The organism is Streptomyces sp. XY431 (assembly GCF_001279805.1).
Taxonomy (GTDB): domain Bacteria; phylum Actinomycetota; class Actinomycetes; order Streptomycetales; family Streptomycetaceae; genus Kitasatospora; species Kitasatospora purpeofusca.
On record NZ_LGDO01000242.1, the window covers coordinates 1 to 56,180 of the forward strand.

The 56,180-nt window shown below is 73.6% G+C and carries 49 protein-coding genes and 3 pseudogenes (1 of these 52 running past the window's edge); 29 read left to right on the forward strand and 23 right to left on the reverse strand.

The annotated features are described in order from the left end of the window. Positions 1–122, reverse strand: a pseudogene (locus ADK60_RS43720) (acyl-CoA dehydrogenase family protein); the annotation flags it as partial. Between the two features lie 106 nt (positions 123–228). Beyond that, positions 229–1,389: an LCP family protein gene (locus ADK60_RS22200; protein ID WP_079008607.1), complete on the reverse strand. Its 1,161-nt coding sequence runs from the start codon at positions 1,387–1,389 to the stop codon at positions 229–231. A 161-nt stretch (positions 1,390–1,550) separates the two neighbouring features. Between ADK60_RS22200 and ADK60_RS22205 the strand changes: the two genes are divergently transcribed. Then, a complete protein-coding gene (locus ADK60_RS22205; protein ID WP_030393457.1) occupies positions 1,551–2,888 on the forward strand; it encodes a UDP-glucose dehydrogenase family protein in 1,338 nt (445 codons plus the stop codon). A gap of 37 nt (positions 2,889–2,925) precedes the next feature. Beyond that, on the forward strand, positions 2,926–3,339 hold the full coding sequence (locus tag ADK60_RS22210; protein WP_045938081.1) for a CoA-binding protein: 414 nt from the start codon (positions 2,926–2,928) through the stop codon (positions 3,337–3,339). A 52-nt stretch (positions 3,340–3,391) separates the two neighbouring features. Here ADK60_RS22210 and ADK60_RS22215 read toward each other — a convergent pair whose 3' ends face one another. From ADK60_RS22215 to ADK60_RS22225, 3 genes are read right to left on the reverse strand one after another with little or no spacing between them, the layout of a single operon-like run. Beyond that, positions 3,392–4,609, reverse strand: a complete 1,218-nt coding sequence (locus tag ADK60_RS22215) for a dipeptidase (protein ID WP_053648374.1) — start codon at positions 4,607–4,609, stop codon at positions 3,392–3,394. Between the two features lie 35 nt (positions 4,610–4,644). Further along, positions 4,645–5,181, reverse strand: coding sequence for a 5-(carboxyamino)imidazole ribonucleotide mutase (gene purE, locus ADK60_RS22220; RefSeq protein ID WP_053648376.1), 537 nt, complete (start codon positions 5,179–5,181; stop codon positions 4,645–4,647). Next, the gene (locus ADK60_RS22225) at positions 5,178–6,296 is read right to left on the reverse strand and encodes a 5-(carboxyamino)imidazole ribonucleotide synthase (protein ID WP_053648437.1); all 1,119 of its coding nucleotides are present in this window, start codon (positions 6,294–6,296) and stop codon (positions 5,178–5,180) included. Before ADK60_RS22225 ends, purE begins: the two co-directional genes overlap by 4 nt. A gap of 281 nt (positions 6,297–6,577) precedes the next feature. Here ADK60_RS22225 and ADK60_RS47760 point away from each other — a divergent pair, with 281 nt between their 5' ends. Both ADK60_RS47760 and ADK60_RS22235 read left to right on the forward strand, forming a co-directional pair. Further along, positions 6,578–7,162, forward strand: a complete 585-nt coding sequence (locus ADK60_RS47760) for a GtrA family protein (protein ID WP_053648378.1) — start codon at positions 6,578–6,580, stop codon at positions 7,160–7,162. Between the two features lie 123 nt (positions 7,163–7,285). Further along, positions 7,286–7,576, forward strand: a pseudogene (locus tag ADK60_RS22235) (ester cyclase); the annotation flags it as partial. 31 nt (positions 7,577–7,607) lie between these two features. Here ADK60_RS22235 and ADK60_RS22240 read toward each other — a convergent pair. Together ADK60_RS22240 and ADK60_RS22245 are read right to left on the reverse strand one after the other, a co-directional pair. Beyond that, the gene (locus tag ADK60_RS22240; RefSeq protein WP_045938084.1) at positions 7,608–8,855 is read right to left on the reverse strand and encodes a sensor histidine kinase; all 1,248 of its coding nucleotides are present in this window, start codon (positions 8,853–8,855) and stop codon (positions 7,608–7,610) included. Between the two features lie 51 nt (positions 8,856–8,906). Next, positions 8,907–9,581, reverse strand: coding sequence for a response regulator transcription factor (locus ADK60_RS22245; protein WP_030300686.1), 675 nt, complete (start codon positions 9,579–9,581; stop codon positions 8,907–8,909). Between the two features lie 329 nt (positions 9,582–9,910). Between ADK60_RS22245 and ADK60_RS22250 the strand changes: the two genes are divergently transcribed. Next, on the forward strand, positions 9,911–11,419 hold the full coding sequence (locus tag ADK60_RS22250) for a peptide MFS transporter (protein ID WP_053648380.1): 1,509 nt from the start codon (positions 9,911–9,913) through the stop codon (positions 11,417–11,419). A 120-nt stretch (positions 11,420–11,539) separates the two neighbouring features. Next, positions 11,540–13,627 carry a S9 family peptidase gene (locus tag ADK60_RS22255; protein ID WP_107094688.1) on the forward strand — a complete coding sequence of 696 codons (2,088 nt, stop codon included), beginning with the start codon at positions 11,540–11,542 and terminating at the stop codon, positions 13,625–13,627. Positions 13,628–13,740: 113 nt separating this feature from the next. On the opposite strand, the gene hutI is transcribed toward ADK60_RS22255, so the two are convergent. The 4 genes from hutI to hutU form a co-directional block, all read right to left on the reverse strand. After that, positions 13,741–14,910, reverse strand: coding sequence for an imidazolonepropionase (gene hutI, locus ADK60_RS22260; protein WP_045938116.1), 1,170 nt, complete (start codon positions 14,908–14,910; stop codon positions 13,741–13,743). Between the two features lie 188 nt (positions 14,911–15,098). Continuing rightward, entirely contained in the window at positions 15,099–16,502 is a 1,404-nt protein-coding gene (locus ADK60_RS22265) for a formimidoylglutamate deiminase (RefSeq protein WP_079008609.1), read from the reverse strand. After that, positions 16,493–17,677, reverse strand: coding sequence for an allantoate amidohydrolase (locus ADK60_RS22270; RefSeq protein ID WP_078896195.1), 1,185 nt, complete (start codon positions 17,675–17,677; stop codon positions 16,493–16,495). The genes ADK60_RS22265 and ADK60_RS22270 overlap by 10 nt, the downstream gene beginning before the upstream one ends. Before the next feature lie 29 nt (positions 17,678–17,706). Then, positions 17,707–19,392, reverse strand: coding sequence for a urocanate hydratase (gene hutU, locus ADK60_RS22275; RefSeq protein ID WP_053648384.1), 1,686 nt, complete (start codon positions 19,390–19,392; stop codon positions 17,707–17,709). A 182-nt stretch (positions 19,393–19,574) separates the two neighbouring features. Between hutU and ADK60_RS22280 the strand changes: the two genes are divergently transcribed. Continuing rightward, entirely contained in the window at positions 19,575–20,147 is a 573-nt protein-coding gene (locus tag ADK60_RS22280) for a Uma2 family endonuclease (RefSeq protein WP_045938118.1), read from the forward strand. A 7-nt stretch (positions 20,148–20,154) separates the two neighbouring features. On the opposite strand, the gene ADK60_RS22285 is transcribed toward ADK60_RS22280, so the two are convergent. Continuing rightward, complete coding sequence (locus ADK60_RS22285) at positions 20,155–20,511, reverse strand: hypothetical protein (RefSeq protein WP_045938089.1); 357 nt, start codon at positions 20,509–20,511, stop codon at positions 20,155–20,157. Positions 20,512–20,620: 109 nt separating this feature from the next. Here ADK60_RS22285 and ADK60_RS22290 point away from each other — a divergent pair, with 109 nt between their 5' ends. Further along, positions 20,621–21,100, forward strand: a complete 480-nt coding sequence (locus ADK60_RS22290) for an SRPBCC family protein (RefSeq protein WP_053648387.1) — start codon at positions 20,621–20,623, stop codon at positions 21,098–21,100. Between the two features lie 18 nt (positions 21,101–21,118). On the opposite strand, the gene ADK60_RS22295 is transcribed toward ADK60_RS22290, so the two are convergent. Then, positions 21,119–21,988, reverse strand: a complete 870-nt coding sequence (locus ADK60_RS22295; RefSeq protein WP_030393442.1) for a MurR/RpiR family transcriptional regulator — start codon at positions 21,986–21,988, stop codon at positions 21,119–21,121. 230 nt (positions 21,989–22,218) lie between these two features. On the opposite strand from ADK60_RS22295, the gene ADK60_RS22300 reads away from it, so the two are divergent. Continuing rightward, on the forward strand, positions 22,219–22,668 hold the full coding sequence (locus ADK60_RS22300) for a hypothetical protein (RefSeq protein ID WP_053648389.1): 450 nt from the start codon (positions 22,219–22,221) through the stop codon (positions 22,666–22,668). Between the two features lie 57 nt (positions 22,669–22,725). Here ADK60_RS22300 and hutH read toward each other — a convergent pair whose 3' ends face one another. Then, positions 22,726–24,309, reverse strand: coding sequence for a histidine ammonia-lyase (gene hutH, locus ADK60_RS22305; RefSeq protein WP_053648391.1), 1,584 nt, complete (start codon positions 24,307–24,309; stop codon positions 22,726–22,728). Between the two features lie 175 nt (positions 24,310–24,484). Here hutH and fdhD point away from each other — a divergent pair, with 175 nt between their 5' ends. Further along, positions 24,485–25,309 (forward strand): formate dehydrogenase accessory sulfurtransferase FdhD, encoded by an 825-nt coding sequence (gene fdhD / locus ADK60_RS22310; protein WP_053648396.1) that lies wholly within the window; start codon positions 24,485–24,487, stop codon positions 25,307–25,309. A gap of 19 nt (positions 25,310–25,328) precedes the next feature. Here fdhD and ADK60_RS22315 read toward each other — a convergent pair whose 3' ends face one another. Continuing rightward, positions 25,329–26,528, reverse strand: coding sequence for a macrolide family glycosyltransferase (locus ADK60_RS22315; protein WP_053648398.1), 1,200 nt, complete (start codon positions 26,526–26,528; stop codon positions 25,329–25,331). A gap of 145 nt (positions 26,529–26,673) precedes the next feature. On the opposite strand from ADK60_RS22315, the gene ADK60_RS22320 reads away from it, so the two are divergent. Beyond that, positions 26,674–27,282, forward strand: a complete 609-nt coding sequence (locus tag ADK60_RS22320) for a TetR/AcrR family transcriptional regulator (protein WP_053648400.1) — start codon at positions 26,674–26,676, stop codon at positions 27,280–27,282. Positions 27,283–27,306: 24 nt separating this feature from the next. Here ADK60_RS22320 and ADK60_RS22325 read toward each other — a convergent pair whose 3' ends face one another. From ADK60_RS22325 to ADK60_RS22340, 4 genes and pseudogenes are all read right to left on the reverse strand, one after another. Beyond that, a complete protein-coding gene (locus ADK60_RS22325; protein ID WP_159400528.1) occupies positions 27,307–27,690 on the reverse strand; it encodes a hypothetical protein in 384 nt (127 codons plus the stop codon). Between the two features lie 733 nt (positions 27,691–28,423). Then, positions 28,424–29,581, reverse strand: a pseudogene (locus ADK60_RS46845) (GGDEF domain-containing protein); the annotation flags it as partial. A 617-nt stretch (positions 29,582–30,198) separates the two neighbouring features. After that, positions 30,199–31,350 carry an adenylate/guanylate cyclase domain-containing protein gene (locus ADK60_RS22335; RefSeq protein WP_045938120.1) on the reverse strand — a complete coding sequence of 384 codons (1,152 nt, stop codon included), beginning with the start codon at positions 31,348–31,350 and terminating at the stop codon, positions 30,199–30,201. Positions 31,351–31,625: 275 nt separating this feature from the next. Then, entirely contained in the window at positions 31,626–32,525 is a 900-nt protein-coding gene (locus ADK60_RS22340) for a biotin--[acetyl-CoA-carboxylase] ligase (protein ID WP_053648404.1), read from the reverse strand. Positions 32,526–32,780: 255 nt separating this feature from the next. Between ADK60_RS22340 and ADK60_RS22345 the strand changes: the two genes are divergently transcribed. From ADK60_RS22345 to ADK60_RS22365, 6 genes are all read left to right on the forward strand, one after another. After that, positions 32,781–34,370: an acyl-CoA carboxylase subunit beta gene (locus ADK60_RS22345; RefSeq protein ID WP_045938098.1), complete on the forward strand. Its 1,590-nt coding sequence runs from the start codon at positions 32,781–32,783 to the stop codon at positions 34,368–34,370. Between the two features lie 35 nt (positions 34,371–34,405). Continuing rightward, positions 34,406–34,627: an acyl-CoA carboxylase subunit epsilon gene (locus ADK60_RS22350; protein ID WP_030393431.1), complete on the forward strand. Its 222-nt coding sequence runs from the start codon at positions 34,406–34,408 to the stop codon at positions 34,625–34,627. Between the two features lie 462 nt (positions 34,628–35,089). Next, entirely contained in the window at positions 35,090–35,215 is a 126-nt protein-coding gene (gene mmpB / locus ADK60_RS47765; protein WP_286185295.1) for a morphogenic membrane protein MmpB, read from the forward strand. A gap of 44 nt (positions 35,216–35,259) precedes the next feature. Further along, positions 35,260–35,859, forward strand: a complete 600-nt coding sequence (locus tag ADK60_RS22355) for a nucleoside triphosphate pyrophosphatase (protein ID WP_053648406.1) — start codon at positions 35,260–35,262, stop codon at positions 35,857–35,859. Between the two features lie 299 nt (positions 35,860–36,158). Further along, a complete protein-coding gene (locus ADK60_RS44975) occupies positions 36,159–37,010 on the forward strand; it encodes a hypothetical protein (protein ID WP_063783226.1) in 852 nt (283 codons plus the stop codon). A 241-nt stretch (positions 37,011–37,251) separates the two neighbouring features. Next, positions 37,252–39,024 carry an acetyl/propionyl/methylcrotonyl-CoA carboxylase subunit alpha gene (locus tag ADK60_RS22365; RefSeq protein WP_045938100.1) on the forward strand — a complete coding sequence of 591 codons (1,773 nt, stop codon included), beginning with the start codon at positions 37,252–37,254 and terminating at the stop codon, positions 39,022–39,024. Positions 39,025–39,197: 173 nt separating this feature from the next. On the opposite strand, the gene ADK60_RS22370 is transcribed toward ADK60_RS22365, so the two are convergent. Continuing rightward, positions 39,198–40,166, reverse strand: coding sequence for a DeoR/GlpR family DNA-binding transcription regulator (locus tag ADK60_RS22370; protein WP_045938101.1), 969 nt, complete (start codon positions 40,164–40,166; stop codon positions 39,198–39,200). A gap of 236 nt (positions 40,167–40,402) precedes the next feature. Further along, on the reverse strand, positions 40,403–41,857 hold the full coding sequence (locus ADK60_RS22375; RefSeq protein WP_045938102.1) for an NAD(P)H-quinone dehydrogenase: 1,455 nt from the start codon (positions 41,855–41,857) through the stop codon (positions 40,403–40,405). A gap of 78 nt (positions 41,858–41,935) precedes the next feature. On the opposite strand from ADK60_RS22375, the gene ADK60_RS22380 reads away from it, so the two are divergent. From ADK60_RS22380 to ADK60_RS22390, 3 genes are all read left to right on the forward strand, one after another. Then, the gene (locus ADK60_RS22380) at positions 41,936–42,373 is read left to right on the forward strand and encodes a gamma-glutamylcyclotransferase family protein (RefSeq protein WP_053648408.1); all 438 of its coding nucleotides are present in this window, start codon (positions 41,936–41,938) and stop codon (positions 42,371–42,373) included. Positions 42,374–42,513: 140 nt separating this feature from the next. Then, a complete protein-coding gene (locus ADK60_RS22385; RefSeq protein ID WP_045938104.1) occupies positions 42,514–43,335 on the forward strand; it encodes a purine-nucleoside phosphorylase in 822 nt (273 codons plus the stop codon). Between the two features lie 350 nt (positions 43,336–43,685). Continuing rightward, complete coding sequence (locus tag ADK60_RS22390; protein WP_045938105.1) at positions 43,686–45,386, forward strand: phospho-sugar mutase; 1,701 nt, start codon at positions 43,686–43,688, stop codon at positions 45,384–45,386. A 72-nt stretch (positions 45,387–45,458) separates the two neighbouring features. Here the strand turns inward: ADK60_RS22390 and ADK60_RS22395 are convergent, their stop codons facing one another. Next, on the reverse strand, positions 45,459–46,142 hold the full coding sequence (locus ADK60_RS22395) for a PH domain-containing protein (RefSeq protein ID WP_045938106.1): 684 nt from the start codon (positions 46,140–46,142) through the stop codon (positions 45,459–45,461). Between the two features lie 140 nt (positions 46,143–46,282). Between ADK60_RS22395 and deoC the strand changes: the two genes are divergently transcribed. From deoC to ADK60_RS22420, 5 genes are all read left to right on the forward strand, one after another. Continuing rightward, positions 46,283–47,269, forward strand: a complete 987-nt coding sequence (deoC, locus tag ADK60_RS22400; protein WP_079008610.1) for a deoxyribose-phosphate aldolase — start codon at positions 46,283–46,285, stop codon at positions 47,267–47,269. Positions 47,270–47,274: 5 nt separating this feature from the next. Further along, a complete protein-coding gene (locus ADK60_RS22405) occupies positions 47,275–48,789 on the forward strand; it encodes an aldehyde dehydrogenase family protein (RefSeq protein WP_234371209.1) in 1,515 nt (504 codons plus the stop codon). Then, positions 48,782–49,684 (forward strand): aldehyde dehydrogenase family protein, encoded by a 903-nt coding sequence (locus tag ADK60_RS22410; RefSeq protein WP_045938107.1) that lies wholly within the window; start codon positions 48,782–48,784, stop codon positions 49,682–49,684. The genes ADK60_RS22405 and ADK60_RS22410 overlap by 8 nt, the downstream gene beginning before the upstream one ends. Before the next feature lie 301 nt (positions 49,685–49,985). After that, a complete protein-coding gene (locus ADK60_RS22415) occupies positions 49,986–50,387 on the forward strand; it encodes a hypothetical protein (protein WP_053648411.1) in 402 nt (133 codons plus the stop codon). A gap of 47 nt (positions 50,388–50,434) precedes the next feature. Further along, complete coding sequence (locus ADK60_RS22420) at positions 50,435–51,073, forward strand: ATP-binding protein (RefSeq protein WP_045938109.1); 639 nt, start codon at positions 50,435–50,437, stop codon at positions 51,071–51,073. Between the two features lie 282 nt (positions 51,074–51,355). On the opposite strand, the gene ADK60_RS22425 is transcribed toward ADK60_RS22420, so the two are convergent. Then, complete coding sequence (locus ADK60_RS22425) at positions 51,356–52,048, reverse strand: SigE family RNA polymerase sigma factor (RefSeq protein ID WP_234371211.1); 693 nt, start codon at positions 52,046–52,048, stop codon at positions 51,356–51,358. A 600-nt stretch (positions 52,049–52,648) separates the two neighbouring features. On the opposite strand from ADK60_RS22425, the gene ADK60_RS22430 reads away from it, so the two are divergent. The 4 genes from ADK60_RS22430 to ADK60_RS22445 all read left to right on the forward strand — a co-directional run. Next, positions 52,649–53,326 carry a response regulator gene (locus tag ADK60_RS22430; RefSeq protein WP_045938110.1) on the forward strand — a complete coding sequence of 226 codons (678 nt, stop codon included), beginning with the start codon at positions 52,649–52,651 and terminating at the stop codon, positions 53,324–53,326. Between the two features lie 89 nt (positions 53,327–53,415). Continuing rightward, positions 53,416–54,930: an ATP-binding protein gene (locus ADK60_RS22435; protein ID WP_053648413.1), complete on the forward strand. Its 1,515-nt coding sequence runs from the start codon at positions 53,416–53,418 to the stop codon at positions 54,928–54,930. After that, on the forward strand, positions 54,927–55,355 hold the full coding sequence (locus ADK60_RS22440) for a hypothetical protein (protein WP_053648415.1): 429 nt from the start codon (positions 54,927–54,929) through the stop codon (positions 55,353–55,355). Before ADK60_RS22435 ends, ADK60_RS22440 begins: the two co-directional genes overlap by 4 nt. 239 nt (positions 55,356–55,594) lie before the next feature. Next, positions 55,595–56,180, forward strand: the 5' portion of a protein-coding gene (locus tag ADK60_RS22445) for a VanZ family protein (protein WP_053648417.1). Its footprint extends 65 nt past the window's final position; the window shows 586 of its 651 coding nt (coding positions 1–586); its start codon is at positions 55,595–55,597; its stop codon lies off the right edge, out of view.

Sequence of the window (56,180 nt, forward strand, 5' to 3'; positions counted from 1 at the left end):
ACCTCCGCCGCGAACGGAGCGATCTTCGCCTCCGCCAGCGAACGCACCGCCTCACGGAGCATCCCGTGCTCCTCGGAGATCCGGAAGAGATCGAAGTCCGCCGCGCCTGCGCCGCCCGCCATGATGCCTGCCTCGTCGAAGAGTCGTACCCGCCGTGGAACCGGCTGGTTACCGTCGGGTAGTGATCCTAGGGCGCCCACCTGCGGCTGCCTAGGACATGTCTTCGGGTCAGTCGACGTCCGTGCCGAGGATGTCGCCGGTCCGGTGCTCCTGGAAGTACTGGTCCGTCCGGTCGTTGCGGATCGCCTCCCACAGCTGCGCCGCCGGGCGGTCCGCCAGCAGCACCACGCTCTGCTCGCCCCGGGTGGCGAACCCGCCGAACGGCGCGTTCAGGAAACGGACGCCGTCGGCGCGCAGCGAGCGCAGGCCCCAGGCGAGCTGGAACAGGTCGGTGTTGGACAGCCGGTCGTCCACGCTGACCACCTCGCCGACGGTGCCCAGCAGTCCGCCCAGCCGCGACGGGCTGGTGAGCGTGCCGGAGTCCATCACCTTGAGCATCAGCGCGCGCAGGAAGTTCTGCTGGCGCTTGGTCCGGTCGAGGTCGCCGCCGGGCAGCCCGTAGCGCTCGCGGACGTAGAGCAGCGCCGTGGCGCCGTCCATGTGGTGGGTGCCGGCCTCCCAGGCGCGGGCCTCGCCGACGCCCTCGATGGTGCGCGGAACGGTGATGTCCACTCCGCCGACGGCGTCGGTGAGGGCGCGGAAGCCGTTCCAGTCGATCACGGCGAGGTGGTCGATCCGGATGCCGGTGAGGTTCTGCACGGTCTCGGTCATCAGGGCCGGACCGCCCCAGGAGTAGGCGGCGTTGAGCTTGGCCTCGCCGTGCCCCGGGACCGGCACCCAGGTGTCCCGGGGCAGCGAGACCAGGGTCGCCGAGCTCCGGTCGTCGGAGAGGTGGAGCAGCATCATGGTGTCGCTGCGGGCCGCCCCGGCCTGCCAGGCCGGGGCCTTGGCCGCGCTGCCGGTGGTGGGGGTGTCGGAGCGGGCGTCCAGGCCGACCAGCAGCAGGTTGAGGCCGCTGCCCGGGACGGGCTTCGGCTGGGCCGACTCCGGCGCGGTCGGGAAGGCGTCCGGGATCCGGTGCACGGAGGAGGCGTAGTGCTCGGCGGTCCACCAGAGGGCGCCGCAGCCGCCGACGGCGAGGGCGAGCAGGGCGGAGAGGGTCCAGAGCAGCACCCGGCGGGTCCGGCGGCGGGCCGGCGGCTGCTCCTCCCCGCCGTCCACCGGGTCGTCCACGGCACCGGCCCCGCCGGGCGCCGGCTCGAAGAGGCTCAGGCCGGACGGCACCGGCCGCTGCACGGGTTCGCCAGACTGCTCGTCCTCCGGCTCCATGTGCGTATTGTGCCGCCGCCCCGGCCCGCGCGGGGAGCTTTCGGGACAACGGCCGGAACCGGGACGGTCTGGGCGCTTTCCCCACGGCCGGATAGCATCGGTGGGCGCGGCCCGGTGGGACCGCGTCCACCCTCACCCGTCGCCCGCCCGAAGGGGAAACCGTGACCCTCCGCATCTCCGTGATCGGTACCGGCTATCTCGGCGCCACCCACGCCGCCGCCATGGCGGAGTTCGGCTTCGAGGTGCTGGGTCTGGACATCGACCCGGAGAAGATCGCCACCCTCACCGCCGGCCAGGTCCCGATGTACGAGCCGGGCCTGTCCGAGCTGCTGCTCAAGCATGTGGCGGGGCACGAGGGTTCGACCGGTCGGCTGCGCTTCACGACCTCCGCGCAGGAGGCCGCCGAGTTCGGCGACGTGCACTTCGTCTGTGTCAACACCCCGCAGCGCAAGGGCGAGTTCGCGGCCGACATGTCGTACGTGGACGCCGCGATCGACTCGCTCGCCCCGCATCTGACCCGGCCGGTGCTGGTGGTCGGCAAGTCCACGGTGCCGGTCGGCTCGGCGGGCCGGCTGGCCGAGCGGCTGGCCGCGCTGGCCCCCGTCGGCGAGGGCGCCGAACTCGCCTGGAACCCGGAGTTCCTGCGCGAGGGCTTCGCCGTCCAGGACACCCTGCGCCCGGACCGGATCGTGATCGGCGCCCGCGGCGGGCGGGCCGAGGAACTGCTGCGCGAGGTGTACGCCGAGCCGATCGCCGCCGGGGTGCCGTTCCTGGTCACCGACTACGCGACCGCCGAGCTGGTGAAGACCGCCGCCAACTCCTTCCTGGCCACCAAGATCTCCTTCATCAACGCGATGGCCGAGGTCTGCGAGGCGGCCGGCGCGGACGTCACCCAGCTGAGCGCGGCGCTCGCGCTGGACGACCGGATCGGCGGCAAGTTCCTCAACTCCGGCCTGGGCTTCGGCGGCGGCTGCCTGCCCAAGGACATCCGGGCGTTCATGGCGCGGGCCGGCGAACTCGGCGCCGACCAGGCGCTGACCTTCCTCCGCGAGGTCGACTCGATCAACATGCGCCGCCGCTCCCGGATGGTCGAGCTGGCGCGCGAGCAGTGCGCCGGCGGCTTCCTGGGCCGGCGGATCGCCGTCCTCGGCGCCGCGTTCAAGCCCAACTCGGACGACATCCGCGACTCTCCCGCGCTCAACGTGGCCGCGCAGATCCAGCTCCAGGGCGCGCAGGTCACCGTCTACGACCCCAAGGCGATGGACAACGCGCGCAAGATGTTCCCCGGACTCGCCTACGCCGACTCCGCGTTGGAGGCCGCCGAGGGCGCCCACGTCGTCCTGCACCTCACCGAGTGGCAGGAGTTCCGCGCGCTCGACCCGGCCGAGCTGGGCGCGGTCGTGGCGGAGCGCCGGCTGCTCGACGGCCGCAACGTCCTGGACGCCGACGCCTGGCGCGCCGCCGGCTGGACCTACCGCGCGCTCGGCCGCCCGAGCTGACGGGAATCCCCGGCCGCAGGCCTTCGTTGCCCCGGGCATGACGAACTACGGCGACGAAGCGACGGTCCGTTCCATCCTCACCGGCCGGGGTGACACCTGGGCGGTGGTCGGCCTGTCCAGCAACACCGCGCGGGCCGCCTACGGCGTGGCCCGGTTCCTGCAGGAGCACGGCAAGCGGATCGTGCCGGTCCACCCGAAGGCCGAGACGGTGCTCGGCGAGCCGGGGTACGCCTCCCTCGCGGACATCCCGTTCGAGGTCGACGTGGTGGACGTGTTCGTGAACAGCGCGCTGGCCGGGGAGGTCGCGGACCAGGCGGTGGCCGTGGGGGCGAAGGCGGTCTGGTTCCAGCTCGGTGTGGTGGACGAGGCGGCGTACGCCCGGACCACCGCCGCCGGGCTGGAGATGGTCATGGACAAGTGCCCCGCGATCGAGTTCCCGCGGCTGGGCTGAGCCCGCCGGGGACCGGCGGAGCGGTCGGACCGCCCCGCCGGGCGCCGGGAGGTCAGCCGTCCAGGCGGGCGAAGGTGGCGATGGACGGGGTCCGGCCCCCCTCGCGGAGGCGGGCGGCGGCGGTCTCGGCGTCGCGCAGGACGCGCACCGCGTTGTGCCAGGTGAGCTTGGAGAGGTCGGCCTCCGACCAGCCGCGGCGCAGCAGTTCGGCGATCAGGTTGGGATAGCCGGCGACGTCGTCGAGGCCGTCCGGGAGGAAGGCGGTGCCGTCGAAGTCGCCGCCGATGCCGATGTGGTCGACGCCGGCGACCTCGCGCATGTGGTCGAGGTGGTCGGCGACGGTGGTGACGGTGGCGACCGGGCGCGGGTTCGCCTCCTCGTAGGCGCGCTGGCAGGCCATCCCGGCGGGGGTGGTGTCGAGGTGGTCGAAGCCGTGGGCGCGCATGTTCTCGTCGGCGGCGGCGGTCCACTCGATCGCGGCGGGCAGGATGAACTTGGGCACGAAGGTGGCCATCGCGACGCCGCCGTTGTCGGCGAGGCGGGCGAGCACGTCGTCCGGGACGTTGCGCGGGTGGGCGCAGACCGCGCGGGACGAGGAGTGCGAGAACAGCACCGGGGCCTCGCTGACCCGCAGGGCGTCGCGCATGGTGTCGGCGGAGACGTGCGAGAGGTCGACCAGCATGCCGAGCCGGTTCATCTCCCGGACGACCTCCTCGCCGAAGGCGGTGAGGCCGCCGGCGGCGGGCTTGTCGGTGGCGGAGTCGGCCCACGGGGTGTTGTCGTTGTGGGTGAGCGTCATGTACCGGACGCCGAGCGCGTACAGGGCGCGCAGGGTGGCGAGCGAGCAGTCGATCGAGTGGCCGCCCTCGGCGCCGATCAGGGAGGCGATCCGGCCCTCGGCGCGGGCGGCCTCCAGGTCGTCGGCGGTGAGCGCGAGCCGCAGCCGCTCGGGGAAGCGGTCGACCAGGGCGTGCACGAAGTCGATCTGTTCGAGGGTGGCGCTGACGGCGTGGTCCCCGGCGAGCCGGCTGGGCACGTAGACGGACCAGAACTGCGCGCCGACCCCGCCCGCGGTGAGGCGGACGAGGTCGGTGTGCAGCCGGGCGCTCTGGTCGGCGGCCAGGTCGAGCGCGTCGAGGTCGTAGCCGACCTGCTCGCGCATCGCCCACGGGAGGTCGTTGTGGCCGTCCACCACGGGGGCGGTGCGAAGGACGGCCCGGGCGCGCTCCAGCAGGGCGGCGGGCGTGGAATCCAGCAGCTCAGAGGTCATACGAGCTGTTGTATCCGACCAGACTGCTTTTATGACTACTTTCCGAAGCCGAACGAGGCGGAACCCGCCACCTTGGCCCGGAGCTTCTTGCCCTTCTCGGTGGCCTGGCTGTTCAGCTCGGCCTGGAACTCGGTCATCCGCTCGGTGAGGTCCGGGTCGAAGGCGGCCAGCATCCGCACCGCGAGCAGGCCCGCGTTGCGCGCGCCCGCGACCGAGACGGTGGCCACCGGGACGCCGGCCGGCATCTGGACGATCGACAGCAGGCTGTCCATGCCGTCCAGGTAGCGCAGCGGCACCGGCACGCCGATCACCGGCAGCGGGGTGACCGAGGCGAGCATGCCCGGCAGGTGGGCGGCGCCGCCGGCGCCCGCGATGATCGCCTTCAGGCCGCGCTTGTGGGCGCTCTCGCCGTACGCGACCATCTCGCGCGGCATCCGGTGCGCGGAGACGACGTCGACCTCGTAGGGGATCTCGAACTCGTCGAGCGCCTGGGCGGCGGCCTCCATCACGGGCCAGTCGGAGTCCGAGCCCATGACGATGCCGACGAGGGGGGAGGTGGTGGGGGCCGTCATTCGGTGATCGTTCCTCGCAGGTAGGCGGCCGCGTGGCGGGCGCGCTCACGGACGTCGTCGAGGTCGTCCCCGAAGACGTTGACGTGGCCGACCTTGCGGCCGGGCTTCACGTCCTTGCCGTACATGTGGATGCGCAGGCCCGGGTCGCGGGCCATGCAGTGCAGGAAGGCGTGGTACATGTCCGGGTAGTCGCCGCCGAGGACGTTGACCATCACGGTCCACCTGGCGCGCGGCCGGGGGTCGCCGAGCGGCAGGTCGAGCACGGCCCGCAGGTGGTTCTCGAACTGCGAGGTGACCGCGCCGTCCTGGCTCCAGTGCCCGGAGTTGTGCGGGCGCATGGCCAGCTCGTTGACCAGGATCCGGCCGTCCCGGGTCTGGAACAGCTCGACCGCGAGGTGGCCGGTGATGTCCAGCTCGCCGGCGATCCGCAGGGCCAGTTGCTGGGCCTCGTCGGACAGCGCGGGGTCGAGGTCGGGCGCGGGGGCGGTGACCTCGGCGCAGACGCCGTTCTCCTGGACGCTCTCCACCACCGGGTAGGCGACCGCCTGGCCGCTGGGCGAGCGGACCACGTTGGCGGCCAGCTCGCGGACGAAGTCGACCTTCTCCTCGGCGAGCACCGGGACGCCGGCCAGGAACGGCGCCGCGGCCGCCTCCTCGTCGCCGACCACCCAGACGCCCTTGCCGTCGTAGCCGCCGCGGACGGTCTTCAGGACCACCGGGTAGCCGGCGCCCTCGTTCGCGAACGCGGTCACGTCGGCCGGGTCGGCGACGATCCGGTGCCGGGGGCAGGGGACGCCGATGGAGTCGAGCCTGGCCCGCATCACGCCCTTGTCCTGGGCGTTGACCAGCGCGTCGGGCCCGGGCCGGACGGCGATGCCGTCGGCCTGCAGGGCCCGCAGGTGCTCGGTCGGCACGTGCTCGTGGTCGAAGGTGATCACGTCGCAGCCGGCCGCGAAGCGGCGCAGGGTGTCGAGGTCGCGGTAGTCGCCGAGGACGACGTCGGAGACGACCTGCGCGGCCGAGTCCTGGGGAGTGTCGGCGAGGAGCTTGAACCGGACTCCGAGCGGGATGCCCGCCTGGTGTGCCATGCGGGCAAGCTGCCCGCCGCCGATCATGCCCACCACTGGAAAATTCGCGTTGCCCGGGGAAGTCACCCCGCCAGGATATCCGGGCCGGTCGGAGGCCGTGGAACCACTCCCGCCGCTACCGCGTCCCTACTCCCGGGCTCCGTCCGGCCGTGCCCGGGGGGCTGAGCCGATCGGCGGAACCGGGTAGCCTGGTCGGCCAGGTCCTGATACGCGCGATCCGATCATGTGCGTGCACGCAGGGCTCAAGGGGACCGCGGCGCACCTGCCCCGGCGACCTTTCGTCCGCAGGCACATGGAGGCAGCCCGGTATGGCGACGACCACGGCGTCGAACCCCTCGCTGGCGCAGAAGCTGCGCGGCATGAAGGGCGAGGCGATCAAGTTCGGCATCGTCGGCCTCAGTGGTGTCGTGGTCAACTTCGCGGTCTTCTGGGTCTGCATCAACGGCCTGCACCTCGCCTCCCTGCGGTCCAACATCGCCGCCACCTCGATCGCGATCTTCACCAACTACCTGGGCTACCGCTACTGGCTGTACCGGGACCGGGACGCCGCCTCGCGCAAGCGTGAGATCACGCTGTTCCTGCTGTTCAGCGGCATCGGCATGCTGATCGACACCGGGCTGCTCGGCTTCTCGAAGTACGTGCTCGGGCTCGACTCCAACTTCGAGCAGATGGCCGCGAAGGTGGTCGGCCTCGGGCTGGGCACGGTGTTCCGCTTCGTCTCGTACCGGACCTGGGTGTTCAAGACCGTCCCGGAGCCGGTCGCCGAGGCCGCCGCCCCCGCCGAGGCCACCCCCGCCGAGGCCACCGCCGCCCCGGCCGGGGCCGCCGCTGTGGTCGCCCAGGCCGAGCTGGTGCTGGCCGCCGAGCGGATCCGGCTCGCCAAGGCCGAGTAGGCCCGCAGTCTCCCGCCCCCCTCCCGCCTTGCCGCCCCCGCCGCGGCAGGAGGAGAGTGGTGACCGGGAGCGGGCAAACGGCCGGCGAACGATCGAGGCCCGGGGGGACGCAGGAGGCTCGCCATGACCTTCGTCCAGATCATCGAATGCCGGACCGACCGGATCGAGGAGCTCAACGGCCTGATGGACCGCTGGGCCGAGAAGACCGAGGGCCGGCGGACCGTCGACCACGCGCTGGTCGGCACCGACCGCTCGGACCCCCGGCACGTGGTGGAGATCGTCGAGTTCGCCTCGTACGAGGACGCCATGCGCAACTCGAACCTGCCGGAGACCGACCGGATCTACCGCGAGATGGTGGCGCTCTGCGACGCGCCGCCCAGCTTCACCGACCTGGACGTGGTCCGCGACGAGCGGTTCTGACCGCGCCGGACCGCCGGGCCGGGCACTACACCTCGCGCCGGCTGCGGCCGAGGAAGAGCGCGAACACCGCCGGCCGCAGCGAGAGCAGCTCCAGCCGCCCGCCGTCCGCCTCCGCGAGGTCGCGGGCGACGGCCAGCCCGATGCCGGTCGAGTTGCGGCCGCTGACCGCGCGCTCGAACACCCGGTTGCCCAGCTCGGGCGGGACCCCGGGGCCCTCGTCCTGCACCTCGACCACCACCGACGTCCCGGACGGCCGGACCCGCAGGGTGACCGTCCCGGCGCCGTGCATCAGCGTGTTCTCGATCAGGGTGGCCAGCACCTGGGCGACCGTGCCGGGGGTGCCGACGGCGGTGACCCCGCGCAGGCCCTCGACCTGGAGCACCCGCCCGGTGCCGCGCAGCGACGGTCCCCACTCCTCGATCTGCTGCTTGACCACGTCGTCGACGTCGAAGGCGACGGCGGTGGGGCTGCGCGGGTCGCGCTGGGTGGTCAGCAGCCGCTGGACGACGTCGGTGAGCCGCTCCACCTGCTGGAGGGCGATGGTGGCCTCCTCCTTGACCGTCTCCGGGTCCTCGGCCAGCGCGGTGATCTCCTCCAGCCGCATGGAGAGCGCGGTGAGCGGGGTGCGCAGCTGGTGCGAGGCGTCGGCGGCGAGCCGACGCTCGGCGGTGAGCATCCGGGCGATCCGTTCGGCGCTGACGTCGAGCACCTCGGCGACCCGGTCGAGTTCGGGCACGCCGTAGCGGCGGTCGCGCGGGCGCGGGTCGCCGGAGCCGAGCCGCTCGGCGGTCTCGGCGAGGTCGGTGAGCGGCTGGGCGAGCCGTTTGGCCTGCCAGACGGCGAGGGCGACGGCGGCCTGCACGGCGAGCAACGCGACCACGCCGAGCAGCAGCAGCATGTTGGCGATCTCGTGGTCGACCGCCTCGCGGGACTGCTCGACGATGACGGTCTCGCCGCTGGCGCCGCGTTCGACCGCCTTGAGCACATGGTCGCCGTCGGGCCGCTGCCCGCTGGAGACGGTCGCCCGGCCGGGGATGTCCACCTCGACGTACTGGCCCTCGGAGACCTGGTTGACGAACTTGTCGCCGGTGACGGGCTCGTTGGCGGCGAGCCGGTTCTCCACCAGGGCGAGCACCCGGACGGCGGCGGCGTCCACCCGGTCCTGGGCGGAGCTGACGATGGTGCGCTTCTCCACCACCGCCAGCGGGACGCAGAACACCACGACCACCACCAGGACGACGCCCAGCAGCGAGTTGATCATTCGGCGTTTCACGCTGCCGCTCCCGACGGTGGTGGGCGCCCCCGGTCGGGGCGTCCGCTCGGGCTAATTCTTCTCGAACCGGAAGCCCACCCCGCGCACGGTGGCGATGTAGCGGGGGTTGGCGGCATCGTCGCCGAGCTTCTTGCGCAGCCAGGAGATGTGCATGTCCAGGGTCTTGGTGGAGGTCCACCAGGTGGTGTCCCAGACCTGCCGCATGATCTCCTCGCGGGTGACCACCCGGCCGGCGTCCCGGACCAGCACCCGGAGCAGCTCGAACTCCTTGGCGGAGAGGGTGAGCTCCTCCTCGCCCAGCCAGGCGCGGTGCGACTCGATGTCGATCTTGACGCCGTGGGCGCCGGTGGTGAGCTGGTCGACGTTGCCGCGCCGGAGCAGGGCCCGGACCCGGGCGAGCAGTTCGGCGAGCCGGAACGGCTTGGTGACGTAGTCGTCGGCGCCGGCGTCCAGGCCGACCACCGTGTCGACCTCGTCCGCGCGAGCGGTGAGCACCAGGACGGGGCAGCTGCGGCCGTCCGCGCGCAGCCGGCGGCACACCTCCAGGCCGTCCATCTCGGGCAGGCCCAGGTCGAGGACGACGAGGTCGACCTCCTCGCCGAGCCCGGCGGCCAGCGCGGAGGGGCCGTCCTCACGGACGAGCACCTCGTACCCCTCGCGACGCAGCGCCCGGGCGAGCGGTTCGGAGATCGCGGGGTCGTCCTCGGCGAGCAGCACACAGGTCATGGGCTGATGGTAGTCCGCCGGGGTGCGGCCGTTGCCGCCGTGAGGTAGTTCACAGTGCGTGATCGTTATACGGGGGGTGGTCGAGCCTCAACCAACACACCCGGGCCGCGTGTTCGGCGAAGATCCTGCTCCTCAGGCTTGAAAGCGAAGGAATAATTGCTGCTCTACCATGGATAGCGTGGACTGATCTCTCGCGGACTTTGCCATTTCCATACCTGATACACGGCTTTTGTCAGCTGATGCCGCCAAATATCGCCACGTAGAGTGGTTTCGTCCACGTCCGCCTCCACCCCCCTTGGCGGACGCTGTCAGGCAAGGAACCACTACACATGGCGTCTACGACCCTGGAGTCCGGCGTTCAGTCGGCCTCTCCCAGCGGCAAGACCTTCCTCGGGCACCCCCGGGGCCTCGCCACCCTCTTCATGAGCGAGATGTGGGAGCGCTTCAGCTACTACGGCATGCGTGCCCTGCTGGTGCTCTACATGACCGCCTCCGTCACCGACGGCGGCCTCGGCATGAAGATGGCCGTCGCGAGCGCCGTCTACAGCGTCTACACGGCGATGGTCTACCTGCTGGCCCTCCCGGGCGGCTGGATCGCCGACCGCTTCCTCGGCGCCCGGAAGACCGTCGCCCTCGGCGGCACGATCATCATGATCGGCCACTTCCTGCTGGCCCTGCCGGTCGGTGTGTCGTTCTTCGCCGGCCTCGCGCTGATCGCGATCGGCTCGGGCCTGCTCAAGGCCAACATCTCGACGATGGTCGGCCACCTCTACGACGGGCCCAACGACCCGCGCCGTGACGGCGGCTTCACCATCTTCTACATGGGCATCAACCTCGGTGCCTTCGCCGCCCCGCTGGTCATCGGCACCGTCGGCCAGGAGGTCGACTGGCACCTGGGCTTCGCCCTGGCCGGCGTCGGCATGGCCCTGGGCCTGGCCCAGTTCCTGCTCGGCACCCGCCACCTGAGCGCCAAGAGCGACGTGGTGACCTCGCCGATCTCGGCCGCCGAGAAGAGCGCGATCTTCAAGAAGGCCGCGCTGTGGCTCGCCGCCGCCGTCGTCTTCTACACGGTCGTCGCGCTGACCGGCCACTTCACCATCAACTGGGCGATCTGGCCGCTGTCCATCGCGGGCCTCGCGATCCCGGTCTTCGTCTTCGCCAAGGTGAAGCGCGACAAGGACCTCGACGAGACCGAGCAGTCCCGGATGAGCGGCTACATCTGGTTCTTCGTCGCCGCCGCCGTGTTCTGGATGATCTACGACCAGTCCGGCTCGACGCTGAACATCTTCGCGCAGGACAACACCGCGTCCACGCTGTTCGGCTTCGACTTCCCGTCGAGCTGGTTCCAGTCGCTCAACCCGCTGTACATCATGGCCCTGGCCCCGGTCTTCGCCTGGATCTGGGTGGCGCTCTCCCGCCGCTCCAAGAACCCCAGCACCACCGCGAAGTTCTCCTTCGGCCTGCTGATGATCGGCGCCTCGTTCATCGTCATGATGCTGGCGATGGCCGCCGCCTCCGGCGACACCAAGGTCACGCCGCTCTGGCTGGCCTCGGTCTACCTGATCCAGACCGTCGGCGAGCTGACCCTCTCCCCGGTCGGCCTGTCCGTCACCACCAAGCTGGCGCCGACCAAGTACGCCAGCCAGATGATGGGCGTGTGGTTCCTCGCGGTCACCGCGGGTGACTGCGTCGCCGCCATCTTCCAGCTCGTCCTCGGCGACAGCGTGGTCGGCTCCACCTGGTACTTCGCGGTCCAGGGCGGCATGGCGATCCTCGCCGGCGCGGCGCTGTACATGTACCGCCGCAACGTCGTGCGGCTGATGGGCGACGTCCACTGACGTCCCCCTCGACCGGCCCCGGGGCCGCCGCGGATTCCTGAATCCGCGGCGGCCCCGGCCGTTTCCCCGGCCCGGCCAGCTCTCGACAGCACCCGAACGGATCTGCCTATGGTGCCCGGCATGCCGACCGATTCGCTCCCCCGCCAGCTCGCCCGCACCGGACGCCTCACCCTCGGCGCGCCCGCCGCCCCCACCGTCACCGCCGACGGCCGCACCGTGCTCTTCCTGCGCAGCCAGGCCGGCGACGACCCGACCGGACGGCTCTGGGCCCTCGACACCGACACCGGCGAGGAACGCCTGATCGCCGACCCGGCCGCCCTCGGCGACACCGGCGGCGAACTCCCCGAGGCCGAACGGATCCGGCGCGAACGCGCCCGCGTCCTCGGCCGCGGCATCACCGCGTACGCGACCGACGCCGCCGGCCGCACCGCCGCCCTCGCCCTGTCCGGCGTCCTGCTGCTCGCCGACACCGCCACCGGCGAGGTCCGCCGGGTACCCACCGCCACCGAGGTCCACGACCCCCGCCCCGACCCCACCGGCCGCCGGATCGCCTACGTCGGCGGCGGCGCCCTGCGGGTCGTCGGGGCCGACGGCCGGGACGACCGCGCGCTCGCCGAACCCGAGCACCAAGAGGTCCGCTACGGCCTGCCCGAACACGTCGCCGCCGAGTCCATGCACCGCCACCGCGCCCACTGGTGGTCCCCCGACGGCACCCGGCTGCTGGTCGCCCGGGTCGACGAGCGCCCGCTGCGCCGCCTCCACCACGCCGACCCCGCCGACCCGGCCCGGCCGCCGCGCACGCACCGCTACCCGCTGGCCGGCACCGACAACGCCGAGGTCACCCTCTGGCTGCTCGACCTCGACGGCGGACGCACCGAGGTCCGCTGGGACCGGGCCGGCTTCGAGTACCTGACCGCCGCCGGCTGGGACGCCCACGGCCCGTACGCCGCCGTGCAGAGCCGCGACCAGCGCACCGTGCTCACCCTCGCGGTCGACCCCGCCGACGGCGCCACCCGCGTCCTCGCCGAACGCCGCGACGAGCACTGGGTCGAACTCCTCCCCGGCGTGCCCGCCCGGACCGCCGCCGGCTCCCTCGTCGACACCGCCGACCACGGCGACACCCGCCACCTCACCGTCGACGGCACCCCCGTCACCCCGCCCGGCCTCCAGCTGCGCGCCGTCCTCGGGACCGACGGCGAGCAGGTGCTGTTCACCGCCTCCGACGAACCGACCGAGACCCACCTCTGGTCGTGGGACCCGGCCTCGGGCGCAGTCCGGCTCAGCCACGAGCCCGGCACGCACACCGGCGTGCGCCGCGCCGGCACGCTCGTCCACACCGCCCGCACTCCCGGCGCGCCCACCGGCCGCACCACCGTCCACCGACCGGGCCGGCCCGCCGCGACCCTCGTCTCCCGCACGCAGACGCCCGTCCTCACCGCCCGGCCCGAACTGCTCCGGCTCGGCCCGCGCGAACTCCGCGCCACGCTCTTCCTCCCCGCCGGCCACCGCCCCGGCGACGGCCCGCTGCCCGTGCTGCTCGACCCCTACGGCGGCCCCGCCATGGCCAAGGTCTCCGCCGCCCCGCACTGGTGGGACCTGACCTCCCAGTGGTTCGCCGACCAGGGCTTCGCCGTCCTGGTCGTCGACGGCCGGGGCACCCCCGGGCGCGGCCCGCGCTGGGAGAAGAGCGTCTTCGCGGACATCGCCGACCCCGTCCTCGCCGACCAGGTCGACGCCCTGCACGCCACCGCCGCGCTCCGCCCCGGACTGCTCGACCTCGACCGGGTCGGCATCCGCGGCTGGTCCTTCGGCGGCTTCCTCGCCGCGCTCGCCGTCCTGCGCCGCCCCGACGTGTTCCACGCCGCCGTCGCCGGGGCCGCCCCCACCGACCACCGGCTCTACGACACCCACTGGAAGGAACGCTTCCTCGGCCACCCGGACGAGCACCCCGAGCGCTACGAGGCCGCCTCGCTGTTCCCCGACGCCCCCGGGCTGCGCCGCCCGCTGCTGCTGATCCACGGCCTCGCCGACGACAACGTGCTGCCCGCCCACAGTCTGCGGCTCTCGGCCGCCCTGCTCGCCGCCGGCCGCCCGCACGAGTTCCTGCCGCTCCCCGGCGCGGGCCACTCCCCGGCCGACCCCGGGGTGGCCGAGCACCTGCTGCACCACCAGCTCGACTTCCTGCGGCGGTCGCTGGGACTCGGCTGAGCACGACGGCGGGGCCGGGAGAGGCACACCCTCCCGGCCCCGCACACCGCCCGAAGCGCCGTCCGACCTCCCGGCGCCGTCCGGCCTCCCGGCCCGTCAAACCTCCCGGCCCGTCAGACCTCGCGCACGCCCGCCCGCCAGACCGCCGCCGTCAGCGGCACACCCGGCCGGTAGGCCAGGTGCACCGGCGAGGGCGCGTCCAGCAGCTGCAGGTCCGCCCGGGCCCCCACCCGCACCGTGCCGACATCCGTACGCCGCAGCGCCCGCGCGCCGCCCGCCGTCGCGGCCCAGACCGCCTCGTCCGGCGTCATGCCCATCTCCCGCACCGCCACCGCGATGCAGAACGCCATCGAACTCGTGAAGCTGGAGCCCGGGTTGCAGTCGGTGGACAGCGCCACCACCGCCCCCGCGTCCAGCAGCCGGCGCGCGTCCGGGTAGACCGCCCGGGTGGAGAACTCGGCCCCCGGCAGCAGCGTCGCCACCGTCGACGAGCCCGCCAGCGCGGCCACGTCCTCGTCCGTGAGGTGGGTGCAGTGGTCCGCCGAGGCCGCGCCCAGCTCCACCGCCAGCTGCACACCCGGGCCGTAGGTGAGCTGGTTGGCGTGCACCCGGGGGATCAGCCCGCGCTCGATCCCCGCGGTGAGGATCGCCCGGGCCTGGTCGCCGTCGAAGGCGCCCTTCTCGCAGAACACGTCCACCCAGCGGGCGTACGGCGCGCAGGCGTCCAGCATCGGGCCGGTGACCAGCTCGACGTAGCCCGCCGGGTCGTCCGCGAACTCCGGGGCCACCACGTGCGCACCCAGGTAGGTGGTCTCCGGCGTGTACGAGGAGGCGATCCGCAGCGCCCGCGACTCGTCCTCCACCGTGAGCCCGTACCCGGACTTGCACTCGACCAGCGTGGTGCCCTGGCGCAGCGCCTCCCGCACCAGCCGGGCCAGGTTGGCGTCGAGCTCGGCGTCGGCGGCGGCCCGGGTGGCGGCCACCGTGGTGCGGATGCCGCCGGCCGAGTAGGACTGCCCGGACATCCGGGCGTTGAACTCGGCGGTGCGGTCACCGGCGAAGACCAGGTGGGCGTGCGAGTCCACCCAGCCGGGCAGCAGGGCGCGGCCCGCCGCGTCGAACACCTCGTCGGCGGCGGGGGCCCCGGCCGCCGGGCCGACCCAGGCGACGGTGCCGCCGTCGATCACCACCGCCGCGTCGGTGAGCGCGCCGAGCGGCCCGGTCCCGTGCGCGGGGTCGTTGGTGACCAGGGTGCCGATCCCGGTGATCAGGGTGCTCGGCATGGTCGGGCTGCTGCTCGGGGTGCTGTTCGAGCTGCTCACGTCGGAACCTTTCGGGGAGCGGGAACGGGAACGGGAAACTGGAGCGGAGCGGGAACGGGAACGGGAAACTGGGGCGGAGCGGGAAACGGGAGCGGGGGCGGACGGTCCGATGCCGCCCGCCCCCGGTCACCCACGGGAATGCCGAGAACTCAGCAGCCGAGCGCGGCGATCGAGGACCGCAGCGCACCCGGCACGTCCGGCACCAGGGTGTGCGTGCCGTCCTTGACCACGTGCCGGCCGCCGACCACCACGTGCCGGACGTCCGCCGCGGCGGCCGCGAACACCGCGATCTCCGCGCCCAGCCGGGGCGCCGGACCGGCCGTGCGCACCGAGTCCAGGGCGATCACGGTGAAGTCGGCCAGCGAACCGGCCTCGATCCGCCCCGCCTCGGGCCAGCCGAGCGAGGCGTGGCCGTCCTCCGTACCGGCCCGGAGCAGCGCGTTCGCCGTCCAGTGGCCGCGGGTGCGGGTCCGCAGCCGCTCGTCCAGCTCCAGCGCCCGGGCCTCCTCGAACGGGTCGATCACGGCGTGGCTGTCGCTGCCGAGGCTGATCGGGCACCCCCCGGAGGCCAGCTGCCGGGCCGGGCCGATGCCGTCCGCGAGGTCCCGCTCGGTGGTGGGACACATGCAGACGGTGGTGGAGGAGCCGGTCAGCAGCTCGACGTCCTCCTCGGTGAGGTGGGTGGCGTGCACGACCGAGGTGCGCGGACCGAGCGCGCCGCGGTCGGCGAGCAGCCGGGTCGGGGTGACGCCGTGCGCGGCGAGGCAGGCGTCGTTCTCGGCGGTCTGCTCGGACAGGTGGACGTGCAGCGGCGCCTCGCGCTGCGCCGCCCACTCGGCGACGGTACCGATCTGCTCGGCGGGCACGGCGCGCACCGAGTGGATCGCGGCGCCGATCCGGGCGTGCTCGCGGGCCTTCAGCAGGTCGGCCCGCTCGGCCCAGCTCTCGGCGTCGCCGTCGCTGAACCGCAGCTGCGGCCTGGTCGGCTCGGTGCCGAAGCCGGAGGACAGGTAGCAGGTGTCGAGCAGGGTGATCCGGATGCCGGCCCGGGCGGCGGCCTCGATCAGCGCCTCGCCCATCGCGTTGGGATCGTCGTACCGGGCGCCGCCGGGCGCGTGGTGCAGGTAGTGGAACTCGCCGACGGCGGTGATCCCGGCGAGCGCCATCTCCGCGTAGGCCGCGGTGGCGAGCGCCAGGTAGCGCTCCGGGTCGAGCGCGCCGGCGAACCGGTACATGGTGTCGCGCCAGGTCCAGAAGGTGCCGGAGCCGACCTGGACGTGGCCGCGCAGCGCCCGGTGGAAGGCGTGCGAGTGCGCGTTCGCCTGCCCCGGGAGCAGCAGGCCCTCCAGCCGGACGGCGCCGGGCGGGCAGGGCCCGCTGTCCGGCTGCACCCGGGCGATCTTTCCACCGGCCCCGGTGGTGATCAGCACGTCCGGCTCGACCACCGGCCCGTTGGCGTGCGGCAGCCAGGCGTACTGCGCCCAGAACGTTGTCGTTTGCGCGCCTCCGGCACCGCCTGTCGTCTGCGCGCCTCCGGCACTGCTTACTGACACGCCAGGTCCTCCAGTACGTCGGCGAGGGCGGCGACGCCGGCCAGGCAGTCGGCCGGCTCGGCGTGCTCCGCCGGGGAGTGCGAGACGCCGCTCGGGTTGCGCACGAACAGCATGGCGGTCGGGACCGCCGAGGCGAGGATCCCGGCATCGTGTCCCGCGCCGGTGGGCAGCACGGGGACGCCGCCCAGCCTGGCGGCGAGGCGGTCGCGCAGCGGGCCGTCGAAGTCCACCACCGGGGTGTAGGACTCGCGGGTCAGCCCGACCGTGACGCCGTCGCGCTCGCCGCGCTCGGCGGCGGCCCGGCCGATCTCCTCGACCAGCGCGGTGAGGGTTTCCTCGTCGGCCGCCCGGGAGTCCAGCCAGCCGCGCACCAGCGAGGCGATCGCGTTGGTGCCGTTGGGCTCCACGGCGACCTTGCCGAAGGTGGCCAGCGCGCCCGCGAGCTTCGCCTTCTTCCGCGCGGCGAGCACGGTGTTGGCGTAGGTCAGCATCGGGTCGCGGCGGTCCTCGATCCGGGTGGTGCCGGCGTGGTTGGCCTCGCCGTGGAAGTCGAACCGCCAGCGGCCGTGCGGCCAGATCGCGCTCGCCACGCCGACCGGGTGCTCCTCGGTCAGGTAGCGGCCCTGCTCGACGTGCAGTTCGACGAAGGCGCCGATCCGGGCCAGCCGGTCGCCGTCCGCGCCGATCGCGGTCGGGTCCTGGCCGGCCCGCTCCATCGCGTCGGGCAGCCGGACGCCGTCGGCGTCGCGCAGCTCGTACGCCTGCTCCTTGGCGAGCACCCCGGCGGTGAGCCGGGAGCCGATGCAGGCCACCCCGAACCGGGCGCCCTCCTCGTCGCCGAAGTTGACGATCGCCAGCGGCCGGGTGAGGCCGGTCCCCCGGGCGCGCAGTTCGTCGAGCGCCGCGAAGGAGGAGACCACGCCGAGCGGGCCGTCGAAGGCGCCGCCGTCCGGGACGGAGTCCAGGTGCGAGCCGGTGACCACCGCGCCCTCGCCGGCAGGGTCGCCGAGCCAGGCCCACTGGTTGCCGTTGCGGTCCAGCTCGTAGTGCAGGCCCCGGTCGCGGGCCTGCTGCTCGAACCAGGCCCGGCACTCGGCGTCGGCGCTGTTCCAGGCGAAGCGGCGGTAGCCGCCGGACGCGGCGGAGCGGCCCACGGGGAGCAGCTCCGCCCACATCCGTTCGAAGCTCGCGGAGCCCTGGTCGCTCACAGCTCGTCCGTCGAGCCGTGCTCGTTCATCGGGACGCGCACGCCGCGCTCGGCGGCGACCTCGTCGGCCCGGTCGTAGCCGGCGTCGACGTGGCGGATGACTCCCATGCCCGGGTCGTTGGTGAGCACCCGGCGGATCTTCTCGCCGGCCAGCGCGGTGCCGTCGGCGACGGTGACCTGGCCGGCGTGGATCGAGCGGCCGATGCCGACGCCGCCGCCGTGGTGGATCGAGACCCAGGACGCGCCGGAGGCGACGTTGACCATGGCGTTGAGCAGCGGCCAGTCGGCGATCGCGTCGGAGCCGTCCAGCATCGCCTCGGTCTCCCGGTAGGGGGAGGCGACCGAGCCGCAGTCCAGGTGGTCGCGGCCGATGACGATCGGGGCGGACAGCTCGCCGGCGGCGACCATGTCGTTGAAGCGCTCGCCGGCCTTGTCGCGCTCGCCGTAGCCGAGCCAGCAGATCCGCGCGGGCAGGCCCTGGAAGTGCACCTTCTCCTGGGCCATCTTGATCCAGCGGTGCAGCGACTCGTTCTCCGGGAAGAGGTCGAGCACGGCCTTGTCGGTCTTGGCGATGTCCTGCGGGTCGCCGGACAGCGCGGCCCAGCGGAACGGGCCCTTGCCCTCGCAGAACAGCGGCCGGATGTACGCGGGGACGAAGCCGGGGAAGGCGAAGGCGCGGTCGTAGCCGGCCAGCTGGGCCTCGCCGCGGATCGAGTTGCCGTAGTCGAAGACCTCGGCGCCGCGGTCCTGGAAGCCGACCATCGCCTCGACGTGCTTGGCCATCGACTCGCGCGAGCGGGTGGTGAACTCGGCGGGCTTCTCGGCCGCGTAGGTGGCCATGTCGTCGAAGGAGACGCCGACCGGAAGGTAGCTCAGCGGGTCGTGGGCGCTGGTCTGGTCGGTGACGATGTCGATCGGCGCGTCCATCGCCAGCAGCTGCGGGAACAGCTCGGCGGCGTTGCCCAGCAGGCCGATGGAGAGCGGCTGCTTCTTGTCGCGGGCGGCGGTGGCGAGCTCCAGCGCGTGGGAGAGGTTCTTGGCCTCGACGTCCAGGTAGCGGTGCTCGATCCGGCGGGAGATCCGGGACGGGTCGCAGTCGATACAGATCGCCACGCCGCCGTTCATGGTGACGGCCAGCGGCTGGGCGCCGCCCATGCCGCCGAGGCCGGCGGTGAGGGTGATGGTGCCTTCGAGCGTCCCGTTGAAGCGCTTGTTGGCGACGGCGGCGAAGGTCTCGTAGGTGCCCTGGAGGATGCCCTGGGTGCCGATGTAGATCCAGGACCCGGCGGTCATCTGCCCGTACATGGTGAGCCCGAGGCTCTCCAGGCGGCGGAACTCCTCCCAGTTGGCCCAGTCGCCGACCAGGTTGGAGTTGGCGATCAGCACCCGCGGCGCCCACTCGTGGGTCTGCATGACGCCGACCGGCCGGCCGGACTGGACCAGCATGGTCTCGTCCTGCTTCAGGCCCTCCAGCGTGCGCACCATGGCGTCGAAGGAGCGCCAGTCGCGCGCGGCCTTGCCGGTGCCGCCGTAGACGACCAGCTTCGAGGGGTGCTCGGCCACCTCGGGGTCGAGGTTGTTCATGAGCATCCGCAGGGCGGCCTCCTGCTGCCACCCCTGCGTGGTCAGCCCGGTCCCCCGCGCCGCCCGCACCTCACGCGGCCCACTCGCCTGCTGCACCATGTCACGATCTCCTTGCGGATGAATTCATTCAGGCTCGACTTCACTGAATATATCCAAACATTCAGCCTTCGGCCAGACCTGCGCACATCCGATCAGCGCCCGTACGACCGACACCCTCCGCGCTACGCTGAACCCGGCGAACACCAGCCAATCGGCCCAGGCGCCGACGAATGGAGGACGCGATGACGGCCATCACCGTGCGGCCGGGGAGACTCCGGGACGCGGCGGAGGAGATCGAGCGGAGCACCGGCCTCCGAGTTCAGATCATCGGAGGAACCCTGGTGATGTCCCCGACTCCTCGCGGAAAGCACGCAGGGACCATCAAGCGACTCAATCGCCGGCTCGCCCTACTGCTTCCCGCAGGCCTCGACACCTACGAGGTCTCGTCCATCGCCATGCCGGACAACAGGGACGACTACGCCACTCCCGACCTCGTCGTGCTCCCCGTCGAATGGGAGGACGACGACGAATGGCTGGCAGATCCACGCGATGTGGCTCTCGCGATCGAGGTGATCTCGAACTCCGAGGGCGTCAGGTCCGTCGCCACCAAAACAGACTGGTACGCCACCGCCGGGGTGTCGGTGCTCCTGACCGTCGACCCCCGTAAGGGCGTCTGGACGCTCTACACCCACCCCCGGGACGGCGCCTACCAGGGAGTGCTGCACGGCAAGTACGGCGAGCCAGTGCCGCTCACCGCACCGCTGTCAAGTGAACTCCCGACAGTGGACCTGCAGTTGTACGCACCTCGACACTGACTGGACCTCAGGCCGCCGCGTCGCCGTCCCAGTCGATGCCGATCTCGGCGAGCCAGCGGCGGTCGGCGTCGTCGGGGACGTCCGCGGACCGGGCGCCGGAAGGCACGGGCGGCGCGGGGGTCCGGGGTGGGCGGGGGATCTCCTGGACGGGGCCGAGGCCGTACTGCTCGGCGGCCGCGGCGGCGCGGGCGTCGGGTTCGATGACGCCGACGTGGACGACGGTCTCGTCGCCCGGGTCGAGGACGGTGAGTTCGGGATCGGGCAGACGGCGCAGGGTGACACGGCGTCCGCAGGTCGGGCAGGACCACTCGTCGGCTCCGGAGGCGAGCCGGCCGACGAACTTCATCTCGTGGATCACGCGCATGGCGGCACCCCCTGACCGGAATGATGCCCGCCCTGGGCGGATCGCCAACCTGCGGGTACGGTCGCCGGGGCGGCGTTCCGGGCCGCGGGGACGAACGGGGAGGGCGGACATGGACCGCGAGTGGGGCATCGAGGAGAGCATCGGCGTGTCGGCCACGCCGACGGAGGTCTACCGCGCCGTCAGCACCGTGCGGCGGACCGGCGAGTGGAGCCCCGAGTGCCGGGCGGTGTGGGCCCGGCGGGGACCGCTGCGGGCCGGGGACCGGTTCGTCGGCTTCAACCGGCGCGGCCTGTTCGTCTGGTTCACCACCTGCCGGGTGACGACGGCCCGCCCGGGCAGCGAGTTCGCGTTCCGGGTGGACACCTTCGGGCTGCCGGTCGCGGAGTGGGGCTACCGGTTCGCGCCGGACGGCGAGGGCGGCACGAACCTCACCGAGTACTGGCGGGACCTGCGGACCGGGCGCAGCGCGCCGGTCGCCGAACTGCTCGGCAAGGTCTTCACCGGCGTCGCCCCGGAGCGGCGGGCCGCGCACAACCGGGCCGGCATGCGTGCGACCCTGCGGCGGATCCGGCAGGCCCTCGAAGCCTGACGCGCGATCCCCCGGGGGCTACTCCAGGAACAGCCCCCGGGCCGCCGCCGACTGCTCGATGGCCTCCAGCCGCGCCTCGGCGCCCGGGAGTTCGTCGCACATGGTCTGCAGCAGCACCCGGCCGAGCATCATCGGCGCGCAGGCGGTGTCGAAGACCAGTCCGGTGCCGACGGCGGCCGGCAGCATCAGGTCGGAGAGCTTGGCGACCGGCGCGAAGACGCTGTCGGCCACGGTGACGACGGTCAGTCCGCACTCCCGGGCCACCGCCAGGGCGTCCATCAGCTCGCGCGGGTACCGCGGCAGGGCGAAGCAGAGCAGCACGCTCGCGCCCGCGGCGGCCGCCTGCTCCAGCCGGTCGGCGAGCATGCTGCCGCCCTCGTCCAGCAGCCGGATGTCCGGGTGCACCTTGGCGGCGAAGTACGCGAAGCCGCGCGCCTGTGCGGAGGCGGCCCGCAGGCCGAGCACCGGCAGCGGGCGGGAGGCGGCGAGCAGCCGGGCGGCGCGGGCGATCGGCTCGGGGTCGGCGAGCAGCTCGGCCAGGTGGCGCAGGTGCTCGATCTCGGCGAGCACGGCCTGCTGGTGCTCGTTGCGGACGGCGTCGGCCGGGGTCTCGGGGGCGGCGGCCTCGCCGGCGCCGAGTTCGCGCAGCTGCTTGCGCAGCGCCGGGTAGCCGTCGTAGCCGAGGGCCACCGCGAACCGGGTCACCGAGGGCTGGCTGACGCCGGCGAGTTCGGCGACCTCGACGCTGGAGAGGAACGGCGCCTCGGTGGCGTGCCGGACCAGCGAGTGCGCGATCCGCCGCTGGGTGGGGGTGAGCCGGTGCCCCTCGAAGAGCTGGAGCAGCCGGGCGGAGGGACCGACCGTGCCGGCGTCGTCGGTGGCGGTCATGGCGGTACCTCCGGATGCGAGCTGTTCGGACGACTGTGCAGCAGCGGGCCGCCGCTGGCAAAGACGTCTCGCCCGACGGAACGTCGGGCGAGACCTCCCGGAGCGGTCCCCGGGCGGGTGCGGAGGGGGTGCGGGCCGTCTCGGGGTGACCCTGAGATCCCCCTGAGACCGCCCTGAATCCCCGTCGGACCGATGGACCGGCGGCCTCCGGAGGGAGGAAGCTGGTGCCCATGGACACTCGTCAGGACGATCTGCGGCGCGATCTGGACGCCTCGCTGCAGGCCCGCAAGGAGCTCGGCCCGGAGTACGAGTCGGAACTCGTCGACTCCTTCCTCTCCCGGATCGACGCCCGCCTCGACGCCCGGGTGGAGCGCCGGGTGGCCGAGCGGCTCGGCCCCGCCGACGGCTACGGCCCGGCCGAGGGCTACGGCCCGGCCGAGGCGTACGGCCGTCCGGGGTACGGGCCGCGCCGCTTCGGCCGCCGTTCGGCGACCAGGCTCCCGATCATCTCGCTGGTGCTCGGCATCCCGCTGTCCGCGATCGCCGCCGAGAGCGGCGGCTTCTGGGGCCTGCTGGTCTGCTGGGGCGGCATCGTCGGCGTCAACGTCTCGTCCTCGCTCGCCGAGCGGATCCAGGAGCAGCGCGGCGCGGCGGCCCCGAAGAGCGACTGGGACCGGTGACCGGCGGCGCCACCGGCCACCGGTCACCCGTCCCACCCGTTCGGTACGGCGCGGAGGTCAGGCCAGCGGGCCGGTGACCCGCTCGACGGCCCGCACCAGCTCGCCCGAGGCGACCAGCGCGGCGGCGGCCTCCAGGTCCGGCGACAGGAAGCGGTCGCGACCGGCGCCGCCGACCCCGGCGGCCCGGGCGGCGGCCATCGCCGCGGCCGTGGCCGGCGCCGGCTCGGCGCCCGTTCCGGCCTGCTGACGGATCTCCAGCGCCCGGGCGGCGGCGGTGAGCTCGACGGCCAGGATCCGGCCGAGGTTCTCCACGGCCTGGCGCAGCTTGCGCGCGGCGGACCAGCCCATCGAGACGTGGTCCTCCTGCATGGCGGAGGAGGGGATCGAGTCGACCGAGGCCGGCACCGCGAGCCGCTTGTTCTCGCTGACCAGCGCGGCCTGGGTGTACTGGGCGATCATCAGGCCGGAGTCCACGCCCGGGTCGTCGGCCAGGAAGGCCGGCAGGCCGTGCGAACGGGCCTTGTCGAGCAGCCGGTCGGTGCGGCGCTCGGAGATCGAGCCGAGGTCGGCGGCGGCGATGGCGAGGAAGTCCAGCACGTAGGCGACCGGGGCGCCGTGGAAGTTGCCGTTGGACTCGACCCGGCCGTCCGGCAGCACCACCGGGTTGTCGACCGAGGCGGCCAGCTCCCGGGAGGCGACCAGCTGGGCGTGGGCGAGGGTGTCGCGGCCGGCGCCGGCGACCTGCGGGGCGCAGCGGATCGAGTAGGCGTCCTGGACCCGCGGCGCGTCGTCCTGGTGGTGGCCGGTGAGGCCGGAGCCCCGGAGCACGGTCAGCATGTTGGCGGCGGCGGCCGCCTGGCCGGGGTGCGGGCGGATCGGGGCGTGCAGCTCGGGCGCGAGCACCTTGTCGCTGCCGAGCAGCGCCTCCAGGGTCATCGCGGCGGTGATGTCGGCGGTGGTGAACAGCCGCTGCAGGTCCGCGATGGCCATGACCAGCATGCCGAGCATGCCGTCGGTGCCGTTGATGAGGGCGAGGCCCTCCTTCTCCAGCAGCTCGACGGGCTCGATGCCGGCGGCGGCGAGCAGCTCGCCGGCGGGCTTCTCGACGCCGTCGGGGCCGGTGGCCACACCCTCGCCCATGAGCACGAGCGCGCAGTGCGACAGCGGCGCGAGGTCGCCGGAGCAGCCGAGCGAGCCGAACTCGCGGACCACCGGGGTGATGCCGGCGTTGAGGAGCGCGGCCATGGTCCGGGCGACCAGCGGGCGGACGCCGGTGCGGCCGCTGGCGAGGGTCTTCATGCGCAGGAACATCAGCGCGCGGACGACCTCGCGCTCGACCACCGGGCCCATCCCTGCGGCGTGCGAGCGCACCAGCGAGCGCTGCAGCTGGGCGCGCAGCTCGGGGCTGATGTGCCGGACGGCGAGGGCGCCGAAGCCGGTCGAGACGCCGTAGACGGGGCGCGGTTCGGCGGCCAGGGCGTCGATCCGGGCGCGCGCGGTCGCCATCTCGGCGATCGCGTCGGGGCCGATCTCGACCCGGGCGTTGCCCCGGGCGACGGCCAGCACGTCCTCGGCGCCGACGTCGGCCTTGCCGACCTGGACGAGCGGCGCGTGGGCGGCCGCAGCACTGTGCATATCCATATGCATCATCTCAGCAGGTGAATGGAGATATGACAACCATCTCGGCCCAGTCGAAAGCTCGCGACACCGAACCGCCCGGTCACCAGGATTTTCGAATACCCGGGCCGGTGCCGCACGCTGTGGGGAGGCGGACGGCGCAACGCCGGGCGCGGCGGACGGGAAGGCGGGCGGGACGATGACGCGGGCGACGGCACGGCGGCGGGTGCTCCGGCTGCGCGGGGACGGGCGCAGCACCCGGCCCGACGCGCTGGCCGCCGAGGAACCACTGGAGATCCGGCTCGGCGGCGAACCGCTCACCGTCACCATGCGCACCCCCGGCCAGGACTTCGACCTGGTGGCGGGCTTCCTGGTCGGCGAGGGCCTGGCCACCACCGGCGAGGACCTGGCGGCACTGCGCTACTGCGCCGGCACCGACGCGGACGGCGCCAACACCTACAACGTGGTGGACGCGACGCTGCGCGACACCACCCGCCCGCTGCCGCTCTCCGCCCACCGCAACCTGCTCACCACCAGCGCCTGCGGACTGTGCGGCCGCGACACCGTGGACGCCGTGCGCACCCACGTCCGGCACCCGGTCGGCGAGGACCCGCTGAGCGTCCTGCCCGCGCTGCTCTACGCGCTGCCGGACCGGCTGCGCGCCGTCCAGCGCACCTTCGACTCCACCGGCGGCCTGCACGCGGCCGGCCTGTTCGACGGCCGGACCGGCGAACTGCTGTGCGCCCGCGAGGACGTCGGCCGGCACAACGCGGTGGACAAGGTGGTCGGCTGGGCGCTGCGGGAGGGCCTGCTGCCGCTGACCGGCCATGTGCTCCTGGTCAGCGGCCGGGCCTCGTTCGAACTGACCCAGAAGGCGGCGCTGGCCGGCGTGCCGCTGCTGGCCGCGGTCTCGGCGCCGTCCTCGCTGGCCGTGGACCTCGCCGAGGAGCTGGGCCTGACCCTGGTCGGCTTCCTGCGCGGCGAGGGCGCCAATGTGTACACCCGCCCCGACCGGATCGCCTGAGCCGCACCCCCGCCCCGCCTCACTTCAACTCGGCCTCGACCAGGTCCGCCGCCCGCGCCGTACCGCCCTCGGCCCGGGCCGCGGCGCGCCCCTCCGCGAGCCGCTCGGCCACCGCCGGGTCCCCGGTCAGCTCCAGCAGCGCGGAGCGCAGCGCCCCGGCGGTCGCGTCCTCGGTGTCCAGCCGCCGGGCCACCCCGAGCGCCACCAGCGAGTCCGCGTTGGCGAACTGGTCGACGGCCTGCGGCACCGCGATCATCGGCACCCCGTGGAAGAGGCCCTCGCTCGCGCCGCCGGTGCCGGCGTGGGTGACGAAGGCGTCCGCCTGCGCCAGCACGTCGAACTGCGGCACCCAGCGGTGCACCTCGACGTTGGCCGGCACCTCGCCCAGCGCGGCCCGGTCGGTGTACCGGCCGATCTGCAGCACGACGTGCCAGCCGGGCAGGCCGCCGAAGGCCTCCAGGCAGGCCCGGTAGAAGGCCGGGCGGTCGGTGAAGGCCGAGCCGAGCGAGACCAGCAGCACCTTCTCCGCCCCGGCGGGCCGCTGCCAGTGGCCCTGCTGCGAGCGGTCGCCGAAGCACTGGCCGACGAAGCTGATCCGGTCGGTGTCGACCCGGTCCGCACAGGGCTGCAGGGCCCGCGGGATCAGCGCCAGCGCGCGGTCCGGGCGGTTCTTGAACCGCTCGACGTCCCGCTCGACGTCCCGGACGTCGAGGCCGTTGCCGGCCAGCCAGTCGCCGAACCGCCGGTAGTGCTCGGGGCCGCCGGGCCCGCTGCGGAGCTCCTCGAACATCGGCGCCATGTCCTCCTCGAAGCCCTCCCAGCCGACCATCGTGGGCGACAGCTGCACCGCCGGCACACCGTGCCCCTCGGCCACCGCCCGGGCGGCGAAGGCGCCGATGTCGTACAGCACGAGGTCGGGCCGGTCCTCGGCGAAGAGCCGGCGCAGCACCGGGGTCATCGCGAGGGCGTCGTCGAGGAAGACGTCCTGGATCGCGACCGGGCCCTCGGGCCACCCCGCGGGGTCGCCGTCGAACGGCAGCTCGCTGTCGTACGGGACGGGTGTGGCGCCGGTGGACGCGACCGCCCCGGCGAAGGACGGCGCGTTGACGTAGCTCACCCGGTGGCCCCGGGCGACGAGCTCGGCGATCAGGGCGAGACTCGGGTTGACGTGGCCGTGGGCCGGGATGGAAGCCATGACGATATGGGCGGAGCGGGTCATGCCGGTGGTCCTCTCGGAAGGCTGCGGTTCGGATCCTTGTCGAGACGAGACGGTTCGTCTCGCTGACGTGCCACCAGAATGCACCCGGCAGGCCAGATCGTCAAGACGATACGGATCGTCTCGTCATCTCGTTAGAATGGCGCCCATGACCGGACCGCAGACCACCCCCGACCCCAGCCGCCGCAACGAGCAGAGCCGCGCGGCCATCCTCACCGCCGCCGCCGAACTCGTCGCCGAACTCGGCTTCGGCAAGCTGACCATCGAGAAGATCGCCGCCCGCGCCGGCGTCGGCAAGCAGACCATCTACCGCTGGTGGCCCTCCAAGGGCGCCGTCGTCTTCGACGCCTTCCTCGCCGCCAACGAGAACCCCTCCGGCAGCCTCGCCCTCCCCGACACCGGCGACCTCGGCGAGGACCTGCGGACCGTCCTGCGGCTCACCGCCCTCGAACTCGCCGACCCCGCCTTCGACCGCACCGGACGCGCCCTCACCGCCGAGGTGCTCACCGACCCCGCCCTGCTGCGCGACTACCGCGAACGCCTCCTCGACCCACTGCTGACCGTCACCCGCGAACGCCTGCGGACCGCCCGCGAGGCCGGCCAGCTGCGCGCCGACGCGGACCTCGACCTCGCGGTCGAACTCCTCTACGGCCCGCTGTACTACCGCTGGCTGCACGGCCTCGGCCCGCTCGACCCCGGCTACGCCGACCAGGTCGTCGCGGCCGTCCTGGGCGCGCTCGGCCCCGTCCGGGACTGAGCACGCCAGGACTCGGCCCCGTTCTCAGGACCGGTTGCGGCGGCGCAGCATCAGCACCACGACGACGATCACCGCGATCACCACCAGCACCACGGCGATGCCGATCACCAGTCCGATGAGCTTGCCGAGGCCCTTCTTCTTCTTTTTCTTCGACTTGTCCTTGGACGCGGCCAGCTGCGCGGCGTCATGGCGCTCCGCCGCCGCCCCGACCTGCCCGGCACCCTGCCCCGCCGACACCTGCCGGACGGCACCACCGCCCGCCACCGTCCGCGACCCGGCCTCGGCCACCGGGGCCACCGAAACCGCCGAGGCCGCCGAGGCCGCCGAGGCCGCCGGTGCGGCCGCCAACGCCGTCCCGCCGAACGCGAGCACCGCGGAGAGCACCAGGCCCATCACCCGAGCGCGCACAGGAATCAACCCCCGTCATCGATCCGGCGCGACCCCGACGGCCCGCCGACCGCCGACACCATCCCACGCCCACCCCGTCCCGCCCACCCCCAGGACCGGACCGCGACCCGCTCGGAACCAACCGGTCACCGAAGCACCACACTCCCCGGGGCCCTCGGCCCCCGGCTCAGGTGCCGGGCGGGGAGGCGGGACCGGCGAGGGCGACGGCGACCAGGGCGCGGAGGGCGGCGGCGACCTGGCCGAGCGGGAGGGTGGCGTCGTCGGCGAAGAGTTCGAGGAGCCAGCCGCCCGCCGGGTTCTGGCCGCCGGCCGCGACCATGCCGCGGTAGCCGGAGACCACCAGCATGGCCTCCTCCGCCGGATCGTTGCCCGCCGCCCCGGCGCGCAGCGCGAAGGCGCCGCCGCGCACGGCGGACCGGGTCAGCGGGTAGTGGCGGAGGTCGAAGACGGCGTCCGGGGCCTCGATCTGGGCGCGCTGGGTCTCCGCCCGGGTGCTGCTCGGCCCGCTGGTCATCCGGTAGACGGCGTGCCGCGCGGTGTGCATCAGCTGCGACCCGGGCGGCACGTAGGAGATCCACCAGCCGACCGCGTCCAGCAGCCGGGCCGTGGTCTCGGCGACGACGGCGAGCTTGCCCATGGTGTCGGCCGGGTGGACGGCGCGGGCGGCGCCCTGCCGGTCGAGCGCGGCGAGCACCGCCGTGAGCAGCTGCCCGGGGTCGGCGCTGTGCGCGGCGCCGCGGAACCGCCGGCGGTCGCCGGTACCGGCCCGGCCGCCGGACCGGGGGCGCCCGTCGGTGCGGTACTGCGGGTCGGCGGCGTCCGCGAGCAGCACCGTCGGGTCGGGCGCGAAGCCGGGCCCGTGGCTGCGGCCGGCGACCACCGGGTGCGCGGCGCGGGCGGCCTTGGCCCGGTACTGGGCGGCGTCGGCGAGCCGGAAGAGCCGGTCGGGGGTGGTGACGGGGCCGATGGAGTCCCCGGTGGAGGCGACCCCGCAGGCGACACCCTCGCCCTCGGCCAGGGCCAGCGCCCGCGCGCACAGCTCCTCGGCGACGGCGACCACCTCGTCCGACTTGCGGCCCTCGACGAGCAGGCAGAACTCGTCGCCGCCGAGCCGGGCCGCGAGGCTCCCGGGGAGCTTCGCGGCGGCCAGCGACAGCTGGTGGGCGAAGCGCTCCAGCAGCCGGTCGCCCACCTCGTGCCCGAGCTGGTCGTTGACCCGCTTGAGGCCGTTGACGTCGCAGACCACCAGGGACACCACGGTGTTGTCCCGGTTGTGGGCGGCCAGCGCGCTCTCCAGCCGGGCGTCCACCGCGCGCCGGTTGGCGAGGCCGGTGAGCGGGTCGGAGAAGGCCAGCTTGCGCAGGTCGGCGAGGCGCTCGGTCTGGGCGAGGCCGGCCGAGATCTGGGCCGCGAGCAGGGTCGCGTACTCGGCGTCGGCCTCGGTGAACTCGGCCGATCCGGCGGTCCGGGCCAGGTAGAGCTCGCCCCAGGCCTGCCCGTGCAGCACGATCGGCGCGACCACGCAGCAGGCCCGGCCGCGACGGCGCAGCGCGGCGGCGCGTTCCTGGCAGTACGCGCCGGCGGTCGGGTGGGCGTGCCCGGCGTGCGGCTGGGAGTTGTCGGCGGTCTGCACCCAGGCGCGCGGCAGCCGACCGGTGGACCAGCGCTCCTCCAGGTAGGTGACGATCTCGGGGAAGTCGGCGACCGGGTAGGACTCGTCCTCGGGCAGCTCCTCCTCCCCGGGGGAGAGCTCGCCGTGGTTGACCAGGACCCGCAGCCGGCCGGACTCGCGGTCCCAGACCGAGACGGCGGCCATGGCGGCGCCGAGCGCCCCGGTGGCACGGGCGGCGGCGGCCCGGACGGCCTCCAGCGGGGTGAGCGCACCCGCCATGTCCTGGGCGAGCTCGACGACGGCCGTCAGCCGGGCGTCGGTGGCCGCACCGCCGACGGGGGTGCGGGGCACCCCGGGGCCGGGGGGCGCCGGCGCGGCGGCCGCCGGCTGCCGCGTTCGGTCGCAGTCGCGGTCCGTCATGATCGCCTCACTGCTCACCGGCTCGCCTCGCTCCCTGTGCCCGGTCCTCCTGATGGTCGGCGGACGACCGCCGTGCCCGCACCGTCCGTGCCGGCGTGACCACCGAAGGCTCCCGAAGGTCCTACCCGTCCGACATCGGTTACCCGCCCGACGGTTCGCTACTCCGGCCGCCCGGACCGGAGCGCCTGCACCAAGACTATGGCGGTTTCGTTCGGTTATGCCCCGTTTGGGAGTCGGGATTCGCCAGACCGTGCGGCCTTCAACCGTTCGGCGTGGCGCGACGGGCCGCCCGTCGGACGGCGGCAGGACGGCGCGGGGCCGCGCAGGGCGGCGACGGGATCGGTGACGGGACGGGCGACGGGAGCGCCGACGGGGACGGTGGCAGGCTGTGACGGGGCCGGGGTCCGAGAAGGTGACGGGGCAAAGCAGCGGCAGAACGGCTTCCGGACGGCCGTCGGGCCCGTCCCGGCCGCGCGCTACTCGCCGTGCGGCCGCCGGGAGAGCAGCCACGGCTCGACCAGCCCGAGCCCCCGCACCGGGCGGCGCCACATCGGCTGCAGATTGAACCGGTGCCCCGCCTCCGGCAGGGGCCCGTACTGCCCGGAGGGCGGCAGCCCCGCGGCCACCGACAGGGCGTCGGCCAGCCCGGACGCGTCCTCCCCGGCCGGCGCGACACTGCCGTACTGCTCCAGCGCGGCCGCGAACTCGCCGTCGATCAGCACCGCGTCCTTGGGTGCGATCGAGGTGAGCCGGCTGGCCAGGTTCACCGTGGTGCCGAACACGTCGCCCATCCGCGAGGTGACCGTGCCGAAGGCCATGCCGACCCGCAGGGCGGGGATGCTGTCGTCCTCGGCCAGCGCCTCGATCAGGCTGAGCGCGATCCCGGCGGCGATCACCGGGTCCTCGGAGACGAAGAGGATCTCGTCGCCGAGCGTCTTGATCACCCGGCCGCCCCGGCCGACGATCAGGTCGGAGCACGTGTTCTCGAAGGTCTCGACCAGCTCGCCGAGCTCCTCCTCCTCCAGCCGCCGGGACAGCCGGGTGAAGCCGACCAGGTCCGCGAAGCCCACCGCGAGCCGGCCGCTGGTGATCTCGTTGTCCTCGGCGGCCTGCACCACCCGGCCGGTGACGGCGGCCAGCTGCCGCCGCCAGACGTACACCAGGAACTGCTCCAGCTCCGGCAGCAGCAGCTCGACCAGGGGGTAGGCGACATCGGCCCGGGTGAGACCGGGCTCGACGGACTGGGTGAGGTTCTCCAGGAAGGTGTCCATCTGCCAGCCCGCGAGCCGGGCCGTGGTCTGCCCGGTGGACCGGGCCACCTGGATCGCCATCGACTCGCTCAGCAGGCCCGACTCGACCAGGCCCGCCAGTCGGCGCAGCGCGATCACATCGCCGTCGGTCAGCGCCCTGGACTGGCCGATGTCCGGGAAGCCCATCGCCCGCCAGAAACGGGTGGCCAGTTCCATCGGGACGTCGGCGGCCCGCGCGGCCTGGTACGGGGTGTAGCGGCGTGGCGCGTCCAGGATCAGGCGTTCGAGGTCGAGGGCGACGGTCTGGTCGTCGGAGCCCGCCGGGCCGCCGTTGCCGTCGGCGCCGTTGCCGCCGCCGTTGCTGCCGTCCTCTGCCACCGGTCCGTCCCCGTGCGGTCGCCGCACTCGCCTCGTGTCGTGCCAGTGCGGGCGCGGCCGCGCCCGTTCGGGCAGTGGCGCGCCTCACACTGCTGCCAGGTGGAATGTTCGCACGGAATCGCGCGATCCGGGGCATCCGCCCGAGTCAAGGGGAGGTAAGGGGAGGCACCGCAACCCGCCCGGCGCACGGCGCGCGACCCGTCCGGCGCGGGCTCCGGAGCAGGGCCGGAGCGGGGCCGGCGCACGCTCCGGCCCGGCCGAACGACCCGCCCGTACTACCGCCCGTCGCGCGGCTCCGGGCGCACATGGACGACGTCCCCCGCGCCGACCGCCCGCCGGCCCCCGTCCGGGGTACGGACCACCAGCTGCCCGGCCCCGTCCACCGCGACCGCCTCGCCGATCAGTTCACGGTCACCGGGCAGCAGCACCTTCACCGGGCGGCCCAGCGTGGTGCAGCGCTGCGCGTACGCGCGCAGCAGGCCGCTGGTGTGCGGGTCACCGCCGGCGGCCGTCCACTCCCCGTACAGCTCGGCGAACTCGCGCAGCAGCGCGCGCAGCAGGGTGGTCCGGTCGGTGACGGCGGCACCGGCCAGGGCGAGCGAGGCGGCGGTGGGGACGGGCAGTTCGGCGGCCCGCAGCGACACGTTCAGCCCCAGGCCGGCGACCACCGCCCCGCCGCCCAGCTCGGTCAGGATGCCGCCGATCTTGCGCTCGGCGCCGTCGACCTCCACCTGCAGGTCGTTGGGCCACTTCAGGCCGACCTCGACCTCGGCGACCCGGCTCAGGGTGCTCGCGGCGGCGACGCCGACCAGGATCGGCAACCAGCCGTACCGTTCGACGGGTACCTCGTCCGGGCGAAGCAGGAGGGAGAGGAAGAGGCCGGAGCGGGCGGGCGCGGTCCACTGCCGCTCCAGCCGGCCGCGGCCGGAGCTCTGCGACTCGGCGACCAGCACCGCGCCCTGCGGGGCGCCCGCGCGGGCCCGGGCGGCGAGGTCGGTGTTGGTGGAGCCGGTCTCCTCCACGACGTCCAGCGAGGTCCAGAGCCCACCGGGGCGCACCAGGTCCCGGCGGAGCGTGGCGGCGTCCAGCGGCGGGCGGTCCAGGTCGGTCCACGGCGACGGTCCGGCGTGGCCGAGGCCGCGCAGTCCACTGCGGCGGGGGGTGTCGGAGGTCATGCGGCTCACCCTAGGCGGACAGCGGGGCCGGCACCGGCCGGGAGGCCGTACGCCGTCCCATCGTCTCCCAGAACGGGCGCCGACGACACTGTGGCGCTGGCCATAACCGCCGGACATTACGTCGGGCCCTCCGCGCTGGCTACGCTACCCAACGGTAGTTCGTTGTGCCGCCCTGCACCCCTCGTCCGCGCCGCCCCCACCCGGCCCGCGCCACCGAAAACAGGTAGCGGCCCAGGATCAGGGAGAGCCACCGGAATGACCGAGGCGTCGCACGACCCGCACACCACCGCCGGCAAGCTCGCCGACCTCCGGCGCAGGATCGACGAGGCGGTGCACTCCGGCTCCGCCAAGGCGGTCGAGAAGCAGCACGCCAAGGGCAAGCTGACGGCCCGCGAGCGCGTCGTGGAGCTGCTGGACGAGGACTCCTTCGTCGAGTTCGACGAGTTCGCCCGGCACCGCTCGATCAACTTCGGCCAGGAGAAGAACCGGCCGTACGGCGACGGCGTGGTCACCGGCTACGGCACCGTGGACGGCCGTCAGGTCGCGGTGTTCGCGCAGGACTTCACGGTCTTCGGCGGCTCGCTCGGTGAGGTCTTCGGCGAGAAGATCGTCAAGGTCATGGACTTCGCGCTGAAGACCGGCTGCCCGGTCATCGGCATCAACGACTCCGGCGGCGCCCGGATCCAGGAGGGCGTCGTCTCGCTCGGCCTGTACGGCGAGATCTTCCGCCGCAATGTGCACGCCTCCGGGGTGATCCCGCAGATCTCGCTGATCATGGGCCCCTGCGCGGGCGGTGCGGTCTACTCCCCCGCGATCACCGACTTCGTGGTGATGGCCGATCAGACCTCGCACATGTTCATCACCGGCCCCGACGTGATCAAGACCGTCACCGGCGAGGACGTCGGCATGGAGGAGCTGGGCGGCGCGCGCACCCACAACACCAAGTCCGGCAACGCGCACTACCTGGCGGCGGACGAGAAGGAGGCGATCGAGTACGTCAAGAGCCTGCTCTCGTACCTGCCCTCCAACAACCTCTCCGACCCGCCGGCCTTCCCGGAGGAGGCGGACCTGTCCGTCACCGACGAGGACCTCGAACTCGACACCCTGGTGCCGGACTCGGCGAACCAGCCGTACGACATGCACCGCGTGATCGAGCACGTCCTCGACGACGGCGAGTTCCTGGAGACCCAGCCGCTCTACGCCGGCAACATCATCACCGGCTTCGGCCGGGTCGAGGGCCACCCGGTCGGCATCGTCGGCAACCAGCCGATGGACCTGGCGGGCTGCCTCGACATCGCCGCCAGCGAGAAGGCCGCGCGGTTCATCCGCACCTGCGACTCCTTCAACATCCCCGTGATCACCTTCGTCGACGTGCCCGGCTTCCTGCCCGGCACCGAGCAGGAGTGGGACGGCATCATCCGCCGCGGCGCCAAGCTGATCTACGCCTACGCCGAGGCGACCGTCCCGCTGATCACCGTGATCACCCGCAAGGCCTTCGGCGGCGCGTACGACGTCATGGGCTCCAAGCACCTCGGCGCCGACCTCAACCTGGCCTGGCCGACCGCGCAGATCGCCGTGATGGGCGCGCAGGGCGCGGTCAACATCCTCCACCGGCGGGAGATCGCCGAGGCCGACGCGGCCGGCCTCGCCGACGAGAAGCGGGCCGAGCTGATCGCCTCCTACGAGGACACCCTGCTCAACCCGTACCTGGCGGCCGAGCGCGGCTATGTGGACGCGGTCATCGCGCCCAGCGAGACCCGCCGGCACATCGTCCGCGGTCTGCGCGCGCTGCGCGGCAAGCGCGAGGTGCTGCCCCCGAAGAAGCACGGCAACATTCCGCTGTAGTGGCTCCTCTCAGGAGGATCGCGAGAGGATTGAGCATGGCCCCGATCCATGTGCTGCACGGGCAGCCGACCCCCGAGGAGCTGGCCACCGTCCTGGCGGTGGTCCAGTCCCGGGCCGCCGCCGCGCAGGCCGCCGCCGAGGCGGCCCGCCGCGCGGGCGACGGCCCGGACTCCGCCTGGAACGACCGCGCGCGCCGGCTGCGCGCGACCCCGCGCCCCGGCGTCAACGCCTGGCGCACCTCCGGCTGGGCCGGTTAGTACCGCTCGGTACTGCCGCCGCCCCCCCGGTGCCGCCGCGTCGGCACCGGGGGGGCGGATGGGAACGGCCGCTCGGCACTGCAGCGCGCAGTGCCGAGCGGCCGTTCCTGTTCCCGGTGCTGTCCTGCTCCTGCACCCGGTGCCGCTCCCGGTGCTGCTCCGTTCCTGTTCCCGTTCGACCGTGCCGTTCACCCGTGCCGTTCACTCGTGGGTGCACTTTGCAAAGTGCACAGGAACTTTGCAAAGTGCACCCACGGGGCCCGCTCCGCCCAGGTGGAGCGGGCCCCACCTGGCATTTTCCCGAGCTGTCAGCTGTGGCAGCCGCTCAGTACCTGCACTTTGCAAAGTGCCCACTTTGCAAAGTGCAGCAGGAAGGAGCACCCCGCCACGGAGCCCGGATTGCCCCGAAAGCTGAGTACGGATACTCAGGCGCCCGACCCGCCGGGGGCGCACCCTGGAACGATGCTCTGGTCAGACCCCCGCGACGAGCCCTCCCCGGAAGCCCGGCGCATGCAGCGGCGGCTGCACCGGGCCGGTCATGTGCTCGCCGCCCTCGCCCTGGTGATCGCGGTTCTGCTGATGGTCTGACGACCGCAGAACGACCGCCCGGAGCGGCCCTCTACCCTGGTGGCATGACCGACCGTCGCTCCCTCGTGCTCGCCTCCGCCTCCCCCGCCCGGCTCGGGCTGCTGCGTCAGGCGGGCCTCGACCCGCGCGTGGTGGTCAGCGGCGTCGACGAGGACGCCCTCACCGCCGCCACCCCCGCCGAACTCGCCCTCGTGCTCGCCGAGGCCAAGGCCAAGGCCGTCGCCGCCACCCTCACCGAGGGCGAGCTGGTGATCGGCTGCGACTCGGTGCTGGAGCTGGACGGCCAGGCCCTCGGAAAGCCCGCCGACGAGGCCGAGGCGCTGGCCCGCTGGCAGGCCATGCGCGGCCGGGCCGGCGTGCTGCGCACCGGCCACTGCGTGATCGACACCGCCACCGGCCGACATGCCTCCGCCACCGCCTCCACCACCGTGCGCTTCGGCACCCCGGACGACGCCGAGGTCGCCGCGTACATCGCGACCGGCGAACCGCTGCACGTGGCCGGGGCGTTCACCCTGGACGGCCGCTCGGCCCCGTTCGTCGAGGGCGTCGACGGCGACCCGGGCAATGTCATCGGCCTCTCGCTGCCGCTGCTGCGCGGGCTGCTCACCGAACTCGGCGTGCGGATCACCGACCTCTGGGTCTGACGGGTCGGGCGGCCCCGCATGCCCGACGGCCCGCACAAACGTGCAAGCCCCGCACCCACGCCGGACCCTGCGCGTACGACGGGCCCACGCGCGCCCCGGGAACGGTCGCGGCGGAGCGTCGCCCACACCCCGGGAGTCGGCCGCCGGGACGCCACCGGAGCGCCGCCGGGGCGTCGCCCACGCGCCAAAGAGCGGCACAATTGTCGCCATCTCCCCCACCGACAATCCGATGTGATGCACGCTAGAGGAGCGCCCGGACGGCGCCGACGCTCCAAACCGACGGGGGAGATGGCGAGCGGATGACCGACAGTCTGCTCAACGTCCTGCTGGGCCTGGTGGCAAGCGCGATCAGTGCCGTCCTCGGCTGGCTCGGTCAGAGCCTGCGCCGAAGACGCCGGCTGGAACGGACCAGGGACTTCCTCGGCCTGCCCGCCGGCAGCGAGTGCCTGATCGTGGTCAACCGCAGCATCGGCACCGGCGCGCACCACAGGACGGTCACCCGGCGCGACGCCTACGCGCTGATGGAACTGGCCGCCCTGGTGAAGGAGTGCGGCGCGCACACCGACCTGGTCGCGCACGACGCCGCCCCGCGCGGCCTCGGCGCCAAGACCGAGTTCTGCTTCGGCGGCCCCGTCTCCAACGAGCGGATGGCCGCCCACCTCGCCTGGGGCCTGCCGGGGGTGGCGATCTCCAACGACCAGGTGGTGCGGGACAACACCATCACCATCGGCGGCCGGTCGTACGCCGCCGACCTCGAGGCCGGGGAGTACGTCCTGCTCGCCCGGCTGGCCACACCCGGGCACGGCCGCCCGGTCTTCCTGATCTCCGGCCAGACCGGCATCGCCAACCACGCCGGCGTCCGCCACCTGGTCACCAACCACCGCCGGCTGGTCCGCCGGTACGGCACGGACGGCACCTTCGCCCTGCTGCTCAAGGTGGTCAACCCGGGTGCCTACGGCCCGGACGTGGTCGAGCAGATCGCCGACGTCACCGCCCTGGCCCTGGAACGCGCACCGACCCCGCCGGGAGGTCCGGACACCACCGCCGGAACCACCCCCGGCACCGCGCCCGCAGTCGCACCTGCGGGCGCACCCGCACCGACACCCGCACCGGCACCCGGCCCAGGCCCCGCGTCCGCCCCCACTCCTTGAACGGCACCCGCACCAGGAGCGGGTGCCACCGACCCATCGCGCCGCCACGCCGCCCCGTCACCGAGCGCAGTCGCCGCACCACCCAGGCCGTATGCGCCATCACCTGCACATACTCCCGTCGGGCCGCCCACCGCCCGCCCGGGCGCATCACCCTCTGTGTGGGATAGTTCACAACCTGGGGCTACTCGCCGGTACTGCCCAGGAATCCATAAACTCAACGAGGTTCAAGAAGGGAGCCACAGTGCGCAAGGTGCTCATCGCCAACCGCGGGGAAATCGCTGTCCGCGTCGCCCGGGCCTGCTCGGACGCCGGTATTGCCAGCGTCGCCGTCTACGCCGAGCCGGACCGGGATGCGCTGCACGTCCGCGCGGCCGACGAGGCTTATGCGCTGGGCGGCGACACTCCCGGCACCAGCTACCTGGACATCGCCAAGGTCCTCCAGGCCGCCGCCGACTCGGGTGCGGACGCCGTCCACCCCGGCTACGGCTTCCTGTCGGAGAATGCCGACTTCGCCCAGGCCGTGCTCGACGCGGGCCTGACCTGGATCGGCCCGCCGCCGCAGGCCATCCGCGACCTGGGTGACAAGGTGACCGCCCGGCACGTGGCGCAGCGCGCCGGTGCCCCGCTGGTCGCCGGCACGCCGGACCCGGTCTCGGGTGCCGAGGAGATCGTCGCCTTCGCCCAGGAGCACGGTCTGCCGGTCGCCATCAAGGCGGCGTTCGGCGGCGGCGGTCGCGGCCTCAAGGTCGCCCGCAACCTGGAGGAGATTCCGGAGCTGTACGACTCGGCGGTCCGGGAGGCGGTCGCCGCCTTCGGTCGCGGCGAGTGCTTCGTCGAGCGTTACCTGGACAACCCGCGGCACGTCGAGACCCAGTGCCTCGCGGACAAGCACGGCAACGTGGTGGTCGTGTCCACCCGTGACTGCTCGCTGCAGCGCCGGCACCAGAAGCTGGTCGAGGAGGCGCCCGCGCCGTTCCTGACCCCCGAGCAGAACGCCGAGCTGTACCGGGCGTCGAAGGCCATCCTCAAGGAGGCCGGCTACGAGGGTGCCGGCACCTGCGAGTTCCTGGTGGCGGTGGACGGCACGATCTCCTTCCTGGAGGTCAACACCCGTCTGCAGGTGGAGCACCCGGTCACCGAGGAGGTCACCGGGATCGACCTGGTCCGGGAGATGTTCCGGATCGCGGACGGCGAGGAGCTCGGTTACGGCGACCCGGAGGTGCGGGGTCACTCCTTCGAGTTCCGTATCAACGGTGAGGACCCGGGCCGCAACTTCCTGCCCGCGCCGGGCACGGTGACGCTGTTCGCGCCGCCGTCGGGCCCGGGTGTGCGACTGGACTCGGGTGTGGAGAGCGGTTCGGTCATCGGCCCGGCCTGGGACTCGCTGCTGGCCAAGCTGATCGTGTCCGGCCGGGACCGCAAGCAGGCGCTGGAGCGGGCGCGGCGCGCGCTGGCCGAGTTCAAGGTCGAGGGCATGGCGACGGCCATCCCGTTCCACCAGGCGGTCGTGACCGACCCGGCGTTCGCGCCCGAGGTGCACGGCGGCGAGGGGCCGTTCACGGTCTACACCCGGTGGATCGAGACCGACTTCGACAACACGATTCCCGCGTTCGCCGGTGCGGCCGGCGAGGGCGAGGAGGCGGAGGGCCGGGAGACCGTGGTCGTCGAGGTCGGCGGCAAGCGGATCGAGGTCTCGCTGCCGTCCTCGCTGGGTGTCGCCGCCGCTCCGGCGGCCGGTGCGGGGGCCGCCAAGGCCAAGCGCCGGGTCGGTGCCAAGAAGGCCGGTTCGGCGGTCAGCGGTGACACGCTGGCCTCGCCGATGCAGGGCACCATCGTGAAGGTCGCGGTGGAGGAGGGTCAGGTCGTCGCCGAGGGCGAGCTGATCGTCGTCCTGGAGGCGATGAAGATGGAGCAGCCGCTGAACGCGCACAAGGCGGGCACGGTCGTCGGCCTCAAGGCCGAGGTGGGTGCGAGCGTCTCCAGCGGCGCGGCGCTCTGCGAGATCAAGGACTGAGTCGGGGCCCGATCGGGCACTGAAGGTCCGCCGCCGGTCCGTACACCTTCGGGTGTGCGGACCGGTCACGTTTTCGGCGGTCGTGCGGTGCAACGGCCATGCGGTGCAACGGTCGTGCGGTGGTGCGACGAAGCCACAGGGCAGCCGGAGCGGCGGCCCCGCCCGCGCGGGCTTCAGCGCCCGCGCGGCAGACCCAGTTCGGCGAGTCTGGCCGGCAGCGGCCCACCGGGCCCGCCCGGCCCGCCGGGACCGCCGTGGGTGCCGGGCCGCCGCTGGCCGGGCAGCGGGGCGCCGCCGGGCGGCGGCGCGTTGCGGCGGGCCAACGGGCCGGGCTGGGTCTGGTGGACCGGGCCGCTGCCGGTGCCGTGGACCGGGGCGTCCCCGGGCGGCGGGGCGCCGAGCGGGGCGAGGTCGATCTGCACCCCGCAGTCGGCGAGCGCGTCGAGTTCGCGGGCGGTGGCGTCGTCCGCGGTGGCGTGCTCGTCGGTGACCAGCCGGGTGATGGTCTCGGTGGGGACGGTCTGGAACATGGTGTCCGCGCCGAGCTTGGTGTGGTCGGCGAGGATGATCACCTCGGCGGCCGACTGCACCAGTGCCCGGTCCACGCTCGCGGAGAGCATGTTCGTGGTCGAGAGTCCGCGTTCGGCGGTGAGCCCGCTGCCCGAGACGAAGGCCTTGGTGACCCGCAGCCCGTGCAGCGACTGTTCGGCACCGCTGCCGACCAGGGCGTAGTTGGAGCCGCGCAGGGTGCCGCCGGTCATCACCACCTCGACCCGGTTGGCGTGCGCCAGGGCCTGGGCGACGAGGAGGGAGTTGGTGACCACCGTCAGCCCGGGCACCCGGGCGAGTCGGCGGGCGAGTTCCTGGGTGGTGGTACCGGCGCCGACCACCACGGCGTCGCCTTCCTCCACCAGTCCGGCGGCGAGATCGGCGATGGCGCTCTTCTCGGCGGCGGAGAGGTGGGTCTTCTGCGGATAGCCGGGTTCGCGGCTGAAGCCGCCGGGGAGCACCGCGCCGCCGTGCCGGCGGTCGAGGAGCCCTTCTGCCTCCAAGGCCCGTACGTCGCGGCGCACGGTCACTTCGGAGGTCTGGACGACGCGGGCCAACTCCCGGAGCGAGACGGCTCCGTTGGCGCGCACCATTTCGAGGATCAACTGGCGACGTTCTGCTGCAAACACAGAACCGACGGTAACCTGCGTGACCGTCTGCTTTCAGGCGTTTGCTGCTAGTAGCGGGAATTGCTCACGCCCGAGCGGCGCGTGACCGTACAATTCGCGCCGCCGGTACGCCGGGGCTGCGCCCGCCGTCCGGGTGACACCCCCGGACGCGCGAAGGGCGGCCGCCGAACGGCGACCGCCCTCAACTGCGCACCGGAGGCTCAGGATTCGCCCGCGTCCCGCTTGCGGATGTGGAGCTGGCGGGCGGCCTCGGCGGTGGAGCCGGAGACCGAGGGGTAGACGGTGAAGGCGCTGGCCACCTGTTCGACCGTCAGATTGGCGTCCACCGCGAGCGAGATCGGGTGGATGAGTTCGCTGGCCCGCGGGGCGACGACCACGCCGCCGACCACGATGCCGGTGCCGGGGCGGCAGAACAGCTTCACGAAGCCGTCCCGAATGCCCTGCATCTTGGCGCGCGGGTTGCCGCGCAGCGGGAGCTTGACCTCGACCGCGTCCATCTTGCCGCACTTCACATCGGCCGCGGTGTAGCCGACGGTGGCGATCTCGGGGTCGGTGAAGACGTTGGAGGCCACGGTCTTGAGGTTCAGCGGCTGCACCGCGTCGCCGAGCGCGTGGTACATCGCGATCCGGCCCTGCATGGCGGCGACCGAGGCGAGCATGAAGACGCCGGTGCAGTCGCCGGCCGCGTAGACGCCGGGGGCGGAGGTGCGGGACACCCGGTCGACCTGGATCTGGCCCCAGTCGTTGAGCTTGACCCCGGCCTCCTCCAGGCCCATCTCCGCGGTGTTCGGGATCGAGCCGACCGCCATCAGGCAGTGGGTGCCCTCGATCACCGTGCCGTCGGAGAGGGTGACCTCGACCGTGTCGCCGATCCTCTTGACCGTTTCGGCGCGGGAGCGGCTCATCACGTTCATGCCGCGGCGGCGGAAGACCTCCTCCAGCACCTCGGCGGCGTCCGGGTCCTCGCCCGGCAGCACCCGGTCGCGCGAGGAGACCAGGGTGACCCTGGAGCCGATCGCCTGGTAGGCGCCGGCGAACTCGGCGCCGGTGACGCCGGAGCCGACCACGATCAGCTCGCGCGGCAGCTCGTCCAGGTCGTACACCTGGGTCCAGGTCAGGATCCGCTCGCCGTCCGGCTGGGCGTCCGGGAGCTCGCGCGGGTGGGCGCCGGTGGCGATCAGCACCGCGTCGGCGCGCAGGGACTGCACGCTGCCGTCGGGGGCGTCGACCAGCACCTCGCGGGAGCCGTCCACGGCCTGTCCGCCGGTGCCCAGCCGGCCGCGGCCGCGCAGCACGGTGACGCCGGCGCGGGTGACGGACTGGGTGATGTCGTGGGACTGCGCGATCGCCAGGCGCTTCACCCGGCGGTTGACCTTGCCGAGGTCGACGCCGACGACCCGGGCCGGGGTGTCGATGTGCGGGGTGTCGTCGGCGACGATGATGCCCAGCTCCTCGTACGAGCTGTCGAAGGTCGTCATCACCTCCGCCGTCGCGATCAGCGTCTTCGACGGCACGCAGTCCGTGAGCACCGCCGATCCGCCCAGGCCGTCGCGGTCGACGACGGTCACCTCCGCGCCGAGCTGGGCCGCGACGAGCGCCGCCTCGTAGCCGCCTGGTCCGCCACCGATGATCACGATCCGAGTCACGTCACCCATTGTCCCGCACGCCGGGAGGACTGCCACGCCGGGGTCGGGGCTTCTGTCGGATCGGCCGGTGAACGTAGGCTTCGCCCCATGCCCCTTTACGCCGCGTATGCCACCAACCTCGATGCACGGCAGATGACCCGCCGCGCCCCGCACTCGCCACTGCGCGGCACGGGGTGGCTGTCCGGGTGGCGGCTGACCTTCGGCGGCGAGCACCTCGGCTGGGAGGGCTCGCTGGCCACCGTGGTGGAGGACGAGAAGGAGCAGGTCTTCGTCTCGCTGTACGACGTGGCGCCGATGGACGAGGAGGGGCTGGACCGCTGGGAGGGCGTCCAGCTCGGCATCTACCGCAAGACCCGGCTCCGGGCGCAGACCCTGGACGGCGATGTGACGGTCTGGACGTACGTGCTCAACGACTACGAGGGCGGCCTGCCGGCGGCCCGCTACCTGGGCCTGATCGCGGACGCGGCGGAGAGCGCCGGGGCCCCCGACGACTACGTGCTGGACCTGCGCCGCCGTCCCTGCTGAGACCTCTTTGGAGATTGCTCCGGGTCGCGGCACGGTTCCGCCGCCCCGGAGCTGTACGTTCACGCCATCCGGGTAACGATCCGGCACGTCGTACCAGGATTTTCTACGCGCGTAGCCATTTCCCGTCTATCCTCGGACGTGTGAACGCATCTCCTCAGTCGGTCGTCTCCGCCGACCCCTACGCCGCCGCCCAGGCCGCCGCCGAGCGCCTGCGCGAGCTGACCGGTGCCGAGCGCCACGACGTCGCCCTGGTGATGGGCTCCGGCTGGGTGCCGGCCGCCGACGCCCTCGGCGAGACCGTGGCGGAGTTCCCGGTCACCGACCTCCCGGGCTTCCCCGCCCCCGCCGTGGCCGGTCACGCCGGCACGATCCGCTCGGTGCGGATCGGTGAGAAGCGGGCCCTGATCTTCCTGGGCCGCAACCACTACTACGAGGGCCACGGGGTCGCCACCGTCGTCCACGGCGTGCGCACCGCCGCCGCGGCCGGCTGCGGGACCATCGTGCTGACCAACGGCTGCGGCGGTCTGCGCCCGACCTGGGTCCCCGGCCAGCCGGTCCTGATCAGCGACCACATCAACCTGACGGCGGACTCGCCGATCGTCGGCGCCAACTTCGTCGACCTCACCGACCTCTACTCCAAGCGGCTGCGCGCGCTCTGCCGCGAGGTGGACCCGACCCTCGACGAGGCCGTCTACGTCCAGTTCCGCGGCCCGCACTACGAGACCCCGGCCGAGGTCAACATGGCCCGGGTGATCGGCGGCGAGCTGGTCGGCATGTCCACCACCCTGGAGGCCATCGCGGCCCGCGAGGCCGGTGCCGAGGTGCTGGGCATCTCCCTGGTCACCAACCTGGCCGCCGGCATGACCGGCGAGCCGCTCAACCACGCCGAGGTGCTGGAGGCCGGCAAGGCCTCCGCCGAGCGGATGGGCGCGCTGCTGGCCAAGGTCCTCGAGCGGATCTGACGCCGGGGCGACAGCGCATGAGCGACGGGGCCCGCGGACGGACGTGATCCGGTGATCACAGCCGCCCGCGGGCCCCGTCCGCGTGCCCGGGCCCGACACGCCGCCGCCCGGGGGCTCCGGACACCGCGTCCCGCCGCCGGGGCGCCGTACGTTTCGTCCCGCGCCTCCCCGCACCGCCCCGCACCGCCTTCCCCGCACGACCCCGTAAGCCCCGCACGACCCCGCCCCGCGGCACCCTCCGGCCACCGCCGCCCGACCCGCGCCCGACCCGCTGGGCGCGGCCCGGTCCGGCCCGGTCCGGAGCCACCTCCCGGCCGACCACCGACGCACTTCCCGATGGAGCTGCAGCCATGACGCAGGCAACCACCACCGACCTCCTCGCCCGGGCCCGCACCTGGCTCGCCGAGGACCCGGACCCGCAGACCCGTGAGGAGCTCGCCGCGCTGCTCGCCGACGCCGAGACCCCGGACGCCGACGCCAACGCCAAGCTCGCCTGGTCCGAGCTGGCCGACCGCTTCGCCGACCGCCTCCAGTTCGGCACCGCCGGCCTGCGCGGCGAGCTCGGCGCCGGGCCGATGCGGATGAACCGCGCCGTGGTGATCCGGGCCGCCGCCGGCCTGGTCGCCTACGTCAAGCGGCAGGACCTCGGCGACCTGGTCGTGATCGGCTACGACGCCCGCCACAAGTCCTACGACTTCGCCCGCGACACCGCCGCCGTGGTGGTCGGCGCCGGCCTGCGCGCGCTGCTGTTCCCGCGCCCGCTGCCCACCCCGGTGCTCGCCTTCGCGGTCCGCCACCTCGGCGCCGCCGCCGGTGTGACCGTCACCGCCAGCCACAACCCGCCGCAGGACAACGGCTACAAGGTCTACCTGGGCGACGGCTCGCAGATCGTGCCGCCGGCGGACGCGGGCATCGCCGCCGAGATCGACGCGATCGGCTCCCTGACCGAGGTCCCGCTCGCCGCGGACGGCTGGGAGACGGTGGACGAGTCCGTCGTCGAGGCCTACCTCGACCGCGCCGCGTCGATCGTCGACCCGCACAGCCCGCGGGAGCTCGACATCGTCTACACCCCGATGCACGGCGTCGGGCGCGACACCTTCCTCGCCGCCATGGACCGGGCCGGCTTCCCGGCGCCCACCGTGGTCGCCGAGCAGGCCGAGCCGGACCCGGACTTCCCGACCGTCGCCTTCCCCAACCCGGAGGAGCCGGGGGCGATGGACCTCGCCTTCCGCACCGCCGCCGCAGCCGGCCCGGACATCGTCATCGCCAACGACCCGGACGCCGACCGCTGCGCGGTGGCCGTCCCGGCCGACGGCGCGGACGGCTGGCGGATGCTGCGCGGCGACGAGGTCGGCGCGCTGCTGGGCGCCGCGCTGGTCTCCAAGCGGGCCGCCGGCACCTTCGCCACCACCATCGTCTCCTCCACCCTGCTCGGCCGGATCGCCGAGGCCGCCGGGCTCGACTACGCCGAGACCCTCACCGGCTTCAAGTGGATCTCCCGCGCCGGGGGCCTGCGCTACGGCTACGAGGAGGCGCTCGGCTACTGCGTCGACCCGCAGGGCGTACGCGACAAGGACGGCATCACCGCCGCGCTGCTGGTCGCCGAGCTCGCCGCCACCCTCAAGCGCTCCGGCCGCACCCTGACCGACCTGCTGGACGACCTGGCGCTGGAGCACGGCCTGCACGCCACCGACCAGCTGTCCGTCCGGGTCGAGGACCTCTCGCTGATCGCCGACGCCATGCGCACCCTGCGCGAGCGGCCGCCGACGACCCTGGCCGGGCTCACCGTGACCCGCGCGGACGACCTCACCGCCGGGTCCGCCGAGCTGCCGCCGACCGACGGCCTGCGCTACTACCTGGCGGGCGACGCCGTCCGCTCGGCGCGGATCGTGGTCCGCCCCTCGGGCACCGAGCCCAAGCTGAAGTGCTACCTGGAGGTCGTCCTCCCGGTCGCCTCGGCCGCCGGCCTCGCGGACGCCCGGGCCCGGGCCGCCGAGCTGCTCGCCACCGTCAAGCGGGACCTCGCGGCGGCCGCCGGCATCGACGGCTGACCCCACCGGGGACGACGGAGGGCCCGCCGGCAGTGCCGGCGGGCCCTCCTCGTGCGTGCGGACGCGGGCGGGTCAGACCGCGATCACGGTGATCAGGGCGATCAGGCCGGCCACGGTGGGGGCGATGATCCACCAGCACCAGCGGACCTCGATCGGCCCGGCCGCGTCGGGGCGGGAGGCGTTGCGCTCGGCCATGTCCTGGAGGACGCCGACCACCTGGTCGGACCAGGCCCGGTTCGGGTCCGTGGAGCCCTGCACCCCGGCCCCGGACGGCGTGCCGCCCGCACCGAAGACCATGCCCAGCCGGGAGCTGTGCGTCTGCCCGCCGCGCTCACGGGCCCGGGCGGCGCGCTTGCGCTGGCGCAGCGACACCGGCACCGCCCACACCTGGTACTTCTTGCCCTCGGCGAGCAGTTCGACCGAGTACCCGGCGCGCAGCGCGTCCACGGCGGCCCAGGGCGCGACGATCGTGCGCAGCGGGTTGCGGACGACCAGGCGGCGCTCGTCGGCCCGGACGGCCGGGCGCAGGGTGTAGGCGATCACCGGGAAGGCGAACACCGGGACGGCGGCCAGCGCCACCCACGGCGTCTTGCCGCTGCCGTTGAGGGCCGCGTCCCCGATCAGCCAGGCCGCGACGGCCAGCAACAGCACCCCGGAGATCACGCCGGGAACGGAGCGGTACACGCGGTCGGCGTACACGGGCTCCCCATCGGAACCGGCCGGGCCCGGTCGGGGCTCGCCGTGGGATTCGGTCATGTCGACGATTCTGCCCCATGGCCCGCGCGATCCACAGGGGTGACGGTTGGGGTTCCCGGGGCGCGGAGATCTCGGTCCGGCATCGATGCGTGGCGCCTCTGGCGATTGACTACGCGCGTAGATATGCTGGTGTGGTGACTATGTCCACTCTTGCAGCCAATGCCCCCGGCGTCGCGGGCAGCGGTCTCGAGGACGTCGCGGCGTCCGAGGCCTCGCTCCGTCGCTTCCTGCACGGCCTGCCCGGTGTCGACCAGGTCGGCCTGGAGGCGCGCGCCGCCACTCTCGGTTCCCGCTCGATCAAGACCACGGCCAAGGCGTACGCCATCGACCTGGCCATCTCGATGATCGACCTGACCACGCTCGAGGGCGCGGACACGGTCGGCAAGGTGCGCGCGCTGTGCACCAAGGGCAGGACCCCCGATCCCACCGACCCGACCACTCCCCGCGTCGCGGCGATCTGTGTCTACCCGGACATGGTCGCCACCGCGAAGGCGGCGCTCCGGGGCACCGACATCCAGGTCGCCTCCGTCGCCACCGCCTTCCCCGCCGGGCGCGCCGCGCTCCCGGTCAAGCTCGCCGACACCGCGGACGCGGTGGCCGCCGGCGCCGACGAGATCGACATGGTGATCGACCGGGGTGCCTTCCTCTCCGGCCGCTACCTGGACGTGTACAACGAGATCGTCGCCGTCAAGGAGGCCTGCCGCCGCCCCGACGGCAGCTACGCCCACCTCAAGGTGATCTTCGAGACCGGCGAGCTGCAGACGTACGACAACGTGCGCCGCGTCTCCTGGCTGGCGATGCTGGCCGGCGCCGACTTCATCAAGACCTCGACCGGCAAGGTCGCCGTCAACGCGACCCCGCCGGTCACCCTGCTGATGCTGGAGGCGGTCCGCGGCTTCCGCGCGGCCACCGGCGTCCAGGTCGGTGTGAAGCCCGCCGGCGGGATCAAGACCACCAAGGACGCGATGAAGTACCTGGTGATGGTCAACGAGACCCTCGGCGACGACTGGCTGAGCCCGCACTGGTTCCGCTTCGGTGCCTCCAGCCTGCTCAACGACCTGCTGATGCAGCGGCAGAAGCTGACCACCGGACGGTACTCCGGTCCCGACTACGTGACGGTGGACTGAGAATCATGGCCAAGAACACCAAGAAGACCGAAGCGCCCGCGGCCGCGCCGCAGGCCCCGGCCGAGCCGGCCGGAAAGCCGGCGGGCGGCCTCTTCGGCTACGCCCCGGCTCCCGAGTCGCCCGCCGCGGCCGGCGACATCGCCAGCTCCTACGGCCACTTCATCGGCGGCCAGTTCGTCGACTCCTCCGGCGGCGAGGCGCTGAAGACGGTCAACCCGGCCACCGAGCAGGTGCTCGCCGAGTTCGCCCGGGGCACCGCCGAGGACGTGGACCGCGCGGTCGCCGCCGCCCGGGCCGCCTTCGCCGACTGGTCGGCGCTGCCGGGCAGCGAGCGCGCCAAGTACCTGTTCCGGATCGCCCGGATCATCCAGGAGCGCAGCCGCGAGCTGGCCGTGCTGGAGTCGATCGACAACGGCAAGCCGATCCGCGAGACCCGCGACGTCGACCTGCCGCTGGTCGCCGCCCACTTCTTCTACTACGCGGGCTGGGCCGACAAGCTGGACTTCGCGGGCTACGGCCCGAACCCGAAGCCGCTGGGCGTGGCCGGCCAGGTCATCCCGTGGAACTTCCCGCTGCTGATGCTGGCGTGGAAGATCGCCCCGGCGCTGGCCACCGGCAACACGGTCGTGCTGAAGCCGGCCGAGACCACCCCGCTGACCGCGCTGCGCTTCGCCGAGATCTGCCGCCAGGCGGGCCTGCCGAAGGGCGTCGTCAACATCGTCACCGGCGACGGCAGCACGGGTGCGGCGCTCACCGCGCACCCGGACGTCAACAAGGTCGCGTTCACCGGCTCCACCCCGGTCGGCCGCGCGATCGCCAAGCAGGTGGCCGGCACCCGCAAGAAGCTCTCGCTGGAGCTGGGCGGCAAGGCCGCCAACATCGTCTTCGACGACGCGCCGCTCGACCAGGCCGTCGAGGGCATCGTCAACGGCATCTTCTTCAACCAGGGCCACGTCTGCTGCGCGGGTTCGCGCCTGCTGGTCCAGGAGTCGGTCCAGGACGAGCTGCTGGACGCGCTGAAGCGCCGGATGGGCACCCTGCGGGTCGGCGACCCGCTGGACAAGAACACCGACATCGGCGCGATCAACTCCGCCGAGCAGCTGGCCCGGATCACCGCGCTGACCGACGCCGGCGAGGCCGAGGGCGCCGAGCGCTGGTCGCCCGCGTGCGAGCTGCCGGGCACCGGCTTCTGGTTCCGGCCGACGCTGTTCACCGGCGTCAGCCAGGCCCACCGGATCGCCCAGGAGGAGATCTTCGGCCCGGTGCTGTCGGTGCTGACCTTCCGCACCCCCGACGAGGCGGTCGCGAAGGCCAACAACACCCCGTACGGCCTCTCCGCCGGCATCTGGACGGAGAAGGGCTCGCGCATCCTCTGGACGGCCAGCAGGCTCCGGGCCGGCGTGGTCTGGGCCAACACCTTCAACAAGTTCGACCCGACCTCGCCGTTCGGCGGCTACAAGGAGTCGGGCTACGGCCGCGAGGGTGGCCGGCACGGTCTGGAGGCCTACCTCGATGTCTGATGTCGTGAGCCGTCTTGATGTCCTCAAGACCTACAAGCTGTACGTCGGCGGGAAGTTCCCGCGCTCCGAGAGCGGGCGGGTGTACGAGGTGACGGACGCGAAGGGCGAGTGGCTGGCCAACGCGCCGCTCGGCACCCGCAAGGACGCCCGCGACGCGGTCGTCGCCGCCCGCGCGGCGGTCAAGGGCTGGTCCGGCACCACCGCGTACAACCGCGGCCAGGTGCTGTACCGGGTCGCCGAGATGCTGCAGGGCCGGCGGGAGCAGTTCGCCGCCGAGGTGGCGCTCTCCGAGGGCGTCGGCGCGAAGAAGGCCGCCGCCCTGGTGGACGCCGCGATCGACCGCTGGGTCTGGTACGCGGGCTGGACCGACAAGGTGGCCCAGATCGCGGGCGGCGCCAACCCGGTCGCCGGTCCGTTCTTCAACCTCTCCACCCCGGAGCCGACCGGTGTGGTCGGGATCGTCGCGCCGCAGGCCGGTTACGGTCACTCGCTGCTCGGCCTGGTCTCGGTGATCGCCCCGGCCGTCGCCACGGGCAACACCGTGGTGGTGGCGGCCGCGGCCGACGCGCCGCTGCCCGCGCTGTCCCTGGGCGAGGTGCTGGCCACCTCGGACGTCCCCGGCGGCGTGGTCAACATCCTGTCCGGCCGGACCGCCGACATCGCGCCGACCCTGGCCTCGCACCAGGACGTCAACGCGCTGGACCTGACCGGCGCGATCGCCGCCGACGGTCCCGGCGCGGCGGGCGGCCTGGAGGTCCTGGCCGCGGATACCCTGAAGCGGGTGATCCGGCCGGAACCGGACCCGTTCGCCCAGGACTGGACCAATGCTCCCGGAACGGACCGGCTACTCTCGTTCCTGGAGACCAAGACGGTCTGGCACCCGATGGGTATCTGACCGACGGACCCCCGGAGCTGCTACGCTCCGTGACCGCGAGTCGGTGACAACTCCACAGACTGGCCGTCCCCCGTGCCCTCACCCCCCCAGGGCCCGGACGGTCACAGGACGGACCCGCGCCTCTCCCCCCCTGGCGCGGGTCCGTCGTATTTCCCGGGCCCGCCCGCAGCCGCGCTAGGCCGGTCCCGGCCGGTCCCGGCCGTCGACTTTCGTCGCGCCGGGTCGAGCCGTTCGACGCTGCCGGCGCCCGGGGCGGCCGCGCAGACTGGGGCGACACCGCGCACCGAGGGGGAGAAGGTCCATGGGAGAGCTGGCCGGCGAGCTGATGGCACTGGTCGCGGACGGGTTCCTGCGCACGCTGCGGGTGGCCCGTGCCAGGCGCCGGCTGGCCGCCGGGCGGCCGGTCCGGATCCCCTGCTCGGCCCGCGCCGACGAGCGGCCCGGCTACGTCGCCGGGAAGCTGCGGCTCACCCCCGGCGCCCCGGCCGCCACCTTCACCGCGCGCGACCGCGACCGGCTCGAACTGGCCGTCGGCGGCACCTTCGAGGCCCCCGAGCCGGACGCCTGGCACGACCAGGACTGGGCCGCCACCGCGTACCGGGCGCCCGGCGCCGATCACCCGGTGTACCTCCAGGTCGACAGCCGGTACCTGCCGCTGCTGCACGCCTCGCTCCTCGGCCCGGCGGTCGCGCGGACGGTGTGATCCGCAGGGTTTCGGCATCGGGCCCCGATGCGTCAGACTGGTGTCCCGTGAGTGACTCCCCGCTGAACCCTGTGTCGATAGCCCCTGCCCGGGTGGTCCTGCTCTCCGGACCCTCCGGCTCCGGGAAGTCCTCGCTCGCCGAGCGCAGCGGCCTGCCCGTGCTCCAGCTCGACGACTTCTACAAGGACGGCGACGACCCCAGCCTGCCCCTGCTGCCCGACGGCTCGGTGGACTGGGACTCCCCGCTGGCCTGGCACCGCGACCAGGCCCTGGCGGCCATCCGCGCCCTGTGCGACACGGGCCGGGCCGAGGTGCCGGTGTACTCGATCCCGGACAACGGCCGGGTCTCCACCAGGGTGCTGGAGCTCGACGGGGCCACCGCGTTCGTCGCCGAGGGCATCTTCGCGGCCGAGATCACGTCCGACTGCGCCGCCGCGGAGCTGCTGGGCGACGCGCTGTGCCTGCGCAACGGCGCGCTCACGACCGCCTGGTGGCGACTGCGCCGGGACGTCCGCGAGGGCCGCAAGTCGCTGCCCGTGCTGGTGCGGCGCGGCTGGCGGCTGATGCGGGCCGAGCGGGGCATCGTCGGCCGCCAGGTCGCGCTGGGGGCGCGTCCGTGCGCCGGGCCCGAGGCCGAGCGGCGGATCCGCGCGGCGGCCCGGGCCGGGGAGCTCTCGGCGGTCTGAACAGCGGCCCGAAGCTGCGGCCCGAAGCTACGACCCGAACGACAGCTCGAAGCAGCAGCCCGAAGCGACGGCCCTGAAGCAGCGGTCCGAACGGCGGTCGCCCCGCGCGGGGTGCGCCGGGCACGCGGAACGGCGGGCCCGGTGCGTCTCCCCCGCACCGGGCCCGCCGCCTTCCCCGGACGGTCACGGCTCCCCCCTGCGCCGCCGCTCCCCCGAGCCGGCGCCGCCTGGTCCGTGTCCGTCCTGCTACCCGTCCCCCGACGGGAGTCTGTCCCGGTCGCGTTACGCGACCAGCTCGCCGAACGCCCGGATCGTGTCGCCCGAGGTGTTCAGGTGCTCGTCGTCGCGCAGCCGGCGCAGCGCGCGCCAGATGCTGCTCTTGACGGTGCCGACGCTGATGCCGAGCACGTCGGCGATCTCCGGGTCGGTCTTGCCCTCGTAGTAGCGGAGCACCAGCATGGTCCGCTGGTTCTCCGGCAGCTTGGCCAGCGCCTGCCAGAGCACGGCGCGCAGCTCGGTGCCGCCCATCGCGTCGGTGTCGCCGACCGTCTCCGGCAGCTCCTCGGTCGGGTACTCGTTGACCTTGCGGCGCCGCCAGGCGGAGATGTGCAGGTTGGTCATGGTGCGGCGGAGGTAGCCCCCCACCGCGGCCTTGTCGGTGATCCGGCCCCAGGCCCGGTAGGTGCTGAAGAGCGCGCTCTGCAGCAGGTCCTCGGCCTCGTAGCGGTCACCGGTGAGGTGGTAGGCGGTGGCGTAGAGGGAGGCGCGGCGCTCCCGCACGTAGGCGGTGAACTCCGTGACGTGGTCCTCCGCGACCGCCGGGCGCTCGCCCTGCGCCGCGGTGAACGCCGCCCCGCCCGCCGTCTGCTCGGTGGTGCGGGCCGCCGCGGGGTTCAGCCGCAGCAGCGTCGCACCGGCGGCCTCGCGGCCGGCCGACTCCCCCGAGTCGGCCTTCCGCAGGCCGGTTCCCACGATGCCCCGGTTCCCCGCCGGGGCGTCCGTGCCCTCGACGCGGACGGGGAGGATCCCCCGCAGCGTCAAGGTCGCGGCGGAGTCGGCCGTGTTCCCCCGGTGGCCGATCCCGTACAGCTCCCCCGTCCTGCTGCCGCCGCTCACCCGGCGGGCAACAGTGCTTCCACCGGTGCTGTGTGCGCACCCCCGTGCGATCACGGCACCGGAGGCCTCCTCGGCCCCGGTCTCGAACCGGCTCCGGTGGGAGGTCGCTGACGAACGCGCGGTCCGGACGGCCGGGTTGGTCCGGGTCTGAAGCGTGGCGTTCATCGTGCGCCCCCTCTGGATCGGTTCGAGCGGTTCCGTCGCCGCCGTCCAGTGGGCCGATTGGCCCGCTGTCCTGCGGCGACATGGAAAATCCTGCCCGCCGGTTGTGATGGCGCTGTCCGTCGACTGTCACAGGGCTGTCACAGGGCCGGGGCTTTCGTCCCGGCGCTGTCCCGCCGTTGACGGACGCCGGTGGCGGGCATTCCGGTTCCCGGTCGCGCGGCGGACGGGACGGGTGCGGCCCCCGGGCGGACGGTGGGGGGTGATTCGCCGCTCCGGGTGAGCCAGAATGAGGCCGTGCCTTTCCTCCTTCTGATCGAGGACGACGACGCCATCCGCACCGGCCTCGAACTCGCCCTCACCCGCCAGGGCCACCGCGTGGCCACCGCCGCGTCCGGCGAGGACGGCCTGAGGCTCTTCAAGGAGCAGCGGCCGGACCTCATCGTGCTGGACGTCATGCTGCCCGGAATCGACGGCTTCGAAGTGTGCCGCCGGATCCGCCGCACCGACCAGCTGCCGATCGTCCTGCTGACGGCCCGGTCCGACGACATCGACGTCGTGGTCGGCCTGGAGTCGGGCGCGGACGACTACGTCGTGAAGCCGGTGCAGCCCCGCGTCCTGGACGCCCGGATCCGGGCCGTGCTGCGCCGCGGCGAGCGCGAGAGCTCCGACTCGTCCGTGTACGGGACCGTGGTGATCGACCGGGCGGCGATGACGGTCACCAAGGACGGTGCGGACCTCCAGCTGACCCCGACCGAGCTGCGGCTGCTGCTGGAGCTCAGCCGGCGGCCCGGGCAGGCGCTGTCCCGGCAGCAACTGCTGCGCCTGGTCTGGGAGCACGACTACCTGGGCGACTCCCGGCTGGTGGACGCCTGTGTGCAGCGCCTGCGGGCCAAGGTCGAGGACGTGCCCTCGGCGCCGACGCTGATCCGCACGGTGCGCGGGGTCGGCTACCGGCTGGACCCGCCGGCGTGACCGGCCCGGCCGACGTACCCGCCCACCTCCGTCCGGCGCCGGCGATATCCCGCCGCGCGCGCTGATGACCTCCGTAACGACAGGCTCCTGTGACTGACCAACAGACGACGGCCCGGTTCTCCTCCGGCCCGTGGCGCCGGCTGCGCTCGCTGCGTGTGCGGCTGATCGCGGTGTTCGCCGCGGTCGCGCTGACCACCGCCGTCTCGGCGTCCGGCATCGCGTACTGGCTCAACCGCGACGCGGTGCTGAAGCGGGCCCAGGACACCGCGCTCAACGACTTCCGGGTCTCGCTCAGCCGCAATGTGTCGAACCTGCCGCTGAACGCCACCTGCGAGGACCTGAACGCGCTCGCGAGCACCGTCGCCAGCTCCGGCCTCAGTTACGACGTGGTGGTGGCCGATCCGGCGCTGCCGAACTGCGTCGCCTCGTCCAGCCCGGCGCTGTACACGATCGCCAGTGTGCCGACCGCGCTGCGGACGGCGGTCGGCAAGCCGCGCGAGCTCACCGAGTCCAACCCGTACACCTACCACCTGTACTGGCAGCGGCAGAACCTCGACGGGCGGCCGTTCGTCATCGGCGGCACCAAGGTGGTGACGACCGGCCCGACCGCGTACATGTTCAAGTCGCTGGAGAACGAGCGGGCCGACCTGAACACGCTCGGCTGGTCGCTGGCGATCGCCACCCTGCTGGCGCTGATCGGCTCGGCGCTGCTGGCGCAGGCCGCGTCGGCGACGGTGCTGCGGCCGGTCAAGCGGCTGGGCGACGCGGCCCGGCGGCTCGGCGAGGGCCATCTGGACACCCGGCTCGAGGTCGAGGGCTCGGACGAACTCGCCGACCTGGCGCGGACCTTCAACCGGACCGCGGAGTCGCTGCACGGGCAGGTCGAGGAGCTGAGCGCGCGCGAGGCGCAGAGCCGGCGGTTCGTCGCCGACATGTCGCACGAGCTGCGCACCCCGCTGACCGCGATGACCGCCGTGACGGACATCCTGGAGGACGAGGCGGAGTCGCTGGACCCGATGATCGAACCGGCCGTGCGCCTGGTGGTCAGCGAGACCCGGCGGCTCTCCGACCTGGTGGAGAACCTCATGGAGGTGACCCGCTTCGACGCCGGCACCGCCAGGCTCGTCGCCGACGAGGTGGACATCGCCGACCTGATCATGTCCTGCATCGACGGCCGGGCCTGGTACGACGCGGTCGAGCTGGACGCCCCGCGCGGCATCCTGGCGGTGGTCGACCCGCGCCGGCTGGACGTGGTCTTCGCCAACCTGATCGGCAACGCGCTCAAGCACGGCGGTTCGCCGGTGCGGGTGCGGGTCCGCGAGGAGGGCGACACGGTGGTCGTCGCGGTGTCGGACAGCGGTCCGGGCATCCCGGAGGACGTGCTGCCGCACGTCTTCGACCGCTTCTACAAGGCCGACAAGGGGCGGGCGCGCTCGGAGGGCAGCGGCCTGGGCCTGTCCATCGCGATGGCCAACGCGCAGATCCACGGGGGGTCCATCACGGCCGCGAACGGCGAGGTGGGGGCGGTGTTCACGCTGACCCTGCCGCTGGCCCCGCCGCCTCCGCCGGCGTCCGACGACACTGCCGAGGAGAGTGCCCGGTGACCCGAGGAACGAGCCCGCTGCGGCGACCGTTCGCCGCCGCCGCGCTGGTGGGGCTGGCCGTGCTGGCCGCCGGCTGCGGCATCCGTCCGACGGCCGTCCCGGTCGACGCGGGTGCGCCGGCCAGCCGGACCGCCTGTCCGACGGTGGCGCGGATACCCACGGCCCCGAGCACGCCGTCCGGGGCGGTCGGCGGCCCGCCGCAGGCCGCGGCGGCGCACGGCGCGCCTACGCCCACGGCGGCTGCGCCCGCCGCCCCGGTGCCCACCACCCCGGTGCGGGCGGCCCCGACGGGCGGCTCGCCGTCGCCCTCGGTGGTGTCGCCGGCGGCCTCGGCGCCCTCGGCTGCTCCGACGGGTCCGGCGGACAACGTGTTCGGCGCGCTGCCGTCGCCCTCCGCCTCGACCACGGCGCCGCCCTGCCGGTAGCGGCGCGGTCGCCGGTGGAGCAGGTCACCGGCAGGGGCCGGTCGCTGGCAGGGGCCGGTCGCCGATACGTCCGGGAGGGCCGCCGGGGGGAGTTCACCCGGCGGTTCCGCCCGGGGCGGGGGCCCGCCCCCGGCGTGCGACGCAAAGTTCGCACCAGGTGTGGAACCGTCACGCCGCCGGAACACGTCCTTCCCCCCGTGCAGCGAGATGGCACCAGGACACGCGAGGAGCGTGCCGACGTGCGGACCGAGACCGGACGGGCGACGGCCGTCCAGCACCACCGGCGTCGACTACGGGCGGTGGGACTCTTCGGCCTCGCCCTCCACCTGCTGCTGATGGGCTGGCTGGTGCTGAGACCGCTGCCGGTGGCCTGGGTCTACGACGCCAACCTGACGCCACTGGCCTCGCTCCGCTTCTCCTCCGCGGGCCAGCTGCTCGGCGAGCTGCTGCTGCCCGCCCCGCTCGGCGTCCTCCTCCCGCTCGCCGGCGGCCGGCTCGGGGCCCCCTGGCTCCCGTCCTTCCTCCGCACCACCGGCGCCTCGGCCCTGCTGGCCACGGCACTGGAGTTCCTCTCCTCGTGGGCGCCCGGGCACGTGCTCAACGTCGACCACATACTGCTCGCCGTCGTCGGCGTCGCGGCCACCCACCTCGCCCTGGTCCCCGCCGGCCGGGCCCTGCTCCTGCGGCGCGAGGCGGGCCCCCTCGGCCCGGTCGACCACGCCTCGCAGCCCGACCCGGCTCCGACTCCTGCTCCTCTTCCGGTCCCGGACAGCGCGCCCGCCGCCGTGCCGGCCCCGCCCAGGGCCGCCGCCGCTCCGGCCGCGC

What these genes read in the sequence shown, in the direction of transcription:
- ADK60_RS22210 (WP_045938081.1), top strand. Translation starts at nt 2,926, where the DNA reads ATGACGAACTACGGCGACGAAGCGACGGTCCGTTCCATCCTCACCGGC.
- ADK60_RS22290 (WP_053648387.1), top strand. Translation starts at nt 20,621, where the DNA reads ATGGACCGCGAGTGGGGCATCGAGGAGAGCATCGGCGTGTCGGCCACG.
- ADK60_RS22250 (WP_053648380.1), top strand. Translation starts at nt 9,911, where the DNA reads ATGGCGTCTACGACCCTGGAGTCCGGCGTTCAGTCGGCCTCTCCCAGC.
- hutH (WP_053648391.1), bottom strand. Translation starts at nt 24,309, where the DNA reads ATGGATATGCACAGTGCTGCGGCCGCCCACGCGCCGCTCGTCCAGGTC.
- ADK60_RS22375 (WP_045938102.1), bottom strand. Translation starts at nt 41,857, where the DNA reads ATGGGTGACGTGACTCGGATCGTGATCATCGGTGGCGGACCAGGCGGC.
- ADK60_RS22410 (WP_045938107.1), top strand. Translation starts at nt 48,782, where the DNA reads ATGTCTGATGTCGTGAGCCGTCTTGATGTCCTCAAGACCTACAAGCTG.
- ADK60_RS22300 (WP_053648389.1), top strand. Translation starts at nt 22,219, where the DNA reads ATGGACACTCGTCAGGACGATCTGCGGCGCGATCTGGACGCCTCGCTG.
- ADK60_RS22200 (WP_079008607.1), bottom strand. Translation starts at nt 1,389, where the DNA reads ATGGAGCCGGAGGACGAGCAGTCTGGCGAACCCGTGCAGCGGCCGGTG.
- ADK60_RS22255 (WP_107094688.1), top strand. Translation starts at nt 11,540, where the DNA reads ATGCCGACCGATTCGCTCCCCCGCCAGCTCGCCCGCACCGGACGCCTC.
- fdhD (WP_053648396.1), top strand. Translation starts at nt 24,485, where the DNA reads ATGACGCGGGCGACGGCACGGCGGCGGGTGCTCCGGCTGCGCGGGGAC.
- ADK60_RS22295 (WP_030393442.1), bottom strand. Translation starts at nt 21,988, where the DNA reads ATGACCGCCACCGACGACGCCGGCACGGTCGGTCCCTCCGCCCGGCTG.
- ADK60_RS22270 (WP_078896195.1), bottom strand. Translation starts at nt 17,677, where the DNA reads ATGTGGGCGGAGCTGCTCCCCGTGGGCCGCTCCGCCGCGTCCGGCGGC.
- ADK60_RS22395 (WP_045938106.1), bottom strand. Translation starts at nt 46,142, where the DNA reads ATGACCGAATCCCACGGCGAGCCCCGACCGGGCCCGGCCGGTTCCGAT.
- ADK60_RS22340 (WP_053648404.1), bottom strand. Translation starts at nt 32,525, where the DNA reads ATGACCTCCGACACCCCCCGCCGCAGTGGACTGCGCGGCCTCGGCCAC.
- ADK60_RS22380 (WP_053648408.1), top strand. Translation starts at nt 41,936, where the DNA reads ATGCCCCTTTACGCCGCGTATGCCACCAACCTCGATGCACGGCAGATG.
- ADK60_RS22405 (WP_234371209.1), top strand. Translation starts at nt 47,275, where the DNA reads ATGGCCAAGAACACCAAGAAGACCGAAGCGCCCGCGGCCGCGCCGCAG.
- ADK60_RS47760 (WP_053648378.1), top strand. Translation starts at nt 6,578, where the DNA reads ATGGCGACGACCACGGCGTCGAACCCCTCGCTGGCGCAGAAGCTGCGC.
- hutI (WP_045938116.1), bottom strand. Translation starts at nt 14,910, where the DNA reads ATGCCGAGCACCCTGATCACCGGGATCGGCACCCTGGTCACCAACGAC.
- ADK60_RS22285 (WP_045938089.1), bottom strand. Translation starts at nt 20,511, where the DNA reads ATGCGCGTGATCCACGAGATGAAGTTCGTCGGCCGGCTCGCCTCCGGA.
- deoC (WP_079008610.1), top strand. Translation starts at nt 46,283, where the DNA reads ATGTCCACTCTTGCAGCCAATGCCCCCGGCGTCGCGGGCAGCGGTCTC.
- ADK60_RS22315 (WP_053648398.1), bottom strand. Translation starts at nt 26,528, where the DNA reads ATGACCCGCTCCGCCCATATCGTCATGGCTTCCATCCCGGCCCACGGC.
- ADK60_RS22280 (WP_045938118.1), top strand. Translation starts at nt 19,575, where the DNA reads ATGACGGCCATCACCGTGCGGCCGGGGAGACTCCGGGACGCGGCGGAG.
- mmpB (WP_286185295.1), top strand. Translation starts at nt 35,090, where the DNA reads ATGCTCTGGTCAGACCCCCGCGACGAGCCCTCCCCGGAAGCCCGGCGC.
- ADK60_RS44975 (WP_063783226.1), top strand. Translation starts at nt 36,159, where the DNA reads ATGACCGACAGTCTGCTCAACGTCCTGCTGGGCCTGGTGGCAAGCGCG.
- ADK60_RS22245 (WP_030300686.1), bottom strand. Translation starts at nt 9,581, where the DNA reads ATGACCTGTGTGCTGCTCGCCGAGGACGACCCCGCGATCTCCGAACCG.
- ADK60_RS22345 (WP_045938098.1), top strand. Translation starts at nt 32,781, where the DNA reads ATGACCGAGGCGTCGCACGACCCGCACACCACCGCCGGCAAGCTCGCC.
- ADK60_RS22355 (WP_053648406.1), top strand. Translation starts at nt 35,260, where the DNA reads ATGACCGACCGTCGCTCCCTCGTGCTCGCCTCCGCCTCCCCCGCCCGG.
- ADK60_RS22390 (WP_045938105.1), top strand. Translation starts at nt 43,686, where the DNA reads ATGACGCAGGCAACCACCACCGACCTCCTCGCCCGGGCCCGCACCTGG.
- ADK60_RS22215 (WP_053648374.1), bottom strand. Translation starts at nt 4,609, where the DNA reads ATGACCTCTGAGCTGCTGGATTCCACGCCCGCCGCCCTGCTGGAGCGC.
- ADK60_RS22415 (WP_053648411.1), top strand. Translation starts at nt 49,986, where the DNA reads ATGGGAGAGCTGGCCGGCGAGCTGATGGCACTGGTCGCGGACGGGTTC.
- ADK60_RS22225 (WP_053648437.1), bottom strand. Translation starts at nt 6,296, where the DNA reads ATGATCGGCGGCGGGCAGCTTGCCCGCATGGCACACCAGGCGGGCATC.
- ADK60_RS22370 (WP_045938101.1), bottom strand. Translation starts at nt 40,166, where the DNA reads ATGGTGCGCGCCAACGGAGCCGTCTCGCTCCGGGAGTTGGCCCGCGTC.
- ADK60_RS22350 (WP_030393431.1), top strand. Translation starts at nt 34,406, where the DNA reads ATGGCCCCGATCCATGTGCTGCACGGGCAGCCGACCCCCGAGGAGCTG.
- ADK60_RS22320 (WP_053648400.1), top strand. Translation starts at nt 26,674, where the DNA reads ATGACCGGACCGCAGACCACCCCCGACCCCAGCCGCCGCAACGAGCAG.
- hutU (WP_053648384.1), bottom strand. Translation starts at nt 19,392, where the DNA reads ATGGTGCAGCAGGCGAGTGGGCCGCGTGAGGTGCGGGCGGCGCGGGGG.
- purE (WP_053648376.1), bottom strand. Translation starts at nt 5,181, where the DNA reads ATGACGGCCCCCACCACCTCCCCCCTCGTCGGCATCGTCATGGGCTCG.